Here is a 57,671-nt window from a genome sequence, read left to right as displayed (position 1 = left end):
TGGGTATTATCTAATAGTTTGAGAGAATGAAGAGCTTTTAATGCTGAAATCATGACCATGTTACCCCCCTTCATATCATTCACTCCTTGACCGGTAGCAGTTGAGTCATTTAATTTTGTATAGGGGCTAAACGCCATATCCAGCTCAAAAACAGTATCCAGATGCCCAATCAAAAAAAGGCGTTTTCCTTGTGAACCTTTTCGGGTAGCTACCAAATGCCCAGCACGGCGCAACGAATCAGGCAGATTGACCCATTCTGTAGTAAATCCTAGTTTATCGAGTTCCCTACGGTAAATAGCACCCACCTTTTTGACACCTTCTGTATTCAAAGTTCCACTGTTAATATTAACAGATTCAATGAGCAATTCTTCTGACTCTCCAAAATGAGCTTTGATATATTGGATAATCCTTTTTTCATCTTGGCTTAACTGTGCTTGAGTATTGGAATTTATAAGCAAGAGCAATAAGAAGGTGTAAATTATTTTCATGGATTTTTCGATTTTAATGTAAACTGAAATCTTTACCTATAGGTTTTAAGATTCAGGAATTACGATTTGAATATAAGAAAACATACGCTCAAAAGGATTGCATAGCGCCTAAAAAAATAAATTGCAAGCTAACTCTTATATGTCATCCCGAAACCTGCCCTTCAGCAGGTGAGGGACCTTCGTTTTCTTACCACAATTTTGCTATGGGTATAGGTAAAAAAGGCTCTCGCAAAGACGCAAAGACGCTTTGTATAAAGGATAAAGAAATTTGTTTAAGGATACAACTAAGTTTCTTCACTCTGTTCAGGATGACACGTGCACAGCGCTTTAAAAAAAAATGCAATGTTAAAGCGATGTCATCCCGAAACCTGCCCTTCAGCAGGTGAGGGACCTTCGTAAAACCAATGTAAATTGGATTATTTAATAATAGAACACGCGACACGCGTGCACTAGCGACAAGTGAGAGACCTTCGTAAAACCAACAAAAATTGAATTAATTTAATAAGAAAACACGCAGCACGCGTGCACTAGCCATTTAATACATTAAAATCAAGGCTATTATTTTTTCCATTTAAAAGTTTTGATCATCTGATCAACATCCTTTTTAATAAAATCTAGTACTGGCTGTATGGAATCTAGTCGAGGTTGTTCATTAAAATATAGAGCACCACGTAGATAGTTTTTGGTACTGTCTGTCAAAAAGAACTGCACAGACGACGCGGTATTGCCATCAATTGAATAATAAATACCATAAACCTTCTTTTCAGGGTACGATATCATGGCTTCATCAATTGCTGTTGCTTTTACCGTATGTTTAAATGCAAATGTTCGGGCATCTTCTACTAGCTGATTGAACTGTTCTTTTGTAGAAAAAGATTGATAGCTTAAATGAATTCGACCATTAAACTGAGGATAATGTACATCTATCCAACATGGTTTTGCTTCTTTATCTTTATCAGGCAGAATCTGTGCATAAACCGGAAAATCAAAACTATAGGCGCAATCACCTGAATACACCTGGTACTTCTTTTCAGGAAGATCAATTCTAAAATAGGAACGTGGTTTAGGAGAGTAATCGCCAGCACAAGAGTTAAAAAGAATACCGATACTAAAAAGGCTCAATAAAAAATTCCTGTTCATCAGCTATTCCATATTTCCCAAGATTTTTCAGCCTGCAGATGAAGCATTTCCAAACCGTTCTTTATACTGGCACCCCTAGCTTTTCCTCGTTTGAGAAACTCGGTTTCTGCCGGATTATAAACCAGGTCATATAATAAATGCTTGCCTGAAATAAATTCATATGGAATATCAGGACATTCATCAATAGTTGGTGAAGTTCCTACCGGACTCGTATTGATGATTAATAAATAATCGTGCAGAATATCTTCACTTAGTTTTTTATAGGTTAACTGCTTACCAACAGCACGCCTAGAAACCTTTTTATAGGAAATACCTAATTTTTTAAGCACATAAGCAACCGCTCTAGATGCTCCACCGGTACCAAGAATCAATGCTTTATGATGATGCTTTTTCAATAAAGGCTTTAAGGATTCTTCAAAAGCGTAGGCATCTGTATTATACCCTTCAAGCCTAACCTGCATAGACGAAAGTTCACCGTTGAAGAAAGCCTCAACCGGCTGATGGTTAACTATCTTTATACAATTTACTGCATCTATTTCTTTGGCAGCAGGGTCAACTTTATCAAGATAGAACATCACTCCAATTTTATGTGGTACAGTTACATTCAAACCACAAAGATCAGGAATACTGTTGATCAGCTCAGGCAGATCACTTAAATTAGGTAAAGGATAAAGCTCATACTGATAACTATCCAATCCTTCTCGTAAGAACTTTTCAGTAAAGTGTTTTTTGGAAAAAGAATGAGTTAGCGGATATCCGATCAGGCCATATTTCTTCATGACAATTATTAAAACTTATGGTTAAGAAATAAAGAATAAAGATGTTTATTTAACTTCCATATCTAGAAAATGATCGAAAGTATCGCTTCTTAGTCCTAAACGCAAAGTTTCAACAGGAATTACATCAGCCGGAGCTATATTCCCAAGATTAATATTGGTACCAATCAATTTAATGAACCATACCTGTTGTGCCTTTTGAGGCGCTTCCCATATAATGGTTTCAGCAGGTATCTGAGTTAATATCTCATCAACCAAACCCTGTCTAACTTCTCCTGAATCTCTGTATAAACCAACATTGCCACTTTCACGAGCTTCGGCAATAACTTTCCATGAGCCTGCTTCAATCTCAGCCTTCATTAAACTAATCCACTTATAGGGAGCAAAGATCTTGGCAGCATCTTTCGATCCTACTTCAGATATAACAGTAACCTGATCACTTAGTTTTCGGATGTACTCACATTTTTCATCATGAGGAATGGTGATAGATCCATCAGATACTTCAGCAAACTTCATATCATACTTATCTAGGATCTTTCGGTAATCATCAAACTGATTTCTAATGATAAAAGCTTCAAACAAAGTTCCTCCGAAATAGACAGGAATCTGTGCATCACGATATACTTTTAATTTATTCTCAAGATTAGGGGTAACATATGAAGTTGACCAGCCTAATTTAACTATATCAGTATGCGGACCAGCAACTTCCAAAAAATCTTCTATCTGACGAACACTAAGTCCTTTATCCATAACCATTGTAAGACCATTAACACGTGGTTTTTGTGTACGATCAGGGATATTTTTTAAAGTATAATTCATTCTATTTTATTGGTTTTGAATAATTGGTTAAGCCTTGGTATAAACGTTTCTTTTTAAAAAAAGGCCCACTAAATTTTGGGCAAATTTCCAAAAAAAAATCAATACCTGAGGCCTCAATAATTATATTAATCTTTTAACGGGTATATCGATTAATAATATCAACAATAACCTTGTTTTCGTGCAGCTGAGGCAGATATTCAAAAAGAATATGGTGCTTCTCCGGATCAGAATTCAGTGCAGTTTCCAGATAGATGAGTGCTTCGCCAAACTGATGTGCAGCAAAAAGGTAGGCAACCATCCTGTAATACAGTTCGGCTGAGTCTGGATTGTTTTTTATTCCTTCAGAAATAATTTCTATGGCAGCAGTCAATTTATCCTGCTCAAATAATATTGATGAATAGTCAAGCCATGCCTCAATATCAACCGGATTAAGCTCCAGAACTTTTTCATATGCCTTTTCTGATTCGTCGAGCTGCTTTAATTTATACTGAGCGTCGGCAATGGCAAACCAGTAATCTGCATTTTTATCATCCAGGTCAAGTGCCTTTCTATAAAAATAAAGTGATTCGAAATACCGCTCCTCAAAATCAAGAGTTACACCAATACCAAACCAAGCATCTGATTGTAAAGGGTCAAGCTTAACTGCCTTTTTATAATAAGAACGTGCTTCATCCATCCGTTCCAGCTTTTCATAACATTCCCCGATAGCTGTATAGGTATCTCCGCTTGGAGGTTCGTATTCAAAGGTATGCTTGTAAACATCGATGGCTTCAGAATAACGATCCAAATTAACCAATGCATTTCCTTTATTAAAATAAGCTGAAGCAAAATTGTCTTTGATCAGAATAGCATAATCATACGCATCAATTGACTTTTCATATAAGTCCATCTTATTGAAAGCATTCCCTAAATTATACCATGCAGCATAAGAATAAGGCTCATTATCAATGTATTGCTCATAAAATTTTATGCTTTCTTCTTGCTTATCTAGCACATCATAACAAAATGCAAGTTCATACAGTGCATCCTGATTTTCCATGTTCTGCTCTAGGCATTGCTTCAAATAGCCAACTGCATTCTCATAATCGCCCATACTTTGATATACATAGGCTATATGCAGCAATATTTCGTCGGTACTTTCTGCAAGTTCTAATGCTTTTTCATAATTATCAAGAGCGTCCTGATTGCGCTCCATCCCTTCGTAAATATTACCTCTGATGGTATAAATATCGGCATCAGAAGGCTCCAGGGTTTCGGCTTTATGTAAAGACTCGAATGCCTGATCGAATTGGCTGGTTGCTAAATATAACTGTGCCTGCTTGATAAAAAAGACGGATGCAAAGGGATGCTGATTTATTGCATATTCTACAACCTGCAAGGCCTTAATCGGATCATTCTTTTCAACGTAATATTCAATAATACTTTCAAATGCCTGAGCATCAAAAAAGTACTGATCCTGATTGCGGATCATCTCTTCATATCTTTCTACCGAAAATCTGGGATCTTCGGAAAAATCAAACTCAAAATCTTCTTCCATCCTAAAATAATGCCATTAAGAATGTTCCCCCTCTATATTGCCCAAAGAACAATAAATTCTATTGCAATCAATTTAAGGCAAATAGCTTATTATTCAGATTTTATTTTTCCACATCCTGACAATTAAGAGCTAACAGGCTGAAAATAACTATTAACTAGTGCTGTTTGAGGAAATGTTTTGTGTTTATCCTTTTGAATGCCCTTAGGGGAAATGCTTAACTTTACAAAAATACGAAATTTTATGCAAATAGATATCATTCCTACGTTACAGAATCTTGGAATACAGCATATTAATCTGTCATGCAGTACAGGCAAACAGTGGAACAGCAGCAACACCCAACAGCGTACAGTCATCGTTTCGCCTGTTGATGGAAAAGAAATTGCCAGTGTAAATTTTGCGAACGCTGAAGATTTTCAAAATACACTTGCTACAGCAGAGGCTGCCTTTAAAATATGGCGAACCTGGCCCGCTCCAAAAAGGGGCGAAATCATCCGGCAACTAGGTGATGCCCTTCGGCAAAATAAAGAAGATCTGGGTAAGCTGGTTAGTTATGAGATGGGTAAAAGCCTACAGGAAGGCTATGGCGAGGTACAAGAAATGATTGACATCTGCGATTTTGCACTTGGGTTATCGCGTCAGCTATACGGCTTGACCATGCATTCTGAGCGAGCAGCGCACCGCATGTATGAGCAATGGCATCCAATGGGCGTTGTTGGAATTATTTCAGCGTTCAACTTTCCGGTGGCAGTTTGGGCATGGAATGCAAGCCTTGCACTTGTTTGCGGAAACGTTTGTATTTGGAAACCATCTGAAAAAACTCCGCTAACTGCCATTGCCTGTCAGCATATCATCCAAAAAGTATTTGAGGCTAATGAGGTTCCTGAAGGTACGTCTTGTCTAATCCTTGGCGATCGTAACATTGGAGAGCTAATGAGCCATGATAAACGTATCGCACTAGTATCGGCAACCGGATCAACCCGCATGGGAAAAGCCGTGGGTGCAGCCGTGGGTGCCCGTTTAGGGCGCAGTTTATTGGAACTTGGAGGAAACAATGCAATCATTATATCTAAAGATGCCGACCTAGAAATGTCGCTAGTTGGGGCGGTATTCGGAGCGGTTGGAACTGCCGGACAAAGGTGTACATCAACTCGAAGGCTGATCATTCACGAAAGTGTTTATGATACCTTCAGAGATAAACTTATAAAGGCTTACAGACAATTAAAAATCGGAAATCCGCTCGATGAGAATATTCATGTTGGTCCGCTTATCGATCAAGATGCGGTTAAAAGCTACCTCAGCTCAATTGAAAAATGCAAAGAACAAGGCGGCAATTTTATTGTTGAAGGCGGAGTACTTGAAGGTGTAGGTTACGAATCAGGATGCTATGTTAAGCCATGTATCGCAGAAGCTAAAAATGATTTTCAGATTGTGCAGCATGAAACTTTTGCACCCATTCTTTACTTGATGAAATACAAAACGCTCGATGAGGCCATAGCTATGCAAAACGATGTTCCTCAAGGACTTTCATCTGCTATTATGACGCTGAACCTACGTGAAGCAGAGCAATTCTTAGCCTATGCCGGATCAGATTGTGGTATTGCAAATGTAAATATCGGAACTTCAGGAGCAGAAATTGGTGGAGCATTTGGCGGCGAGAAAGATACAGGTGGTGGACGAGAATCTGGATCGGATGCATGGAAAGCTTATATGCGTCGCCAAACAAATACAATCAATTATTCAGATAAATTACCGCTAGCACAAGGGATCAAATTTGATCTTTAAGCCAGGCAAATAGCAGAAATTTAAAACCTTACTTCATTTTAATGAGGGCATCGCCATTGGCTGAGATCAATTTCTTTTGATCATTATAGTTTAGGTTATTCCACAGAATTTCTAGCGCTATGCCCTCTAATTCAAGGTTCTGGGTGAGTAAGTTCCTTGAGACAGACACTGCTTGTCCATTTGCAAGAGGCTCCTGCTTTTTGAATTCCGCATCAAGCTTGTTGATCAGAGTATCCAAATAAAAATAGTTGACTTCTGATCCATATTCAACCTTAAATCTGTTTTGATTCTGAACCTGTGAGATCAGTAGCCTGGAATTATTGATCATGCTTTTTGCTGAGTCAGGATATTGACTTACCTGAATCATAAAATCAGCCTTGTTCAATGGTTTAAGCTCAATAGTTTCAGCTTCAAACAGATTGGTCCCTAAATTAAGTTTAGTACCTGCAAGATCATCTGAATTGAGCTTGAGTTGCTTATAAAGCCAATCCTTTTGATTACTTCTTAATTCCCAGGTATTGATCCTTATAGTTTTATTCTTTGATCTGTTCAATGCATGCAATGAATCATTTACAGCATTAAGATTCTGATCAAGCACCAAATTAAAACTCTTTAAACCATGATTATCAACCAAGTAATTCACAATATTGACCATCCTGAGCATATCCTCCTTAACAGGAACACGAGTTAATGCTTTGATCTTACCATCATCAGCAGATTCGTATTTCTCAAATAAGTGGATAAGTTCACTAAGCTGTGAACGCTTTGATGTTTGAAAAGCGCCCTGTGGTCCATAAACGGATAAAACTGTCAAGATGCAAAGACTTAAGGGAATGATGATAATATTATGGCTTTTTGAAATCAGAAAATAAGCAGTTATAAAAATTAACCACCCTGATAGAACCATTAAAAAGTATCGTTCTTCTGTAATACCATAATCAATTATTCTGGCAAGAATTGCCCAAATCAATAATGCAATTAAGGGGATAAGAACATAATAAAAGCTCTGACTGAATTTCTTCAGCCATTTATTCTCATCCAGATTCCGTACTGGATAGATCAGTAATAATGACAAAATCCCGAATACCGCATATCCTAAAATCAGATTTGCAACCAGGCCTTTTGGAAGTTCCCATTCTATGAGGATTTTAGCTTCATAGGCCAATAAAATTAAAGAATAAACTGTAGCTAACGGTATAAGTACATATTGGGTAAAAACCTTTAACCCTCTGGGATAGCTTTTATCTTCTTCAAGTATAAAAAGGTTTTCAGGTACACCTGACAGAAAAAATATCGTTTGAAACATTCCCACTGTCCAGATCCACAGAATGACGAATGTGTCCCACTCAAAATTGAAATTGAACAGAAAGTTCATCGATCCAATGGCTGCTGAAAGTCCTAGGAATAGTACGGCACTGTACAGGCCTCCGGTTAAAAACCGCAAGAAAATTGTTTTGTTAAACACCCAGAAAGCATGGATAAATCCTGAATAGGCGTAAGCAGAAAATGAAACAAGAAGATGAGATGAAAGAGCCAGCAACAAAAATTTTAGAATATCTGATTCTTGCTTTAAAGGATCAAGCAAGAAAAATAAGCTGGTACATAATGCTATAACCACTAACCTTAACACGTACTTTGAGGCGTTTTTAATTGCCCGGCTCTCTGAAAATAATGTGGCAGACAAGGATAAAGAAAGGCCAAGAACTGAAACTAGAATCAGCCTGATTAAATAGCTTTCTGTAGTAAGGTTGAGATCAACAATTTCAATAGAGATCGTGGCACACAACGTACCTATCAAGGCAAACAGTATTTCGAGCGGGAAACGGAAAAGAGCCTTTTTAAATGACTGAAAAAGAGCCTCTAAGGATGGGTATTTCATAAACAGTTTTTTACCAAATATACAGAAAACCGATTGATCTTAGCTAACCAGAAGCTTATACCCTTTACCATGTACATTGATGATTTCAACTCTTGGGTCTTCTTTTAAATACTTACGCAATTTGCTCAGAAATACGTCCATGCTTCGGCCATTGAAATAATTATCATCATGCCAAATAGATAATAAAGCCTCTTCTCTAGTTAAAACCTCATTTTTTTTCAGGCATAATAATCGAAGCAGTTCGGCCTCTTTGGTTGAAACCTTTTGCTGGGCTTCGCCATGGGTTATCAGCTGAGCAGTATAATCGAATTTATAATTTCCAATCTCAAATTTCGAAGGAATATCAGAAGCTTCGGTCTTACCCGGCTCTGCAACTCTTTTTAGGAGGGCATTGATTCGCAAAAGTAGTTCCTCGATCCGGAATGGCTTAGTGATATAATCATCGCCTCCCAAATTATACGCTTCAGCCTTATCTTCTATCATGGCCTTGGCGGTTGCAAATATGATTGGAATACCAGGGTTTATACTACGTATTTCTTTGCCTAGCGTAAATCCATCCTTTTTAGGCATCATCACATCAAAAATACAGATATCAAAATGCTCTCTAGTGAACGCACGAGAAGCCTCTTCTCCATCCTGACAAAGTACTACCTCAAATTTTCCCTTCAACTGAAGGTAATCTTGTAAAAGCATACCCAGATTCGGGTCATCTTCAGCTAATAAAATTCTTTTCATATGGAAATCCCAGAAACGGAAAAACTAATTTTATATTATTACTTAAGGGCCAACCTAGGCTCCTAATTTGAGAGGTAAACTGATCTCAAATTCAGACCCCACATCTTTCTCACTTTTTACCTTAATTGTTCCATTTAGGCCCTTAACTATATTATTCACATAGCTCAAACCCAATCCAAATCCTTTTACATCATGCAAATTACCTGTTGGGATGCGGTAAAACTGGTCAAATATTTTTGAAAGCTGATCTTTGCTCATTCCTATCCCTTGATCTGCCACCCTGATGATCAAATTCTTGCCTGAGCTAAAGGTACTGATCTTTATCTGCGGATTCGACGGACTGTATTTGTTAGCATTATCAAGTAAGTTAAAGATCACATTTGATAAATGCAGCTCATCGCCCATTACAACAGCCCGGTGTGCACTCAAATCAAGTTCAATAGTTGCATTGCGTTTTTGAAGCTGCAAAGACATGCTGTCAACTATGGCGGCCAAAAGATCATTCATCTCAACTTCTTTATGCTCCAATTTAAGATCGCCTTTTTCAATTTTAGCGATATTCAACACGCGTTCAATATGACTTCCTAGGCGAACGTTTTCATCATAAATTATATTGGCAAGCCGGTCTATGCTTCTTTTATCTGATGTAAGTTCGGGATCTTTCAATGCCTCACTTGCGATCATAATAGTTGCCACCGGAGTTTTAAACTCATGAGTCATATTATTGATAAAATCAGTTTTCATCTCAGAGATCTTTTTCTGCATCAATATAGAGTGAATAGTATACCCAAAGCTAAAGATCAGTACCAGTAATAAGCTTCCTGAAAGCCCCATCATGGCAGTCAGGTTTGACAAAATAATATTGTTCTTATCAGGGAAAGTAATGGTCAGCATCCCTGGATCACGAATCATATCTTTAGGAAAAAGAGGAGTCTCATAGCTATTGGCCGGTAAAAATGCTGCACGATTAGAAGCACGGGTAAAAATAATAGAATCGCGCTTAGCCGATGTTACCTTAAATTCAAATTCACTGAATATTGACAGGTTTCTCAATTCGGCACGAAGCATTGAATCAAGGGTTTGTGGATGTACCCGTTTGTTCAGAGGAACATTAACTTCCCGATATTCCTGATATAGATCCTTGAATACTTCTTCTTTATTAGTATTTCCTTCGGCAAAATATTGTTTCACTTTCTGCACCGTATTGTCTTTTTCAGGCCCAGTGTCATTCCTTACTAAATTTTTCATTCGTGGCCTAGGAATAGTCCGTAAAAAAGTGCCCTCAATAGGATCGAAAACGATATATTGAGTAACAGAATCTGGTAAAACAGTATTTGAGGGCGGTGGATTCCCATTAAAAGCTCTTGTAATGGTTCTTTGGGTTTGTTCATGAATCTGCCCAAAGGCATCTTCAACCTGAAATACATCAACCTGAAAATTGTACTTAAGATCTTTCAACTCAGACTGGCTAACCACATCATTAAACGAAAGCATATTAGGATAACGTGCTCGGAGTATGCTGTCTCTTAACCGAAAAACACTGTCGGCTTTTCGTTGCTCTGTTAACAAATAATTGGCATCCGAAAGCCTTGTACTTCGCTTTCGCATTTTTTGAGGCCTTTTAGGTACCGATACTAATTGGGGTATACCTTCAGAAATTGCGGGTTTGGGAAGCGCAATAAATGCAGCTTTTTTTTCCAAAAAACTGTTCGCATCTCTTTTAGCCAGGCGGTCTACTACATTGTTGAGAGCTTCATGAACCGATTGATCAAATAAACGCGATTGTAACTGATAAGATTGCCTGAAAAAGTACCATTGCATGCCCATTACTCCGAGCAAGGCAATTGCCATTAATCCGATAATCAAACTGATACTTTTTCTTTTCATGCCATCGCAAAAATACGCAACATGCTCTATGTCAATTTACTTTTAACATATTTTAACAAAGCATTAACAAAATCATAAAAATCAAGTCTATAGTTTTGTCTAAAGAAATTGTTTAATTCAAATTAATTTTCATTTAACAGCTTTAATTATATTTATACATATTAAAAACTATTCAATTATGAAAAAGTATATCCTTAATCCTCATCTGCTTTTAATGGGATTTTTTGCCCTGATCATGATCAGTTCTGGATCATCAGTTAAAGCGCAGCAAGAAAAAAGAGTAATCAGAAGTATTGTTATAAGCAATGGTGATACCATTATCAATGGCAAAAAGCTAAGTGAAGTAGATAAACAAGAACGCATCCGTCTAAGAAAAGAATTCAGTGAGATGGAGAGCAATACTAAAGGCCTTGAAGGGAATACTGAAAGTCGGGTTATTATTCGGAAAAGGACTAGTAAAGAGGCTCCTATATTAAATTGGAATAATGAAAATCCAAAAGAATTTGAACTCAGAGTAGAAAAAAATATGCCGGGCGATATCCAAATGTTTGAATTCGAAGGGGATGATCTCAATGTTGACACATTGGTCAATGGATTTATATTTAAAGGTACAGGCTTGGATAGTAATTTGAGGAAACGCATCATAACCATGAACAGAAATTTTAATGGACCTGGCATGAGTGGGCCAAATACTCCACCAACGATTTTTGAACGACGCATGATGCCAGGAGCAGCAGAAAGAAAAAATTCATCATCCTTTAATTACAATCAAGTAGATAAAGATGGCATCTCTAGCAGGATGAATCTGCGCATAATTGACGCAGAAAAAGACCCATTAAAGAAGATCACAGGCAGTGAAAGCATGACATCTGCATTGAATGTGGAAGACCTTACGCTTTTCCCTAATTTTTCTACTGGCAAACTCGGACTTTCATTCAATATGGAAAGTCGCGGTCCAGTAAAAGTAAAAGTTTTAGACAGTCAGCTGAATCAGATTTATACCGATGAAGCCGCCAATTTTTCTGGAAATTATATGAAGCAAATCAGTTTGCCTAAAAATGGCATTTACTACATCAGCATCAAACAGAATGATGGATGGTTTGTTAAAAAACTTATTAAAAATTAATTGTTTATTGAGAAATAAAAAGCCCCGTTCTTGATCAAGAACGGGGCTTTTTTAATTCAAGTAAATCTTAATTAAAATGGCAGATCATCATCATCTGGAGCAGCACTGATATCTACCGGAGTAGCGTATTCAGGAGCGGCAGAAGCGCCTTCAGCTGCGCCAAGCGGTGTTAATCTCCAAACAGAAAGGGTATTAAAATAAGAGGTCTTACCTGTTTTATCTGTCCATGGACGTCCGCGAAGATTGAAAAACAATTCAACATTGTCGCCAACTTTAATGTTGTCGAACAAATTTACCTTATCCTGCACTGCTTCAAACTTCACATATTCCGGATAGGTAGGATTCTCTGCGTATTCCAGTATAAGCTCACGTTTTTTGAACTTTTCACTCACTGTAATTACCTGTGAGATTTCATGTACTTTTCCTTTAACTTCCATTGTATTTATCTATTTATGAACAAACTCAATTTTTTAATTCCTGAAGCTGATCAGGAAAGTATGCAACACAAACCTGTTATTGAATACACTTTGTAAAAGTATAAAATTCAGGCAGTTTTTAATTGTTAACTTCGCAAATTATTATGCAAGTTTTCCACACAAAAAGCAAGATCGTCATTACCTGCAACAATCGCCTTTCAGCGTATCTGCAGCAGGAAGTTGAAGCCCTAGGTTATCAAATAATCAGGACATTCTCTACCGGCCTAGAACTGGAAGGCACTTTGAATGATTGCATCCCATTAAATCTTAATCTGCGCTGTGCCAGTCAGGTTTTATATTCAATAAAGGCCTTCACAGCCGAAAACCCTGCCCGGCTTTACAAAGAATTGCTTGAAATTGCATGGGAAGAACTCATCGATTTTACCGGATATTTCTCGGTTAGCTCTACTGTGGATAACGAAACAATCACCACTCCACTTTTTGCAAACCTAAAAGTGAAAGATGCAATTGTTGATCGCATCAAAGAAAAAAAAGAAATTAGGCCAAATACCGGACCCGAAGCAAACAAAGCAGTAATTCATCTGTACTGGAAAGAAAATGATGCAGAGGTATTTATTGATACCTCTGGCGAAACGCTTGCCAAACATGGTTACCGAAAAATTCCGGGAAAAGCGCCGATGCTTGAAGCCTTGGCAGCAGGTACGATCATGGCAACAGGTTGGGATAAAAAGAGTTCTTTTGTAGTACCCATGTGCGGATCAGGCACCCTTGCTATTGAAGCAGCACTACTTGCCTGCGATAAAACCCCTGGCTTGTTCCGTATGAATTACAGCTTTATGCATATTATTGGATATGAAGAAGAGGTGTTCTTTACTGAAAGACGCAAGTTAAAGGATCAGGCTAAACGTGAAATTGATTTTAGAATTGTAGCAACTGATATTTCTGAAGATGCGATTGATATTTCTATTAAAAATGCACGTACTGCAGGTGTTGATCACTTAATTGATTTTTCTGTTTGTGATTTCGCAGATACCGAAGTTCCTGAAGGCTCTGGTGTGGTCATGTTCAATCCGGAATATGGCGAACGACTGGGAGTTCATTCAAAATTGGAAGCAACCTATAAACGCATTGGTGATTTTATGAAGCAGAAATGCAAAGGTTACCGCGGTTATATTTTTACAGGAAACCCTGATCTGGCAAAAAAGATCGGACTTCGGGCAGATCGAAGGATCGAATTCTATAATGGTAAACTGGACTGCAGATTATTGGAATACGAGTTATATGAAGGTAGCAAAAGAGAGCCAAAGCCTGCAGAATAAAAAAATTATTAGCCAAACTGTGCAGTTTGTTCAGCAAACGCTGCAGGGTGCAGAAAGTGGACATGACTGGTGGCATATTCAGCGCGTATGGAACAATGCGATCCTGATCTCAAAGACAGAGCAGGCAGACACCTTTATTATCGAACTTGCCGCCCTGCTTCATGATATTGCAGATAGCAAGTTCCATGATGGGGATGAAGAAATTGGCCCACAGCGGGCAGGAGAATTTCTAAAATCAATAGGACTAGAAGAAACAATCATCATTCATATTCAGCAGATTATACGGAATATGTCATTCAAAGCAAGCCTAGGTCAGGTCGATTTCCATTCCAAAGAAATGGAAGTAGTTCAGGATGCAGATCGCCTAGATGCTATTGGAGCCATAGGAATTGCAAGGGCATTTACCTACGGGGGGTTCAAAAACAGAGAATTATACAATCCCGACATTCCTCCAGCACTAACTATGAGTAAAGAGGAATATAAAAAATCGGATGCCCCAACCATTAATCACTTTTACGAAAAACTGCTGCTGTTAAAAGATAAAATGAATACAGATACAGGCCTAAAAATCGCAGAAGAGCGGCATCAGTTTATGCTAACATACCTTAAACAATTTTACAATGAGTGGAATGGAGAACACGAACAGCTTTAACTATTTTGCTTATGCAAGTAACTTGAAAAAAAGTACTCTGGAGCAAAAAACAGGAAGTAAAATTCAAAATTTTGGACAAGGCAGACTGTTGGATTACGGCTTTCGCTTTAATTTTAAAAATGCAGAAGGCACAGCAAGAGCTAATATTATTGTTTCAGAATCTGAAGATGTATTTGGCACTATTTATGAAATTGAGAATAAATATAAAGACGCGCTTCTATCTACAGAGCCCGGCTATCGTATAATCAATGTTACTATTGAAACGGAAACGGGTAATGTTCCGGCTTTAACATTTATATCTGATCAGGATGATGAAAATATTTATCCAGCAAAAGACTATTTAAAAAGTATTACCGAAGGAGCTAAAGAACATAAACTACCTCAGGAGTACCTTGAGTTTGTAGTTTCGATGTCTAAATAATATTCAGTAAACCAAAATAGATGAGCATCATTATACTGCTCAAAAGTGTCATGCGCGACATATTCTTAAAGTTTGCCTTAGATGGGTCACGGTAAACAGCAAAAAACCAATTGCTAAACAGAATAAAAACAGGTGATGCCAAAGCAAGAAAAATCCAAAAATTAGTGCTCATTTCTAATCTGTCCCAATAAAAATAAAGCAGCATGGAAGAGCACAAGAACAGCAGTGCAGAGAAATAAAAAGAACCTCGAATACCTAAGACAATACTCAGGGTTTTATCGCCCCGATTTGAATCTTCTTCATGCTGATAAACCTGCGTTAGCGGATAAGTAGCCCCAATTAGACAAGAGCAAATCAATCCGGCAAGGGTAAAATTGAAATTCCATCCCTCCAAGGTATTTAATCCTGATATTGAAGCATAAGTACTCCAATACACAAAAGCTCCCTGAAAAATAAATACGATCAGAAAACTTAGTAGGGGATATTTCTTAAATCGGAAGGTGGGATGGCTATACATTTTAGAAATAACCCCATAAAATAATACTGCAAAAAATAAGATCCAACCAACATAAAGAGCAAGCAATAGGGCTAAAATATCAAGAAATAACGAAAAATTATACAGGCTTTTATCAACTGGTGGCGGGGTTTCTATAAGCGCAATACTGCCTTCATCTTTGTCAAAATAACTGTTATAGCCATTGCTGGCAGGGTAAACCAATAAATGCCAAATAATAAATGTGAAGACGGTATTCTGCACATTGATCTGCGGTACCTGAGAAAGTGCAAAGAGAAAAACGGGCATCAGAAATACTGAAAACAACAGGCGTAAATGCAAAAAAGCAGATGCAGTTGGAAAGAAATTTCTGAAAATAATCATTTACTAAAATAACATTTAATACGTTAATGGGATGATTTTGATCTATTATGAATTAATTATGGTCTATCTTTTGCTCTTTAAATCCAAAAAGATAAAAATTTAGTATTTTACTGAATGATGAGTAGTTGCATTAGCGCGATTGGTACCGCCAACCCAAAATACCGGATCTCTCAAAATGATATCTATAGGTTCATGGTCAAAGCATTTGGACTGAATGCTACAAATGCAGCTAGATTAAAGCAAATTTATGATCATTCTGGAATCGAACACCGGTATTCGGTGATTCCAGATTTTGGCGAAACGCAAAGTCATAAGAATACCTTTTTTGGCAAAACCGAAAACTTTGAACCATTCCCAGGAACACGCGACCGCTTGCAATTATATCAAGATACCGCTTCAGATTTAGCAGCTAAGGCGGTTAACGATTGTTTTTTAGATCATGGCAATGACCTGACATCAAAGATCACACACCTCATTACCGTAAGCTGTACAGGAATGCATGCTCCAGGCATAGACATTGAACTGGTCGAAAAATTAGGTTTAAATTCAACTATTGAACGAACCTGTATTAATTTCATGGGTTGTTATGGCTCATTAAATGCGCTTAAAGTAGCTGATTATATTTGTCGTGCTGATCAAGCGGCCAAAGTTCTGATTGTTTCTGTTGAACTTTGCACACTACACTTTCAAAAGGCAAACACGCTAGATAACTGGGTTGCAAATTCATTATTTTCGGATGGTGCTGCAGCGGTACTGGTAGAAAACAGCAATGAAATAACGAATAAAAAAAAATGCCTTACACTTGATACATTTTATTCTGAATTTCTGAAAGAAGCTAGAAATGAAATGGGCTGGTATGTTGGTGATGCTGGTTTCGAAATGACACTAACATCAAAAGTATCCAAGTATATTTTAAAACATATTCAATCCATTTCTAATGAATTGCTAAAAAAAGCAAAACTCGAATTCAAAGACATCGGCCAGTTTGCCGTTCATCCGGGAGGTAGAAAAATTCTGGAAGCCGCAGAAAGTGCTTTAGGATTTTCAATGATGGCTAATCGTTTTGGCTACGAAGTTTTAAGAGAATACGGCAATATGTCATCTGTAACAATACTATTTGTTTTAAAAAAATTAATGATGGACCCTGAAGGAATTGAAGGTGAAAATATAATGGGCTTTGCCTTCGGGCCGGGATTAACCGTTGAATCAATGATCTTAAAAAGAACTGGCAATGCCTGATTTCAGAAACCGAAGTTCAAAAGATGAAATGATGGACGATTTTTCTCTTGGCCATGAAATCATTGACCCAATCATGGATGAGCTTGAAGTGGTGAACAAACTACTTGGAGGCTATACTGTTTTTTTTAATGCGTTTAAAAAGATTGGATTAAAAGATGGTATGTGTATTAGCGACTGGGGTTGTGGCGGTGGAGACTCCTTAAGAGTAATTGCAAAATGGGCTCGCAAACGCAATTTGAAAATCAGTCTGGTAGGTGTTGATGCTACAGCATCAGCTATAGAATATGCACGAAAAAAATCAACAGATTTTCCGGAGATCTCTTACATTTTAGCCGATGTAATGAGTGAACAACTACTTGAAAATCAATTTGATATCGTTATTTCAAGTCTATTTACGCACCATTTTACCGATCCCAACTGGATCAGTCTAATTCAAAAAATGGCCGATTGTGCCAGCTCGTATGTAGTGATCAATGACCTCCATAGACATTGGTTTGCCTACCATTCCATAGCCCTAATTACCACTTTATTTTCTAAGTCTGAAATGGTAAAGCACGATTCAAAACTATCGGTACTTCGAAGTTTTAAACGGGCAGAAATAAATCAAATGCTCAAAAATGGCGGATTTAATAATTATTCCATCAAATGGATGTGGGCATTCAGATGGCAGGTATGCCTAGCATGTAGCAAACACATGGAGTCAGGAAATAAAAATCCTGGAATAGAAGGTGAGTGATATCCTGATTGTTGGCGGTGGTCTGGCAGGTTTGACCTCTGCTATTCTTTTACAGAAAAATGGATATCAGGTCAGATTGATAGAAAAAAAGAAGTATCCATTTCACAGGGTTTGCGGTGAGTATATATCAAATGAGGTTTTACCATTTTTAGAGTCGCTAGATATTAAGATTTCTGAACTGGGGCCTTCCCAAATAAACCGTTTAGCGGTGACATCTGTTTCAGGAAAGATTCTTCAAGCCAATCTGAACCTTGGAGGATTTGGTATCAGTCGTTTCAAACTTGATCATTTGCTTTACCAACATGCAGAAAGTCTGGGTGTAGAATTTATCTTTGAAAAGGTCATTGATCTTGTTTTTACTGAAGAGAACTTCAGAATTTCAACCTCCGGAAATAAGGTTTTTGAATCGGCCATAGCCATTGCAGCTTACGGTAAAAGATCTAATCTGGATCAAAAATTAACCCGCAACTTTTTTTACAAAAGAAGCCCATATTTGGGTGTTAAATACCATATTAAAACAGACCTTCCCGGGAATTTAATTCGACTTGATAATTTTGAGGGCGGTTATTGTGGGGTAAGTAAGATTGAAGATGATAAATACTGCCTATGTTATCTTTCTGAAACGGCCAATCTCAAAAAATATGCTAGCATTAATGAGATGGAAGAGCAGGTACTTTTTAGGAACCCAAATTTGCGCAACCTATTTAAAAATTCAGAATTTCTTTTTGAAAAGCCAGAGGTAATTAATGAAATTTCTTTTGAGCAGAAAACGCTTACAGAAAACCATTTGCTTTTTTGCGGTGACGCTGCCGGAATGATCACTCCGCTGTGCGGTAATGGTATGGCAATAGCCATTCATTCAGGCAAAATACTCGCCGAAAGTATCATGCGTTTTGCAAAAAAAGGATCTGATATTAACAGAAAAGCACTAGAACAGGATTATACGCTACGCTGGGAAAAACAATTTGCACTTAGATTGAAAAGTGGCAGACTAATACAGAAATTATTTGGCAGTTCTTTTGTTTCAGACATGGCGGTTTACACCCTAAAGCAGTTCCCGTCTTTAACAGAAAGTTTAGTAAAAAAGACTCATGGCAAAGTTTTTATGTAGATGAAACAGTATAGATTTTCTTAAAATAAATTCAGTAAATATCCAAATATTGGATGCATCAGGCATAATTCTACACTTAATATCTGAGATGCCAATCGTAAGGCATTGAATCAAACTCAAGAATTTCAGCTCCATCCTATTAAAATTATTGCCAAATAAAATCAGTGCAACTAATTGCAATAAAAATATATGTAGTAATTTGCGGAATGAAACTATGGGTACTCGTGTTCATCAATGCATTAACAGTTGCATTATCATTATCGATAATTAACTTCTATTTTCAGGGGATAATTTTAGATTCGGTGATCACATTTTTTGTTTCGCTGCTAACCAGTTACTTCATTTTTTATTATCTGATTGAGCGTTTTGTATACAGCAAGATCAAGCTGATTTATAAACTGATCCATAATCTTAAGCTAGGCAAAGACCTCAAAGATGCGTTGGGTGAATACGTAAGTGCCGATCCAATAAACGATGTGGAACAGGAAGTAAAAGAGTGGGCAAGAGATAAAAAAACTGAGATCGAGCAGTTAAAGGAACAAGAAAAATTCAGAAGAGAATTTTTGTCGAATATTTCACATGAATTAAAAACACCCCTTTTTGCTATACAGGGATATATTGAGGCCCTACAAGATGGAGATATTGAAGATTCTGAACTAGCAAAGCGTTTTCTTGAAAAGGCATCTAATAATGTAGACAGGCTTGCATCTTTCATTAAAGATCTGGATGCAATTTCGAAACTGGAAAGTGGCGAACTACCCGTTCAATTTGAAAAATTTGATCTGGTAGAACTAATCAATGAGGTTAATGATTCACTTGAGTTAAAGTCAAAAAAATATAATATAACCGTTCACTTTCAGGAAAAATATAAAACGCCTACCTGGGTTAATGCTGATCGTGAAAAAATCAGACAGGTTTTGGTCAACCTGTTGGGCAATTCATTCAAATACGGAAACAATCCGGGTAATACTCATATCAAAACATTCCAGTTACATGATCAGATACTAGTTGAAATAACTGATGACGGAATTGGAATTGAAGAGAAATATCTCCCAAGGCTATTTGAACGATTCTATCGTACCGACCAAAGTCGCTCACGAGACATTGGAGGATCAGGACTGGGCCTTGCCATTGTCAAGCATATTGTTGAAGCTCATGAACAAACTATAACTGTCAGAAGTACAGAAAATATTGGCTCAACATTTGGCTTTACGCTTGCCAGGACATAAAAAATCGCTAAAAGGTTAACATTATCTTAACATTTCTATTGTAACTTAGGAAAATATTTAAAATCATAGATATGTCATTAAACAGTATTTTCCAATATTTTATTCCTAAGGATAAAAAATTCTTTCCTCTGTTTGAACAAGATAGCGCTAACTTGATAAAGTTAGGTGAAAAGCTAGTAGAAGCAGTTAATACTGAAGACCTTACAAGGCGTAAAGAACTTTTTAAAGATATATCAGATCTAGAGCATACAGGAGATGAGATTACTCACCAAATACACCTAGAACTCAGTAAAAACTTTATCACTCCCTTTGATAGAGAGGATATACACAGATTAGCGAGTGCTATTGATGACATTGCTGACTATATTCATGGATCAGCAAGCCGTATGGACCTTTATAATGTAACAATAATTACTCCTCCAATAAAAGAACTTTCCAACCTAATCTTACAAGCTTGCCAAGACCTTCATAAAGCAATTCATGAGCTTCGTAACCTTAAAAATATACGTTTAATTGCAGATTCATGCGTACGCATCAACAGCATTGAGAATCAAGCTGATTATGTTTTTGATAAAGCAGTTGGTGATCTTTTTGATAATGAGAAAGATGCAGTTAATCTGATCAAATATAAAGAAGTACTTTCTGCATTGGAAACCGCTACTGATATGTGTGAAGATGCAGCCAATGTACTTGAATCCATTCTTGTAAAGAACGCTTAAGAACCTCAAAACGATAGTACATCTGCCTTATGGGATTTACACTTTTAATTGTAATCATTGTTTTAGCATTAGTATTTGATTACATCAATGGGTTTCATGATGCAGCCAATTCAATTGCAACGGTTGTTTCTACCAAAGTTTTAACCCCTTTCCAGGCAGTTGTTTGGGCAGCTTTTTTTAATTTTCTTGCTTACTGGATATTCAGTTTAAATGTTGCAGATACCGTAGCCAAAACTGCCGATACAATGAATATCAATCTCGTGGTAATTCTTGCGGGAGTATTAGCAGCAATTTGCTGGAACTTATTTACCTGGTGGTTTGGAATTCCATCCAGTTCATCTCATACCCTTATTGGAGGCTTTGCAGGAGCTGCAGTTGCACACGGAGGATTGGATGTCATCAATTTAGGCGTGATTGGTAAGGTTGCAGCTTTTATTGTTTTGGCACCAATAATCGGTATGATTATGGCCTACTTTATTACTGTGATCATTGTGAACATCTGTCGTTATGCAAATCCATCGCGTGCAGAATGGTGGTTTAAAAAATTACAATTAGTATCCTCGGCATTATTTAGTCTTGGACATGGTGGAAATGATGCTCAAAAAGTAATGGGAATCATTGCTGCGGCTATCATTGTATATCTTAAAGACGCCCATCTTGAGATGAGCACCTTAGATCATTGGCTTCAGGTTGGTTATACTGTAGTTGAAGGAAAAGTAAAGATCAATCACATACCCGAATGGATACCCATTGCATGTTATACATCAATTGCAGTAGGAACCATGAGCGGCGGATGGAAGATTGTTAAGACAATGGGTACCAAGATTACTAAAGTAACTCCATTAGAGGGAGTTGCTGCAGAAACCGCCGGCGCAATCACCTTGTTCATGACAGAACATTTTAAAATACCAGTTTCAACTACTCATACCATCACCGGTGCGATCATTGGAGTAGGATTAAGCAAACGTGTATCAGCGGTTAGATGGGGTATCACGATCAGCCTGATGTGGGCCTGGATTTTAACCATTCCAGTTTCTGCAGTATTGGCGGCAAGCTTATATTATATCCTAAGCCTATTTCTTTAAGCGTATCCGTTTTCTGCTAATTTCAATAAAAACGGTTCAGGCCAACTGCTTAATGCTTAGGTTCAGTTAAAACCATGTCTAATAATTCGATTCTGGATAATTCCCTCAGTTTTCCGGCGTTATACAAGCTATCGTAGTTTAATACCGAGGTGATAGAGTCATCCAAAGGCATTTGATAGTTGATATAGTCTTGAAAGATGACTCCTCCTGCACGCTGAGTTCTTAGCACTTCTCTGAACCTGTTTCCTCCAGAACTGTAAGCAAAATGATCCATACTATAATCTTCTGTATCAAACCAATAATAATATACATCCTTATGGTCAGCTCCACCCTTGCCCTGATCAAATGAAATTTTAAGTTTATGATAGGTTTTTCCTTTTATGCTAATTTCACCAACATAGTTCTTTACTACCGAAGGATCATTCAACTTAAGCGGAAGGTATAGAAAATAGATCACCGCATTCAAAGATTGTGAATACTTGGCATAATCAATACTATCCAGACTTAACTCTTTGCCATTCAATATTCTTCTAAATCCATCATTGGTCAATATATCGTGCACATTGCCTGTCGAATCAGAAAAGGTACGTTCATACTTAAATTGACCATCCTTTTGCATTGCCTTGAACTTTGCTTTTCTAAAAATAAATTCTAGACTTGAATTCTTCAATTTATCCATATGATAATAAGCTATACTTTTATCAATTATCTTATCTGGATCCTGTGCGTCTGAACAGGCAGAAAAAAGATAGAATAGAGTGATCAAGGTTAAGTAATTTTTCATTTCAATAATTCGTCTATCGTGTTATAAGCAACTGAATGATAATTTGGTCGCGCTTGCACATAGATTCTTTTTGCCCATTTTTTACCTTCAGGAGTCTTTACCAATTCTTTATACAGTGGCATTAAGAATTTACGGCGACCAACAGTAGTCAAAAAAGCTTCTATGTTTTTATTGGCAGGCTGATATCCTTTTTTAATGGAAAGAACATACCATGCTGATTGAATTTCTGCATTTCCTGAGCTTGTAAATTTAAAGACCTGATCAAGCACTTTCATTTGATCAATAGTGGTGTTCTCTGGCAAATGACTAATCAGGTAGAGCGATTCATTTGACGAGAGTTTTGCAGATTTAAAAACGTCGGCATTAGCTAAAGCTGCCCATTTTACAAGCAAGGTATCCAATGCCTTAAACTTAACAGATCCAACTGCAGGCGAATTTGAAGGGAGGCCAGGCTGATAAACCCATAGGTTGGGGTCTATTTTATCTTTCAGGACTTTATCTCCTTTTAAAAGTTTGGTTTCCAAATCATTAAGGAATACTTCACTGGTAACTGACCTAAACGCATGAGCATTAAAATATTCATTTAAAAAAATATCAAATTTTTTGCGTCCAACAGCATCTTCAATTGTTCTTAGAAATGAATATCCCTTTTCATAGGCAATATCACTCACACCTTCATCGGGGTCACGACCTTCATAATTACCTTTCAATTTTGTATCTGGGTTTGTTTTGCCCATCTCTTTTATAAGTTCTTGTAAACCATTATAACCTAGAAGTTCCTGCATTCCGGCTTCGTCTTTTCCATAAACATCTTCTACAATACGACGTTCAAAATAGGTTGTAAATCCTTCATTTAACCAGAAATCATTCCATGTAGAATTAGTAACTAGGTTACCACTCCAGCTATGTGCAAGTTCATGTGCAATAACGCTTACTAAAGAACGGTCGCCAGCAATCAAAGTCGGGGTTAAAAATGTTAGCATTGGATTTTCCATCCCTCCAAATGGAAAACTCGGAGGAAGCACAATCACATCATAGCGGCCCCATTTATAAGGGCCATAAATCTTCTCTGCCGAATTAACCATTTTTCCCATATCAGCAAATTCATAAGCTGCTTTACTTAGGGTAACAGGCTCTGCATAAACCCCTGTACGGCCATCAATTGATTTAAATTCAAGATCACCAATTGCCAGTGCCATTAAATAAGATGGGATAGGATTAGGCTGCTTAAAGTTATAGATACCTTCAGCATTTTTTGACTGCGGATTTTGGGCACTCATTACAGCCAGCAAATCTTTTGGAACGCTAATTTTTGCAGTATAAGTGAACCGAATACCTGGGCTATCCTGGCAAGGTATCCAAGTACGGGCCAGTATGGCCTGGCTTTGGGTAAACAAAAAAGGATATTTTTTACCTGCTGTTTGCTGTGGATTAAGCCATTGAATAGCTGCTGCATCTTTTGAAGCAGAATAGTAAATACTAACTCTTGTGGTAGATGGATCAATCTTGACGCGCAATGGCTGTCCAAGATATTTTACCTCATCGCCAAGGGTGAATGTTGTTTCTGTCTCATTAACACCTAATGTTACCTTTTGGATCTGCAGCTGTCGGCTATCAAATATTATTTCAGTTGCACCTGAAGTATTTTCTATGGTCCATGAGGCTTTTCCGGAAATTAATTGTGTTGAAAAATCGACATTGAGCTCCAAATCAAGATGCTTTACAATTGCTTTTTCAGGTTCTGCAAATGAATGAACATCTTTAACGATAGCCGGTGCAGCATTTTTATCTGAAGCTTTTTGTTGACACGAAAGGGCAAATAATACTGGAATTAATAGAATTAACTTCCTCATTTTTAAGATTTAAAATCAAATTTACACAATTTTTGGTGCCGATAATCTCTTGAAGGTTGAATTAAAAACTAGACAAAATTCAATATTCAGAACCAGACCAATTTAAAGATAGTATTTGAATAAGCTTATTTGGCATCAAATAGAAAAAAAGGATTTTTGCAGAAAAGGGGTGAGGAAAAACTACATGATTGGTAAGCAGAAATGAAATTAATTTTTACCAATCATTTTAAATTTGATTTAAATTAAAAAGGCCTTTCAACTCATGCTGAAAGACCTTCTAAAAGTATATAAAATTTTTAAACGAGTAGTCTTACAGGCTCCTCAAGTAACGCTTTTAAGGTTTGCAGAAATGCCGATCCAGTAGCACCATCAACAACACGATGATCACAGCTTAAAGTAACCTTCATTACATTGCCAGGTACTACAGCACCATTCTTTACAACCGGAACCTGCTGTATGCCACCTACTGCCAAAATACAAGCATCCGGCGGATTAATAATAGCAGTAAATTCATCAATGCCAAACATTCCTAAATTTGAGATAGTGAATGTAGAACCTTCCCAATCTGAAGGTTGCAGTTTTTTTGTTTTTGCACGTAGTGCAAAATCTTTTACTTCTGCAGAAATATGAGAAAGTGATTTTCCATCAGCGAAACGAACCACCGGAACTAGCAGACCATCTTCAACTGCAACTGCAACACCTATATTAACATGCTCGTTATAACGAATCTTATCTCCCAACCAGGAAGAATTAACATTTGGATGTTGTTTTAGCGCAATTGCAACTGCCTTGAGTACGATATCATTAAATGAGATCTTCGCTGAAGCAAATTCATTAATCTTTGCACGAGCCTGCATTGCACTATCCATATCAATTGACATGGTCAGATAAAAATGAGGAGCAGTAAACAAACTTTCAGAAAGACGCTTGGCAATAACCTTACGCATTTGAGAAACTGGCTTCTCGGTATATTTTTCTACACCGGTAAATTGTGGAACCGGTAATGCAGCAACTTCGACAGCTTTTGCTTCGGCAGGAGTACCTACTACAGATTTTGCAGCCAAAGGAGTAAATCCTTCAATATCTTTTTTAACGATCCTTCCACCTTCAGCACTTCCTTTTACCTGAGCCAGATCTATACCTTTATCTTTAGCAATTTTACGGGCCAGCGGAGAGGCCTTTAAACGCGAAGATGAATCAGAATCAGCATGAACTACCTGCACTGATTCAACTACTGCAGCAGCCGCAGGTTTTTCAACTGCTGCCACGGCAGCAACAGCTTTTGGCTTTGAGCTCGCCTTAAGAAAGGCAGAAACATCGGTACCTTCTTTACCTACTATGGCAATGATATCATTAACTTTTGCAGCCTGTCCTTTTTCAACACCAACATACAACAATGTACCATCGGCATAGCCAATTACTTCCATTGTAGCCTTATCTGTTTCTACGTCAGCAAGGGCATCATCACTTTTTACTTTATCGCCTACTTTTTTGTGCCATGCTGCAATAACCCCTTCAGTCATCGTATCACTTAAAAGCGGCATACGAATAATTGTAGCACCCATTGCTTCTGCATCAGCATCGCTATTGCCTGAAACTTCTTCTGTTGCTACAACAACTTCAGCAGGTTTACTTTCAGCTGATTTCGCTACTGGAGCACTTGCTACTGGAGTACTTGCTCCGCTTAATAGTGCTTGAAAATCTTCACCTGTTTGGCCCAGAATCGCAATAACAGAATCAACCGGGGCTGCTTCGCCCTCTTGAGCACCTATATATAATAACGTTCCTTCTTGGAAAGACTCAAAGTCCATTGTGGCTTTGTCTGTTTCGATTTCAGCAACCAGATCGCCTGAACTAATTTTATCACCAACTTTTTTATGCCACTTTGCGATAACACCCTCTGTCATCGTATCGCTCATCTTAGGCATTTTAACTACTTCAGCCATTATTATTTACAGATTAGTATTGTATAAAAGTTTTGATTAGTCGCGGATATATGGATAGTCAGCTTGAACATACACATCCTTATATAATTCAGATGGATCTGGCCATGGCGACTCTTCAGAGAATTTAACCGATTCATCAACAATTGCTTTAATTTTATCATTGATCTGTTCAAACCAGGCTTCATCTGCATATTTTTTATCTTCTATTGCAGCTTTAACAACCTCAATAGGATCTTTTGCCTTATAAACTTCAACTTCTTCTTTTGTACGGTATTTAGCTGGATCAGACATTGAATGCCCTTTATAACGGTAAGTTCTAGCTTCTAAAAATGTAGGGCCATCTCCTCTTCTTGCTCTTTGAACTGCTTCGTCCATTGCATTGTGAACAGCAACCGGATCCATACCATCAACCGGAGCACATGGCATATCAAAACCAAGTCCAATTTTATAGATATCCACCATATTGGTAGTACGAGCTACAGATGTTCCCATTGCATACCCATTGTTTTCGCAAACAAAAATTACAGGTAACTTCCACAGCATCGCCATATTAAAGGTTTCATTCAGTGCTCCCTGACGAACAGCGCCATCGCCCATATAACAAACACATACATTGTCGGTTCCGTTGTATTGCTCTGCAAAGGCAATACCAGCACCCAAAGGAATCTGTCCACCTACTATACCATGTCCACCAAAAAATTTCTTTTCTTTACTAAACATGTGCATCGAACCGCCTTTACCTTTTGAACATCCGGTAGCTTTTCCATACAATTCTGCCATAACTTCATTAGCACCCATACCTTTAGCCAAAGCATGCGCATGATCGCGATAAGCAGTGATCATAGAATCTTCAGGTCTTAAAACTGACATTGCGCCAGCCATCACAGCTTCTTGTCCGATATACAGGTGACAAAATCCTCTGATCTTTTGCTGACCATAAAGTTGTCCTGCTTTCTCTTCAAATTTGCGCATCAAAAGCATTGATTCGTACCACTGAAGATAGGTTTCTTTCGTAATTTCTATTGAACTCATTCGTAATCGTATGTATAAATCTCGTTTAGTCCTTTAAAGGATGACAAATCTAACCATATCTTCCCAAAAAAAGAATAGCCAAGTGTTTTGTTTGCACTTTTTATCCTTGTTTTCTAGTCATTTTACTTCTTAGTATATGTTGTTAAAATGTCAGTAAAGCAATTCAACTTGTTTAAAAAGAGAAAATGTCTTACCTTTGTACTATTCTGAAAATATAAAGAGTATGAATACGTTGATAGTTTTGACTTTAAAAACTATGAACAAAACCAATTAAAAATGGGGAAAAAAGTAATTGTAGCGTTGCTACTTATGATTTCTTTCTTGTCTGTCCAGGCACAAACCGTTACCAAAGATCCAAAATCTACGGATAAAATTGAGGATCCGGATAACCTGGCTACTGAGTATTTCTCTCAAATTATGGGTGTCGCACTTTCTGCTACATCAAACTTAAAGCTGTATCAATTCGTTTACGATTGGATAGGAACTCCTTATCGCTTAGGAGGCGGAACAAAAAAAGGAATTGATTGTTCAGGCTTTGCATTTGAATTATACAATAAAGTATTTAGCACGCTGATTGGAAATAACTCTAGAAATATATTCAGTATGGTTAATCCGATCAGTAAAAATGAGCTGAAAGAGGGCGATTTGGTTTTCTTCAAAATAGGAAGCCGTTCTATTACGCACATGGGTGTTTACATGGGCAATAACAAATTTGCACATGCTTCTAGTAGTAAAGGAGTAATGATCAGTGATCTGGATGAAGATTATTGGAGAAGATATTACTATAAAGGTGGTAGGCTTCTGGCTTCATTTAGAGACTAGTACCACAGATATCTTGTATAATTAAAGTACTGTACTCCATTTAGTATTGATTTAAAAACTATTTTCCTGATACTTTTAATAAGTGCTCGAATTACAAGCCATCAAAGTACACTACTCTTTTTTACTTCCTGTTTTCTCAATGAGCAGTATTCCTAAAAGAGAAAATTCTTTGCTATCTTCAAAAAATTTCATTCTATAAATCAAAAGCCATGTATACAACCTATATTATATTATTCATTGGAGTAGTCATCTTGTTCAGCTCCTTTGTAACTGTAAAACAAGGCACTATAGGAGTCATAACTGTTTTTGGGAAATACCGCAGACTTCTAAAACCAGGATTGAGTTTAAAAATTCCTTTGATTGAAGTTATTCACTCACGAGTGTCTATTCAGAACCGCGCAGTGGAGCTAGAATTCCAAGCAGTAACCATTGACCAAGCAAATGTTTATTTCAAAGCTATGGTGCTTTATTCAGTGAATAATCCGGATGAAGAAACTATAAAAAATGTGGCCTTTAAATTTATTAATGATCAAAACCTGATGCAGGCCCTTATTCGTACCATTGAGGGAACTATCCGTGCATTTGTGGCCAGCAAAAAACAAGCAGAAGTATTAAGTCTGAGAAAGGATATTGTTGATCACGTAAAAGATCAATTAGATACCGTACTTGAAACTTGGGGTTACCACTTACAGGATCTTCAGGTAAATGACATTACTTTTGATGAGGTAATACTTACTTCAATGAGCCGTGTTGTAGCATCCAATAACCTAAAGGCAGCAGCAGAAAACGAAGGACAGGCACTTCTAATCACTAAAACAAAGGCTGCAGAAGCTGATGGAAATGCAATAAAGATTGCTGCTAATGCAGAACGTGAGGCAGCCCAGTTACGTGGACAGGGTATTGCACTGTTCCGTGAAGAAGTAGCCAAGGGTATGACTCATGCCGCAAAAGAAATGCAGACTGCAGATCTTGACACCTCTGTCATATTATTTACGATGTGGACAGAAGCTATAAAGCATTTTGCTGAAAATGGCAAAGGTAATGTGATTTTCCTTGATGGTTCTTCAGATGGCATGAAACGTACTATGGAGCAAATGATGAGTATTAATATTATGGATACTCAGGAAAAGAAAAAGTCTTAAGACTTTTGATACTTTAGGGTCATTTTTGGAACTCGTTCTTGTAGAGTTTCAGTAATTAACTTCTGACCCAGGCTTATGTGATCAGACTATCTGTATTAAAAACAATGCTGCATAAAAAACCCCGGTTGAACCGGGGCTTTCCTTATTTTATCTGGATAAAATCTGCTATGATCTGCAGACCTTCATCACGAATAAAGTCGATATCTTCTTTTGGTTTTATTTCACCTTTTTTTAGAGGGGCCAAACCTTTAGCTATGCGTTTCTGATTTTCACGGAGCAGAGATTTTGCTTCCTGCTCATCGCGTTCCTTTTTTAGCTTGGCCTCATTAAGGGTAATAGATGTTTCAGCTTCACGCTTGGCAAACTCAGCAATATCTTCTTGAAGATCTTTAAAACCAACTGAAGTTTTCATGCGCTCCTGATGTAAAGCAATAAGTTTACGTTTAACTTCATCAAGACTGGCTAAGCGGCTGAACTGGCTTGGCGCAATGGTATCCCATGGTAATGCGCTAGGCTCAGAACTCTCGCCGTATTTATCCTTTGGAAAAACAGTTGGAAATTCTATATCAGGCACTACACCTTTATGCTGGGTACTGCTACCATTTACACGATAGAATTTTGCCATGGTGAGGTTAATTTGACCAAATTCAGGAGCATTGGTTCGGGTTACATTTGCTCCTTTACTATCAGCCTGAGAACCTTTAGTACTTACAGTTTGTGCACCTTTAAGCATTAATTTATCCGTAGTGCTGATAACCCTTGACATATCTATTCCCTGCTGAACAGTGCCTTTTCCGTACGATTGATTACCGATAATTACACCTCTGCCATAATCCTGAATAGCACCGGCAAAAATTTCGGATGCTGAAGCACTGAATCTATCAATTAATACACCCAGTGGGCCAGTCCATGCAATGGATTCATCCTCGTCTTCGCTAACCTCAATCTCGTTTCTTCTATCACGCACCTGTACAACCGAACCAGATTTAATAAACAAGCCTGTAAGGCTAATCGCTTCTGGTAAAGAACCACCACCATTACTTCTTAAATCTAGAACAACCGCATCAACCTTTTCGCGTTTTAAGGTATCGAGTAAAAGTCTGACATCACGAGTGGTACTCTTATAGTTAGGGTCACCGGCCTGCATCGCTTTAAAATCAGCATAGAATGCAGGTAACTGAATAATTCCGATTTTATATGATTTACCTCCCGATGTAATCGTTTTGATAGTTCTTTTTGCTGACTGATCTTCAAGAACAACTTTATCTCTTACCAGTTCCACAATTTTAGGAGTAGATGATAATTCCTGACCGGCTGGTATAACCTTTAAACGAACTATTGTCCCTTTTGGACCTTTAATTTTCGTAACCGTTACATCCAGTCTCCAACCAATCACATCAACAAATTCACCTGCTTTACCCTGTGCCACTGCAATGATTCGGTCGTTTGCCTGTATGGCTTTTGATTTAAACGCTGGCCCACCAGGGATGATCTCAGCAATCTTCACCACTTCATTATCTAACTGTAATCTGGCGCCAATACCTTCAAATGTACGGGCAAGATCTTCATTAAATTCCTGGGCCTTATTGGGAACAAAATAGCTGGTATGTGGATCTACGGTACCTGTAAATGAATTCATGAAGATCTGAAAAACATCCTGCTGATTAAACTTGGTAGATTGTGAGATTAGGTTTTCATAACGCTTTTTCAGTGTTTCCTTGATCTTTGCTTCTTCTGTGCCAGTAATCTTAAGATTAAGCATTTCATATTTGATACGCTTTGACCAAAGGCTATTTGACTCAGATTCTGACTTCAGCCATGGCAATTTTTCACGATCATAGGTATAAGTATCATTGCTAGTGAAACTGAATTTCTTTTCAATCTCTTTCAACGCAAAGTTTACCCGGTCATTATAACGCTTTTGATATACATTGAATATATAGAAAGGCACACTTAGGTCTCCGGTACGTACATCGTCGTCCATTGTTAGGCGGAATTTCTCAAAATCAGCAATATCACTCTGTAAAAAGTAACTTCTGCCACCATCTAGAGCTTTTAAATATTCATCGAAAACAACGGATGAAAAATCGTCATCAACGGCAACTTTCTGATAGTGAAAATTCTCTATCAGCTCAACTAGCGATTTAGCAACTACTGATTGCTGCAAATCAGGCTTCAGGTCATTTACTGATACCACAATATTTACCCGTGGATCGGCCTGGCAGGATAAAGCTGCAACAATAAAAATGGCCAGACATATTCTCTTTAACATTTCTTTAACTGATTTTAACTTCATTTTAGATTAAATAGTAGCCAATTTGTTACCAAATTTAAAACATAAGGATGGCAAATATCAAATTGACATTCAAACCATTTAACATGTTTGTGAAAATTTAAGATAACGAGTTCAATATATCGAAAAAACAAAATACAAGCATAAATTTATGTAGGATATTTTAATTCGCTTTTCTTAACAAAGCGTCTTTCAATAAAGAAAATTTAGAAGAAGCAGAATGTACAGCAACAGGTTCACCCATTTTAATAGGTAAACTACTAAATCGTTCTTTAATTCAATAAAATTTATACTTGTATTTATTAAAGGTAATTGTTCTACTTCCTTGATATCACTTAATGCCAAAAGATGATCTCTAATTGACATTTTTATAAGAGCAAGAATGAGTAGAGAATTAACAATCCTTTATGGGTCGTTTATTTTTCTGGCACCTGTATTGAATCAAATATAAAACCATGTTATCCCTGAAAAACGTCTTTGCTGCTGATGTACCACGGCCAACTGATCTTACTATTTAAAAGTCCAGGATTTATCGTTTAGTTCATAAAAAACCAAAGTGGTAATTCAAAATTTTAATACTTTTAACTATGAATTTAGATCTGACAGGAAAAAGAGCTCTGGTATGCGGAAGTACCCAGGGTATAGGAAAGGCCACAGCAATTGAACTCGCACTCTTAGGGGCCAGTGTTACTCTGCTTGCACGAAACGAAGAAAAACTTCGGATGGTTTTAAAAGAACTTCCTTTACAGAATAGTCAGTTGCATGATTTTCTAATCGCCGATTTCACAGATCCACTACTTCTTACAAATATAATCGGTAATTATACTGCTAAAAACAAGGTAGATATACTGATTAATAACACTGGCGGGCCAACAGGCGGGCAAGCTATAGATGCTAGTACAGATGAATTTATCAATGCATTTAACATGCATCTGATTTGCAATCAGATCCTTGTTCAGGCAGTCGTTCCCGGAATGAAGAAAAATCATTTTGGAAGGATCATTAACATCATATCTACCTCGGTAAAAACCCCATTAAAAGGTTTGGGAGTATCCAATACCATTCGGGGTGCAGTTGCAAGCTGGGCAAAGACCCTTGCATTGGAACTAGGACCTTTTGGAATTACTGTTAACAATGTCTTACCCGGATTTACCATGACCGGCAGACTGGAATTCCTGATCAATTCAATCGCACAAAAAGAGGGTAAAAGTACGGATGCGGTAAAAGATGAAATGATCAGCACAATTCCAGCAGGAAGAATTGCCGATGCCGCTGAAGTAGCGGCAGCCGTCGTTTTTCTTGCAAGCCCTGCTGCATCTTATATAAATGGCATCAATATACCTGTAGATGGCGGAAAAACGCCTTCATTATAGACCCTTAATTCATTAGCCAATGAACCTGCTCAACACCATTCAGCATAACATTTTAATAGCGATTACAGTCTGTTTTTGGTTAGCAGGAATATCCTCATTAGAATTAAGCAGCAGGTCAAAATATCAGAATAAAGAAGCTGAAATTATTGCTGCAAATGCCAAACCAAAATTAGTTTCAAACCAGTTCAAATTTACCGAAGGCCCAGCAGTTGATAAAAAGGGGAATGTATTTTTTACCGATCAGCCAAACGATAAAATATGGAAATACAGTACCGATGCACAATTAACTGTTTTCCTAGATAAAACTGGTCGATCAAACGGAATGTATTTCGACAAAAAGGGCAATCTGCTAACCGCGGCCGATGAAAAAAATGAGCTCTGGTCAATAAGCCCTGATAAAAAAATAACAGTTCTTTTAGATAATTATCAAGGAAAGCTTTTTAATGGTCCAAATGACCTATGGATCGACCCAAAAGGAGGTATCTATTTTACAGATCCTTATTATCAGCGCCCCTACTGGGAAAGAAAGAAATCTGAGTTAAACGGACAGTATGTTTATTATTTAGCGAAAGGAACAACAGTGCCAGTTATTGTTGACAATGATTTGGTACAACCAAACGGAATTGTAGGTTCGGCTGATGGTAAAAATCTTTTTGTTGCAGATATAGGCGATAAAAAAACCTATAAATACGAAATCTCCAAAAATGGAACGTTAATAAACAGAACATTATTTGCAGAAATAGGCTCTGATGGAATGACGCTTGATAATAAAGGTAACTTATATCTTACAGGCCGTGGTGTGACTGTTTTTAATTCGTCAGGTAAACAGATAGAACATATCGAAATTCCTGGTTGGACTGCCAATGTTTGTTTTAGCGGGAAAAAGAGAGATGTACTGTTTATAACAGCAAACACAGCAGTGTACACCTTACAAATGATTGTAAAGGGTATTTGATAAAGTTCATCCATAAAAAAGCCCTTTAAGAAAAACTTAAAGGGCTTTTTTATGTTTTTAAACCTTTTATCCGGCAGGTGATGCAACTACTTCACCTTTGATATAAATTACTTTAATCGGAGTTTTTGCATTTGACCTAATGGTTAAGCCCTTACTAAATGGTGCAAGAGCAGCTGCATTATAGGTAACAGTAATTGTTCCTGATTGACCTTTTAAGATTGGCGTATTGGTGTATTTAGGAACGGTACATCCACAAACACTTTCTATATTGGTTATGATTAATGGTTCATTACCAGTGTTTGTAAACTTAAACTCAACACTAACAGGTTTACCCTGTGGGATCTTTCCAAAATCATGAGTTTCCTTTTCAAACTTAAATTCAGCCTTTTCTTCAACTTTAAATGCGGTTACAGATGCGAATAAAAATACTACGCTACAAAGAATGATTAACTTTTTCATAATTATTTAATTGTTTTTTAATGTCAATAAAGCATGCATGAACTTAAAATATTTCGTTTTGCGAGCATTATGCTCATGCAGGATTTGTAAAAATTTAACAGCTTTTGGTTTACAATTTCAAATATCCGACAACTATTGGAATCGGTATAAATGAAATTGGAATTTTCTAAAAGTAACAAAATTAATAATTTAAGTGCTGAGAATTGAGATTTTCAACAATTGTTATTCAAATGTTACCTGCGAAATTGCTAAACCATACAGAATTTATCAAGCGCTGATGATAAGATATCATTAAAATAACAAGAAAAATCTTCGAAAATTTCTAAATGGCAAGCCAATCCTTTACCCCCATTGAGCGGTAAAGGATATTGATCATGCAGCTATTAAAATCTTCTTTCTGGTTTTTTATCTTCAGAAATCCGAACACCTATTTTTCGGCCATACAATTCTGTTCCGTCAAGCGCTTCAATAGCTTGTTGTCCGGCAGCCTCATCATCCATTTCAACAAAACCAAAGCCCTTACTGCGGCCACTTTGTTTATCGATAATCAACTTCACAGAAGTAAGTTCACCGTATTTTTCAAAAATTTCTCTTAATTCACCTTCATCTACTTTAAATGGAAGGCCTCCAACGAAAATATTCATATGTTTATTAATTGTTTAGTTTCATATTATTGATTTACCAAACCCTGGTAATAGGGGTGTTTATCAATCCTCGTAATTTCAGGATCACCTATGGCTGTTAATACACGTCGGGCACCTACCAGTGTCCTGGATTGAAAATCATCATAATTCTTTGAGCTGCTGATCATACTATTGATCCTGACCAGCCCGGCAGCCTGAATAAAATCACCATTGCCAATATATATCGCTGTATGGGTAACTCTCCTGTTCCGTTTATCACCTGCAAAAAACAAATGGTCGCCAGGTATCAAGTTCTTCAATGCCTTTGAAATGCTTAAGGTATCATTCTCAAGTATATCTACTTTATCGCCAACCAGAGCCTGCTGCGATGCATCTCTTGGCAGTACAATTCCATTGAGCAGATAGCTAGTTTTGGTGAAACCACTGCAATCCATCCCCTTGATAGAAGTTCCTCCCCATAAATAAGGAATACCCAGAAAATTACGAGCAGTTTTTAATAGCTGCTCGGCAGTAGGATCAGGACGATTTTTCCAAAGATCAAAAGATTGAGCTCTTTTTATAGAAATGTAGGCAATACGTTTATCAGGAAATTGAATTTTATAGAATCCATTTGATTCCGATAAAACTTGTAAAATATTGCCTGCAACAAGATCAGAAATGGTTAAGGATGATTCAGATGGTTCAGAATATGCAAATCCAAACAGGTCTGTATAAACTACCTTTTCTGCTGCCTGCCAGTTTTCGAAATCTGTCTTATTCATTGGAGTAACTCCGCCGATTTCAGTCCAGCTTAAATAATTATCGGGAGTGCGAACAAAAAAATGACCTTTTTCCCTCTTTAAAATTTTTACCGGAGTTCCTAAAGTAGCCTGAGTAGCCATCTCTGCTGCATGATTTGGAGCGTATCGGGTATTGATCACAGAAAGGTTGGCAATACCATAGATCTTTCCTTCCAAATTTTTAGCGGGCAATAACTCATCGTTAATGATTGCTAATATATTTTCTGATTTCAATAGAGCTCTTAATTCCTGAATTGCTTCAGCCTTAGTTGCCTGTAAATTGAATGTTAAAGGTTCAGTTGTTTCAAGTTTGAGCTGAAAAAATTCTGTTCTTTTATCAGGCGCATATTTTTTTTGAATCTGGGCCGATAGCTCATTCACACGTTTGATCAGTATAGAATCAGGCAGGGCAGCTTCTAAAGACAAACTGAAAAATAGTGTCAGCGCAATTAAAAAAAGTTTTTTCATACAAAAATAAGTCGAAAATAGTTGTAGTCATGTTAAGACTACAACTATTTCAATTATCATTTAATTCATAAATTTAAACAAAGAATATTAAAAAATAATTAAAAAAGCATGGTTATTACCTTTTTGTATGCCTGCATTTAAGCCTTCAATTTTGAACCGAGCAATTCTTAGAAAAATTTACTTTAAGTATGAATTTGCTTTAGCCAATCTATCAGAGATGGATATTTATATGTAAATTTTAACTCTTTTCCAGTTCTTTCACTAGAAATGAGTTTCCACCTAAGCTTTTCGGAGATGAAAGTTGGTGGTTCAAGTTGTTCAGCTCTTGCAGCTAAGTCGTAAAACTCTTCTTTGCTAGGATGAGATGGAGAACAACCAACGTATACTCCTTCTGCAGTTTCAGAATCTATCAAACAATTGATCAGACCGATTACATCATCCTGATGGATCATGTTTACTGGTGCAAGTCCGTTTGGAACTTGTGTTTTACCTGCAAAAAATCTTCCTGGCATTCTTTTTGGCCCAATCAGGCCAGATAGCCTTAATAAAATCACCTTCATATCCAGGCTTGATAATATGTCTTCGGTTTCTTTAATAACCATCCCTGATTCTGTTTCAGGATTTACCGTTGAGAATTCAGTCAGGGTAGAATTAGAATCAGGATAAACAGACGTAGAACTTATAAAAATGAGTTTTGAAACCTTACTTATTCTGAGTTGATCTGCAATGGTTATAGCCATTTTGCGGTAATTGCCAATACCATCAATGCTTCTTCGTCCTGGTGGTATAGAAATGATAAGAATATCTGCGTTAAGAAAGTCATGCAGATCCGGGTCAATGCCAGATGTACTAAATTGAATTAGAAATGGGTCAATGCCTACTTCTCTAAAAATGGCTAATTTATCTTGGCTTGTTGTACTTCCTTTTACCTGAAAACCTCTTGAAATAAGGTTGATAGCAAGCGGAAAACCTAGCCATCCGCATCCTAATAAACTTATTTTTACTTTATTTTCCATTTTGTGATAGTTCAAAGGTACATTGATTAATCCTTAATTCTATTTTGCATTAGGTTTGAAACAAGCTAATCTGAAAAAACAGATCGACATCAAAAGAACAAAATTAAGAATAGCACTACTAGGATTAATTATAACTGTAGCCACCTTACAGTTGCAAGATTCTTGAATGTAAGTTGTTATATATTGGATAGTTTAATTTTTCAAGAACTGCATTCATGCTCATTTAAACGATAAATGACCGCATCTTTAATACATGGGAACCCAGTTCTTGATCGCCAATTACTTGCCAGTATTGACTAGACTCTTGAATAGCAATGCCGTTTGAGAATAGCATCCAGGCAATATTCTGATCAATGTAAACATGTGCATCAGCCTTGCTTTCTGTAAAGGTAAATTCCCATTGATCTAGCCTTCTAATTATTGACCATAGCGAACCAGAATCTCCTACAATCTCAACAGAAATTAGGGTATCAAGTGCAGGGTTGAGGTCTCTAAAATGATCGGGTAATGCCTTCATGCATATCTGCAAAAATGGGCTATAAAACTGTTTTTCAAGCAATGAATGAGCTCCCACAGCCTGTCTGATCTGCTGTTGGTGCAACCATCTTTCAGTATATTCTCTGGCAATGTCAAAACGATTGTCTGAAACAAATTCACCAGCCCAGGAAACTGGAAATAGTGCATTGCCTGCAGGATCCAAATCCTTCAAATAAAGGTACAATTCGTCTTGAACTATTTTTAGTTGTGAAATTAAAATCTCAGGGCTTAGCTTTTCGTAAGCGCTAAGCCATTCAGTATTAAAATAATTAAGATATTCTAAAATTGGACCCTTCTTATTTATATCTGCCCTCGGCATTTGATAGGCATCACGGCCAATCGACAATCTTCTTATCGTAGCTTCTAGTATATGTGCTGCAATATCTTTTACCCTCCATTTCTTACAAATTGTATCCTTTTGCCATTGCTGCGGGCTCAAACCCGATAGCACTTGGAGCAGTAAGGAATCAAGTTTAGGGAAAAGTGGCAATACATCAATCATGTAATCAAAGGATCTTTTTGAACCATTTTAACAATCCACCCTTATTGCCATATGGAGGATAAGCCAATTTACTGAAATCGGTACCGGACTGAAACATCACCCCACGCTCATGAGAAAAAGCCTTAAATCCATAGAAACCATGACAGCTGCCATGGCCACTATTGCCAATGCCACCAAATGGAAGATTAGGATTAGAAATATGCAAGACCACATCATTTACACAAGTACCTCCTGAAGAGGTTTGTCTGATCGTATCCTGAACTATTGAATCTGATCCAGAAAAAATATATAAAGCCAATGGTTTTGCCCTTTGATTAACCAAATCAATCGCTTCTTGAATAGAAGAATAGGTAATTACAGGCAAAAGGGGTCCAAAAATCTCTTCCTGCATGATTGCAGATGAAAGTGATACCTTAGTTAAGATAGTGGGTTCAAGCGTATGATCTTGATCGCTGTCTGCGCCACCTTTCACGATGCAAGCCCCATCTTCAACGGCCTTATTCCTCAAATCTTTTAAGCGATTATAATGCCCTGAGCTAATAATCTTTCCATAACTTGTTCGATCAAGAATATCGTTTTTACGATATAGTTGATCAATTTTTTGTGAGGCGAGCCTAATAAAATCCTGCTCTTGTTCAGCTTTAACTAAAACATAATCAGGAGCAATACACGTTTGACCGGAATTCATAAACTTTCCCCAAACTATCTTTTCTGCTGCTTTCTCCAGATTAGCATCTTGGGCAATAATTACCGGCGATTTACCACCCAATTCAAGTGTTACCGAGCTTAGGTGCTTGGCTGCAGCTTCCATGATCACCTTCCCAATTTTCGGGCTTCCCGTAAAAAAGATATGGTCGAATGGTAATTTTAGTAAAGATTCAGATAAATTGGCATCACCTTCAAAACAAGCAACTTCCTTGCTTTCAAAATGACCATTGATCAATTTTGTGACCAAAGCAGCGGTTGCACTACTTAATTCTGAGGGTTTGAGCATGGCTGTGTTCCCTGCAGCAATGGCTGAGACCAGCGGAGCCATGAGCAACTGAAATGGATAATTCCATGGTGAAATGATCAGAGAAACACCTTTAGGCTCGTAATATATTCGGTTTTTCGTGAATAAGCTGCTCATACTTGCTGAAACCCTTTTGGGCTTCATCCAACAGGAAAGGTTCTTTATGGCAAAATCTATTTCAGCATAAACAAAATAAACCTCTGTTAAAGCGGCTTCAAATTCACACTTACGCAAGTCTTTTTCAAGTGCATCAAAAATCAGCCTTTCATTATCCTGAATCAGAATTTTTAGCTTTTTGAGCTTTTCCTTTCGCTCATCTGATTTGGTATTTCTTAATATTAAGCTATGAGCCTTTTGCTGATCAAATAAATGGTTTAGGTTTTCCTGCATAGGGGATAATTAAGGATTAAAAGCAAACGAATTTGATATTTAAAAATTCAAGACAGGATGTTTCTGATCAAAGTCTGTTGCTTTTTGATAGGCCTGGGCAATTTTCAATAGTTTTCCTTCGCCAAATAACTGTCCGGTAAAGGTAATGCTTGCCGGCAAACCATTTCTGAAACCATTAGGTAAAACTACGCAGGGATGCCCACTTAAATTTGTGGCCAGTAAATTTTGTCCAAATGCTGGTGCTATAAAAACATCAATACCCTTCATTGTTTTATTGAGCTGCTCAATAAGTATAGTTCTTGCTCTGTTAGCCTGAATATAAGTTATAGCTGGGATAAAATGAGCTGACCTGAAACCACTTGGCCAGGCATTTTTATCCTGCTTGACCATCAGATCGTCACGATTCGACAAGGTTAGCTCCTCAAAAGCAGCGCCCGATTCAGCAGCAAGAACAATGATCAAATCTCTGTAAGGCAATACCGGGAGTTCAATTGGAACCATCTCAGCTCCCATTTCCTTTAATTTTTTAAAACTCAAACTGTCATTTGCTGAATTAGCATATTTTCTATTGAATTCTGATGGGATATAGCCGATTCGAAATCCCTTCAAGCTAGATCCAATGGGCGAGCTGTAGTTGAACGGTGCTGAAATCAAGCTCAGGTCTTTATCATCTGTGCCCTGAATAGCGTTGAATACGATGGCACAATCTTCTACACTCCTGGTTATTGGACCAAGCTTATCCATACTCCAGCTTAAAGCCATTGCACCATATTTACTTATTCTTCCAAAACTTGGACGCAATCCGGTTGTACCACATTCTGAAGAAGGAGATACAATAGACCCAAGAGTTTCAGAACCAATCGCAAAGGGCATACATCCTGCCGCTACTGCTGAAGCAGATCCGGCTGAAGAACCGCTAGACCCTCGTTTCAGATCCCAAGGATTTTTAGTTTTTCCACCAAACCAAACATCACCCATTGCTAACTCGCCCAAGGTCATTTTTGCGATTAGTATTGCGCCAGCATTCTCCAATTTAGTAATAACGGTTGCATCCACATCAATTATCTGATCTTTATAAGGAACTGAACCCCAGGTTGTTTTGTATTCCTTTACTGCCAGCAGATCTTTTGCTCCAAAAGGAATTCCATGTAATAATCCCTTGTACTTACCGGCGGCGATCTCGGCATCCGCTTTTTTAGCATTCCTCAAAGCGCGCTCCTCTGTGATTGTGATTGCAAATTGTAATCTTGAATCAAATTTTTTGATCCTCTCAATAAAAAAGCGGGTCAATTCAACAGAAGAAATTTGTTTGGTACGTATCAGTTCAGCTAATTGACTGACTGTAAAAAAAGCCAGTTCATCTTTCAATGCAGGCAGTTTCAAATTCGCTTGAGTAGATGCCTTAAAATAGTTTGTTTGGTCTGGAAATTGATACGCTACCGGAAGAGGATTAAAATTTAAAGCCGGTGAAACCGAATTAGGAATATTTAATTTGCGTATGGCTACCATACTCTTTCGCTGCCCATCTAGGTCAGTGAGCATTGAATCGGCTTCTATATCGGTAAAATCTAGCCCCATAATTTTTTGGGCTTGTTTAACCAATAGAATAGTGATTTTTTCTTCTTCTGCCTTTTGGGTGATAAAACCACCAAGAGTAAAACTAATTAAACATAACAAGGCGATGATACTATTTCGGCGCGTAATGAGTTTCATATAAGGTTATTTATGGTTGAGCATAAAATTAATGAAAGAAACAGTAAATTAAGCCCTTAGATAATATTTAATATGATAGGTCGAATTTCCAGCATTTTTATGCTGCTGATTACATGTATTACTTTACAAGCACAAACCACAAAAACCGGTGTTTTGGTGATTGGAAATACTCCCGAAGCTGTTGCAGCATCTATACAATCTGCACGCTCAGGTGCAAAGACTATTTACCTAACACAATCCTCATCAGTTAGTGCACTATTTTCTACAGAAGATCTACCTTTTATAAAAAATATAAAAAACCATTATTCTCTGAAAGAAAGAAGGAGATCAAAGACCAAAGACTCTCTCATTGCTATTCCTGTAATGCTTAACCAAGCTTCAAGTCTAATTAAGGGAATAAGTGATACCGTTAATAATTTGACCATTAATAATAACACTATGGTTGATGAGATTAAAAAAGATGGCAAAAGCTGGGAAATCAGATTAAAAGGTGGACAAAAGATAAAAGCAGATGTTGTAGTAGATGCAACCGAAAATCTTTCCATTGCGACTATGCTAGGAATAGATTCAAAAAAAACTATGGTAATTACTGGTAATACTATTAATCCCTTTGAAAATAAGCTATACAGAAGTTCAGTTGCACTTGGCTATCAAGAAACTGGTTCTTTTTTTACTATCCCGCTGGGAGCATTGATTCCTCAGGCTGTAGAAAATTTAATTATTATTCCTAAACAAAGCGGTAAAATAAGAGTGTCAAGAATGCCGGCCGGACAAGCAGGAGGTACTATAGCAGCCTATTGTGCCTTCTTTAAAACAAGTACCAAGACCATTAATGTGCGTGTTGTTCAGGGCGAGTTACTTGCATTTGATGCATTGCTGATACCATATGCAGATATTGAACTGAAAGATCCTAATTTTCTTGCTTTTCAACGATTAGGCCTTAGCGGACTTGTAAAATCTAGTTTTTTAAACGGAAAGATACAATTCGACACAGCCGGCCTTGTAAGAGCAGAAGATCTAAGAGGCTCAATGAGAGAATTTTACACAAGAAGTCAACTTTGGTTTGCCGACAATAAAAAAGATACCTTAACTATTAATGATGCCATCAGCCTGTTTAAATTTATTGCTAACAGAGGAAATGAGCTAGATAAAGAAATTGAAGATGGATGGAAAGTAAGCTTTAAACTAAACAGCATATTTGATCCAAAAAGAGCTATAAACAGAAAAGAGTTTGGTATTCTGGCTGATAAATATCTTCAACCCTATAATATTCGAGTAGACCTATCCGGTAATTTAATGAAATAACCTAATAAAATTCAATGTAAAATTTAAAGCAGTTAGGATGAAAAGCTTAAAAACACTTTTATTTTTCTTTGGGATATTGTTAATCAGCAAATCCTCTCTTTCACAGTGCCTTAATAATGAGGTTGTTAAAGCAAATATGGTTGTTAATTGGGAAAGAGCTAAAGCCTATACCAAAGAGTATATTGATGCTATGCCAGATGAAGGTATAAATTTTAAACCTATGCCGGATATTCGAAGTTTTTCCGAGCAAATGTTGCACATGTCGCAGGGAACAATTGGCATGATTACGAGTGGTACCGGGGCCGAACCCATATTTCCAGAAAAAGTTCTTGAAAAAATGGATACCTATAAAAATAAAATAACATTGACCAAGATTGTTATGGCATGTTATGATTATGCGATAGAATCCATAAAAACTATGGATGCTTCAAAAATGGATAACCTGGTAAAACGGGGAAATTATGAAACAGACCAATTTGGGTGGTTAAATAAGGCCTTTGAACATCAAACCCATCACCGTGCTCAAACAACAATCTATCTTAGGTTGAAAGGTATTAAACCACCCAATGAAAAGTTATTTTGATGAATAGCATACGATTATCTATTCTATACTACCAGAAATCAACTACCCAGTTTTATTAAGATTTCTTGGTTCTGCTATTCAAATTTTAAAAGAGATAATTTTTATCAGCCTGTAAGTATGTATTGCGTTTTATCCGAGCTTGTTAATCAGTTTATAATTGGAATGGCGCCCAAATTGCTCCAATAAAAGGGGGGCATGAAGACAAGCATACCTGAGAGATGGAATAATTGCGTTTGAGGCTAAAGTTGGTCAAGGAAAATTGTATGCCTTCGAACCAGAAATTACCTTCAGGGCACAAATGCATGGCACATTTATTTACTATTTAATCAATTGTATGCTGTTGCTGAAAAATAAAATTCAAAATTTGAACAGGATTTCCAAATAAATCAATGTAGTTAAATTATTTCAGTAATTTAATCGACTGAAACCAACCAATTAATTTCATGAATAATATTTCCAAGACCATTGTTTTGATACTGGGTATTTTTCTCTTTTACGGAGAAACATATGCGCAAGATTACAGCAATTATGCACAGGTATCCCAACGGATAAATGCACTATCTAAATCTTACCCAGCACTGCTTAAAGTAAAATCCCTGGTCAAAACATTTGGTGGTAAAGACGTCTGGATGCTTACTATTGGCAATGGCCAGACTGAACAAAAGCCCGCCATTGCCATTTTTGGGGGTGTTGAAGGCGCTCACCTTCTGGGCACAGAACTTGCCCTTGGGTTTGCCGAAAAACTCTTAAATGCTTCATCTCAAGATAGTATCAAGAACTTATTGGTAAAAAATACTTTTTATGTTTTCCCCAACATGAGTCCGGATGCTACTGAACAGTATTTTTCACAGGCTCGTTATGCTCGTAGTGCTAACGCTCGTCCAACAGATGATGACCGGGATGGAAAAATAAACGAAGACCCATTTGAAGACCTCAATAAAGATGGAAAAATAAGCTGGATCAGAGTGGAAGATGCAACCGGGAAATACAGATCAAATCCTGAAGATCCACGTTCTATGATATTGGCTGATCCAGGAAAAGGAGAAACCGGTAAATATCTTCTCTTTTCAGAAGGGCTTGATAACGATAAAGACGGAAGTTTTAACGAAGATGGTGAAGGTGGCGTTCATTTTAACAAGAATATGAGTTATGCTTATCCCAATTTTATTCCGGGATCAGGAGAACATATGGTATCAGAAAATGAAAACCGGGCCTTATTGGATAATTTGTTTGAACTATTCAATATTCATTCATTAATTACTTTCGGACCTTACAATAATTTATCCGTACCCATAAGCTTTAACGCGCCAGCTGTTGCAAAAAGAGTGATTAGTGGTTATTATGAAGCAGATGCAAAAACAAATGCACAGGTTTCTGAACTATATAATAAGATAACAGGTTTAAAAGATGCACCAAAAAGCAGTTCTGCTGGTGGCGATTTCGCTCAATGGGCCTATTACCACTATGGCAGAAATAGTTTCAGTACGCCGGGCTGGTGGGTTCCAAAAGCAAAGGCAGATACCGCAAAAAAGGAAAAAGACTTAAAGATTGAAGACCCAGTTTCTAATTATTTAAGATGGTCACAAAACGAAAAAATTGAAGGCAACTTTACAGCCTGGCAAAAGATTGATCACCCCGATTTTCCTGGAAAAAATGTTGAATTAGGAGGTATTGATCCTTTTGCATTACTAAATCCTCCATTTAACCTAGTTGAAGGTCTGGTAAAAAAGCATTACGCTTTTATTCTGGAATTAAGTAAAAAAATGCCCGCAATCGACTTGATTAATGTTAAAAAAGAAAAATTGAGCGATGGGCTTACAAGGGTAACCGCCACGATCATAAATAACGGAGCCATGGCCACGCAAACAAAGGTTGGGGAACGTAGTTATTGGGTAAAAAAGATCAGCGTTAAATTAATTCCATCAGCAAATCAAAGCATTATTAGCGGGCGAAAGAACCAGGTGTTAAATGCAATTGAAGGAAAGGGAAATACAACACTGACCTGGCTGATTAAGGGATCAGGAAAACTTAGCATTGATGCTGGCAGCCCTACAAGTGGCTCAAAAAGCATTGAATTAGCCTTGTAATATTCCGCGATTGATCTTCTACAATTAATAAAGAGAAAACATGAAAAAATTCATAAAAAATATACTTTTTACCTTTCCAATTCTTGTATTAGGCTCTGTATTATTTGCACAACAGCCTGAACAAATTATGAAGGCGTCTGGAAGTCCGGCAAATCCAAAAGTGCCAATGAGCTGGAACCGCTATAATGATTATGCAGCAATCACTGAAGTTTGCAAAAAATTAGCGAAAGCCTACCCTAACCTTGTCAAAGTGGAATCGATGGGTAAATCCTTTATGGGGAAAGAGATGTGGGTAATGACTATTTCAGACTTTAATACGGGTGATCCTTCAAAAAAGCCCGCCATGTACATTGACGGAAATATTCACTCGAATGAAATTCAGGGCAGTGAATTTGCCTTGTATACTGCTTGGTACCTTGCAGAATCATTTGCAGACACCAAGTATATCCAAGAACTTCTGGCAGATAAGACCTTTTACATTGCTCCTACTATTAATCCGGATGCCCGAGATAACTTTATTCATGCTGCCAACAATGCAAACTCACCGCGCTCAGGCATGATACCTGTTGATAATGACCGAGATGGTGCAATAAATGAAGATGGTTTTGATGACCTTGATGGTGATGGACATATCGTTTTCATGCGTCGAAAAAATCCAAATGGCCGTTTAAAAGCTGATCAGGATGATCCAAGAAGAATGATCAGTGTAGGGGTTGATCAGCAGGGAGAATATGAATTACTAGGATATGAAGGTATTGATAATGATGGGGATGGAGATGTGAATGAAGATGGCGAAGGATTCTATGACCCTAACCGTGACTGGGCATGGAACTGGCAACCAAACTATATACAGAGCGGTGCATATAAATATCCATTTTCATTACCTGAAAACCGGTCAATAGCTGATTTTGTAATGAAACATCCTAATATTGCCGGAGGCCAATCCTATCATAATAATGGAGGAATGATCTTGCGCGGCCCCGGAGCTTTAGAAGATCTAGACACCTATAATTCTCAGGATATTCAGGTGTATGATGCATTGGGAAAGAAAGGTGAAGAGCTGATTCCTGGATACAAATATTTAGTAGTATATAAGGATCTGTATTCAGTATTTGGCGGTGAGCTTGACTGGTTTTATGGAGGGCGGGGTATTTATACATTTTCCAATGAACTTTGGACAAACTTTTTAATGTATAATAAGGCTGGAGATAGTAACTCGCAAACCACGCAATATTCATTTGACCGCAACCTGCTTTTTAATGATGCCTTTGTGAATTGGAAAGCATTCAAGCATCCTCAGTATGGAGATATAGAAATTGGCGGATTTAAAAAATCTTTTGGTCGTTTACATCCGGGATTTCTTTTAGAGAGCGATGCACACCGTAATATGTCATTCACTTTGTATCATGCCTACCATACTCCAAAGCTTTCTGTAGAAGAGGTCTCTGAAAAAGATCTTGGCGGAGGTTTAAAGGAGGTAACTGCAGTAATTGCCAATAAGCGTTTGATGCCAACACATTCCAGTCAAGATCTGAAATATAAGATTGAAGTGCCTGATATGATCAGCCTGACCGGCTCGAAAGTAATCGCAGGCATGATTGTTAATAATCGAGACCTCAATATTACTACCGAACAAAAGCATGATGCACAAAATATCAGGGTTCCAAATATTCCCGGAAACAGCACGGTTACAGTGCGCTGGATTGTTCAGAATACCGGAAAATATACTGTAAATGTAGCTAGTAAAAAGGGCGGAATTGCAAGTAGATCTAATCCCTAAACTGAATGAAAGCGATTAACATTATTACGGTTTTACTAGTAATCAGCACCTCAATCTATGCACAAAATGATAAAACCTTTTTAAAAGATTTAAAAACACTAGAAGGCAAAACCTTTTTCGGAAAAGCCATTTACATGCCTGATACCATAAGTAAAAATGATTTTTGGGGTAAAAAACTAAGTTTTACTATAGTAAAGGGTAAAAAATCTGAATTGCGGATGCCTTTTCAGGTTGGTGAAAACAAATCGCGGACCTGGGTTCTCAGCAAAACCAAAAATGGATTACAGTTAAAGCATGACCATCGCCATGATGATGGGAGTATGGATAGTATTACAAATTATGGAGGTGATTCAGATATAAAAATAAGTACTTCGCTGACTCAATATTTTCCGGCAGATGAATTTACTTCAAAACTAATTCCCGCAGCAGCAACAAACCGCTGGATCATGGAATTTAGTCAAGATAAAAAGAAGTTTTACTATATACTTGAACGCAATAATATACTTCGGTTCAAAGCCGAATTTTATTTAGAAAACTAATACAAAATATTATGAAAAAACTATTATTCATCTTTTTGATTACTGGATATGTGTCTGCAAATGCACAAGATCTGGGTACCCTAAGTGTAGAAAAGATTATGCGCGATCCTAAATGGATGGGTGTATCACCAACAAATATTCAATGGGATAACAATAGTCGTACAGTTTACTTTAACTGGAATCCCGAAAGAGTAAAAGAAGAACCTCTTTACCAGATCGCTATAGATAACCGGAAACCACAACAAACATCGGATGACTTAAAAAAATCATTAAACAAAGGATCTTTAAGCTATTCGAAAGACAGATCAAAAATTCTTTTTGAACGCAACGGAGATATTTTTATCCGTAATGTAAGTACTGGACAAGAAAGCACACTGACAAGCACATTAGACCGGGAAAATAATCCTGTTTTTAATTCGGATGAAAGTAAAGTAGTATTTCAACGTGGCGACAACCTATTCAGTATGGCATTAAATGGCGGAACACTTGTTCAGCTAAGCAACTTTACCCGTACAAGGAAACGTCCAGAAGCTCCATTGAACAAACAGGATCAATGGCTGAGACAAGACCAAGTCAATGAATTTGAGATCATAAAAAAGAGAGAAGAAGACCGTAAAAACAGGGAAGAAAAAAACAAGGCCGATGCAATAAAGGGGCCAAAAGAATTCTATTTGGATGAGCGTAGTTTTCTAATGAGTGTTCGTCTGAGCCCTGATGAAAAATACATTGCCTTTCGTTTAATGAAACGCCCTGAAGGAAACAAAAATACTATTGTTCCAAATTATGTCACTGAAAGTGGTTATACCGAAGATATCAATGGGCGCACCAAGGTTGGCAATTCATTGGCTGCTAATGAAAGTTATGTTTACGACATAAAAAGAGATACCATCTATCCAATCATTACCACTAATATTCCGGGAATTAAAGACCTTCCTGACTATGTAAAAGACTATCCCAAACAACTCGCAGAGCGCACAAAAAAGAATGAAGACCGTAAGGTTTCGATCAATGGTCCATTTTGGAACGCAGAAGGATCGCAAGCAGTGGTTGTAGTTTCTTCTTTAGACAATAAGGATCGATGGATCATGAAACTGGATCAGGCCAGCGGAATGCTCTCTCTGTTAGACCGTCAGCGTGATGAAGCATGGATTGGCGGGCCAGGCATTGGAGGATTTTTTGGCGGTGCCAATATTGGATGGCTAGATAGTAATACTATATACTTTCAAAGTGAGGCCACTGGATATTCACATGTTTATACATTAAATGTGAGTTCGGGCGTTAAAAAACAGATCACATCTGGAAATTATGAAGTGCAGAGTCTGCAACTATCGATTGATAAGAAGAGCTTTTACTTAAGTGCAAACATGGAGCACCCAGGTATCACCCACTTTTACAGAATCCCGGTACAAGGCGGAGCATCTGTAAAACTAACTTCAATGAAGGGTGGAAATGAGGTTAGTCTTTCGCCCGATGAAAAATGGCTGGCCATCAGGTATTCTTCTTCCAATAAGCCATGGGAGTTATTTATCCAGGAAAACAAAGCTGGAGCAAAAGTTGAGCAGATCACTAATTCTTCAACTCAAGAGTTTAAATCTTATGCATGGAGAGAGCCTGAAATGGTAAAATTTACCAACCGTTATGGATCAGATGTGTATGCACGTGTTTACAAACCTGAAAAACCAGCTCCATCTAAACCAGCAGTGGTATTTGTTCATGGTGCCGGATACCTTCAAAATGTTCATTATTGGTGGAGTCAGTATTTTAGAGAGTATATGTTCAATAATTTATTAGCTGATAACGGTTATACCGTGATTGATATTGACTACACAGCCAGTTCAGGCTATGGTCGTGATCATCGTACCGGCATCTATCGTCATATGGGTGGAAAAGACCTGACAGATCATGTTGACGGAGTAAAAATGTTAGTTGAGAAATATGGAGTTAATCCGGAGAATGTTGGAATTTATGGTGGATCATACGGTGGTTTTATGACCCTGATGGGATTGTTTACTACGCCCGAAGTGTTTAAATCTGGTGGTGCTTTGCGTTCTGTTACTGACTGGGCTCATTACAACCACGGTTATACCGCCAATATTCTTAATGAACCGGCAAACGATGAAATAGCATACAAAAAAAGCTCACCAATCTATTTCGCCGAAGGATTAAAAGGAAACCTGCTGATGGCCCATGGAATGGTTGATGTAAATGTTCACTTTCAGGATATTGTCAGATTATCTCAGCGTTTGATTGAGCTAAAAAAGGATAACTGGGAACTTGCGGTTTATCCGGTTGAAGATCACGGCTTTATTGAGCCTTCGAGCTGGACAGATGAGTATAAACGTATTTTTAAGCTGTTTGAGAGTACCTTGAAAAATAAGTGAAATTATTAAAAAAGCAGGTTTAAAATCTGTATAATTTCTAAAAATAGAACTCAAATTGTTGAAAACTTATTTGAGAAGAATAATGAAAATTTGTAATTTTATAAAATAAAGGTTAATCAAACTTAAGGCATTTGTTCAACGAATAGTGAAACGCCTCTCATTCATGCAGAGATTGCACGATGAGAGACGGATAAAAGCTTTAAGCTCTACAAGTTTTTAATTGTAATTTTGGGGAAGCGGTCAGATAGTCAATATCTGATCGCTTTTTTCATTAAAATCTCTCGGCCAATCATGGTCTGCAAAACCCGGCAAGTAAATTTTTTGTGTTATCCTAATTAAACATTCTTTTTTGGTTATTTTCGAAATTCATACCTCATAAATTATGAATTCACGCAAATTAGGATTTAGTATTCTACTGTTTATACCCTTATTTGTTACCGGGCAAACATCAGTGCAGTATAACTCTGCAGAGATCAAACTTGGACTCAAAAAATTGAATGTACTGGGTTCTGCATTATATATTGCAGCACATCCGGATGATGAAAACACCAGACTCCTGGCATTTCTGGCCAAAGAAAAAAAATATAGAACCGGATATCTATCCCTGACCAGAGGTGATGGCGGCCAAAACCTCATTGGAAATGAACAGTCAGAATTACTGGGGCTAATACGTACCCAGGAATTACTTGCTGCAAGAAGAACAGATGGTGCTGAACAGTTTTTTTCTAGGGCTATTGATTTTGGATTCTCCAAACATGCCGAAGAAACCTTTCGTATTTGGAATAAGGAACAAATTCTGGCTGATGCTGTTTGGGTAATTCGCAAGTTCAAACCTGATGTGATTATCACACGCTTCCCAGAAGACACACGTGCCGGTCATGGTCAGCATGCTGCATCGGCTATCATCGCCCGCGAGGCATTTATTGCGGCAGCAGATCCAAAACGTTTCCCTGAACAACTAAAATTTGTGGAGGTTTGGTCGGCGCAACGTATTGTTTGGAACACCTTTAATTTTGGCGGATTAAACACCACTTCGGATGATCAACTTAAACTGAATGTTGGTGCATTTAACCCCCTAATTGGTAAAGGATATGGAGAAATTGCGGCCGAAAGCCGGACTCATCATAAAAGCCAGGGTTTTGGAAGTGCCCGGCAGCGCGGACAAGCTGTAGAATATTTTATTCATACAGCAGGCATTTTATCAAAAAACGACCTATTTGAAGGGATAAATTCTCAATGGAGCCGTATCCAAGGAGGTGAAGAAATCGGGAAAATGATTCATGCCGCAGATCAGAATTTTAACTCTGATGAACCGTCGGCTTCCGTGCCTGCCTTGGTCAGGATCCTAAAGGCTATTGAAGGTTTACCCGAAGGTTATTGGAAAGAACAAAAATCCAAAGAATTAAAAGATCTGATTGCAGGAGCCGCCGAACTATGGTTTGAGTCGTATACTTTACAGGCCATACAAGCATTGGGAGATAGTATCAGACTGCGTTCTGATATAGTTCTTCAATCCAAATTGCGCGTTAAATTGCTAAGTGTAAACACACAAAAACAGGATTTTGATTTGAAGGAAGGAGTATCAAAAAGTGTTCAAAGCAGTGTAATTGCAAAAGAGATCACAGAACCTTACTGGCTGTTCGAAGATCATCCCATGGGCATGTACAAAATCGATGATCAGCTGTTAATTGGCCATCCTGAGAAGCCCAGTTCTGCAATAATTAGCTTCAGTTTCAGAATTGAAGATCATGAAATTTCATATCAGCTCCCCGCAGTTTATAAATATACTGATCAGGTTCGGGGTGAAGTTTATCAGCCTTTGATCATTGCTCCGGCTGTTACAGCCAGTATCACAGATAAAGCCTATGTATTTGTGGGAAACACCAGCAAAAGCATCACGGTTGTTCTTAAAAGCTTTCGGAATAATTCTCAAGGAAGTATAAGCCCGCGGGTACCACCGGGATGGAAAATTGAACCGCAACAAATAGTGTTTAATCTTCCAAAAAAAGGAGACGAAAAAACAGTTCAGTTTACAATCAGCCCTAGCGATCAAGCTGAATCCGGAAAATTTTCATTACACGTTCAGTTGGCAGGACAGACATTTAATCGGGCTCACCGGATTATTAATTATGATCATATTCCAATTCAAAATCTTTTTCCGCTCGCTGAGGCAAAAATAGAACGGATAGAACTTAAAACCGGGGGTAAAAAGATTGGATATATTGCAGGAGCAGGCGATTTAATCCCTGAGTCACTACAACAAATTGGTTACCAGGTTAATACGCTGTCCGAAACCGAAATAATGACTACCGATCTCTCAAATTACGATGCAATCATCACTGGGGTGAGGGCTTATAATGTTAATGAAAGATTAACCCTCATGCAGCCAAAACTGATGGACTATGTGAACAGGGGTGGCACGTTCCTAGTACAGTATAATGTAAATAATCCTGTTCTGGTACAAAATATAGGACCCTATCCGTTCAAAATATCACGCGACCGAGTAACAGAAGAAAATGCAGTGGTCACATTCCTTGACAAAGACCATCCAATATTGAACTACCCCAATAAGATCACTCCAAAAGATTTTAATGGCTGGATTCAGGAAAGAGGTTTATATTTCACAGCTGATGCTGATCCAAAATATAGTCGTATTTTAAGTATGAATGACTCTGGAGAGCCTGCAAAAGATGGATCATTACTGGTTGCAGAATATGGTAAGGGAAGATTTGTATATACTTCACTCGTATTTTTCAGAGAATTACCTGCAGGAATACCCGGTGCATATAGATTATTTGTAAATTTGATCACTAATAAAAAATAAATGAAAACCGAAAAAAGTAAAACAAGCAATAGTATTTATTATATTATTCCAGCTGTATTATGTGGCGTATTTACAGCATGCGTAGTTTCTGGAACCGTATTCCATATGGTATTGGGTGCAGTATTTGGACTTCTTTCAGCAGGATTCTGGAGCAATGTTGTTCAAAAAAATGAAGAAGCCTAATCAGGAACATATTCCTTTCTTTAAAACCTGGAATCAGTTTTATTATCTTCTGATCATATGGCTGTCTGTTCTGATTGTATCCTGCTATCTGTTCACTAAAACTTTTGAATGAGCGGGATAGATTGGATAGTACTAGTTGCAACCCTATTTATAATTGTAGCTTATGGCATTTATAAAAGCCGGGGTACAAAGAACATCGATGGTTATCTGCTTGGGAATAAATCATTTCCCTGGTATAGTGTAACGCTTTCGGTGATGGCCACTCAGGCCAGTGCCATTACTTTTCTTTCTGCTCCAGGACTGGCATTTTCATCTGGAATGTCATTTGTACAATTCTATTTTGGACTGCCTTTGGCAATGATTGTACTTTGTATTACGTTCGTGCCCATTTTCCACAAACTAAAAGTTTATACCGCTTACGAATTTCTGGAGAAACGCTTTGATCTAAAAACAAGAGCGCTAACGGCTTTTCTATTTCTTGTACAGCGCGGACTTTCAACCGGAATTACCATTTATGCTCCATCAATTATTCTGTCAACAATCCTAGATATTGACACTACCTATACTACGCTGTTCATTGGCGGGCTTGTGGTTACTTATACCGTTTATGGTGGTACAAAAGCAGTATCTTATACTCAAATGCTCCAAATGACGGTCATATTCTCAGGCTTGCTGGTTGCTGGAATATTAGTTGTTCAACTGCTTCCTGAAAGTGTCGGATTTGGAAAAGCCCTTCAAATAGCTGGTAAAATGGGGCGTACCAATGCCATTGATTTTTCTTTTGACTGGAACAATCAATACACAGTTTGGAGTGGTTTAATTGGTGGCTTCTTCCTGCAATTATCTTATTTCGGAACCGACCAAAGCCAGGTAGGACGGTATCTTACAGGCTCATCGGTAGCACAGAGTCGTTTGGGCTTATTGATGAATGGCCTGGTAAAGATCCCAATGCAGTTTCTGATCCTGCTTATTGGTGTACTAGTTTTTACATTTTATCAATACACTCAACCGCCGGTCTTCTTCAACAGTTATGAATTAGGAAAATTAGAAAAAAGTGCATACGGGAAAGATCTTGAAAAAATCAAAGCAGACTATTCGGATGCATTTATTAAGAAACAGGCCGAGATACGCCAGCTAGAACTGGCACTTGATGCTGAAGACGAGCAGGCCATAAATGCCCACAGGATAATTCTCGAAGCGGCCGACAAAAAAACAAAAGCGATCAGGCAGCAAGCGGTTGACCTGATGAAAAAGAACGATCCTGAAGCAGAAACAAATGATAATAATTACGTGTTTCTAAGCTTTGTAACACGCTATCTGCCACAGGGCCTTATTGGATTACTAATCGCAATCATCTTTTTGGCATCTATGGGTTCAACAGCCAGTGCTTTAAATTCGCTGGCTTCAACCACCGTAGTGGATATCTACAAACGCCTGATCAATCAAAATGCTTCAGATGAAAAATACCTTTCTGTATCCCGATGGATTACCATCATGTGGGGGCTATTAAGCCTCCTTATGGCACTTTTTGCAAGTAAGATGGGTAATCTGCTCGAAGCAGTTAATATTTTAGGGTCGCTGTTCTATGGCACGATACTCGGGATTTTTGTTGTTGGCTTCTACCTGAAAAAGATTGGAGGCTCTGCAACATTTATTGCAGCCTTAATCACTGAAGTAATCGTATTCAGTTGCTGGATGATGGATGTCATGGCTTTTCTATGGCTCAATGTGGTAGGGTGTGTACTCGTTGTTCTGATTGCAAGTATTCTGCAGCGATTCAAAAAAAATGCTTTGGAAAAACCTACGATCTAAGGATTCACCCTAGGACTCTTACGCTTACTTAAAAACCCATCAAAAAGATATAAGGCCACAATAAGATCTGCGAAAAAGAAGATGTTTATCAGCGTGCTGTTTAGATAGTTAGATGTATCAATTTCAGGCATTTTATACTCAGGCATATCAAAACTAGTTTGCCGGGTCCAGTCGATCTGATAAAATAAAACACCAAGCAGAGCAGTGATCGTGATCAGAAAAAATGCGGTAATTCCATAAATGACCCTCTTATCGATCAATGATTTAACTGAACCAGGAACAGCCTCCAGCTGGATCTTTTCCATTACATTTCTATTGAAACTCATGGAAGGTTCATCCAGGTCCAATGACGAAACAGTCAGATGTATAGATCTCAATTCTTCGTACAAGGCACGAAATTCAGAATCAGATCCGATCAATAGTTTGGTGAATTCTCTTTCCTCCTCTGTTCCTGTTCCATCCAGATAGTCCCATATTCTCTCTTCAAGATTGTTCATATTAATTCCCTCACTTCCTGATGTAATATATTTTCAATTTTTTCTTTCAAACGATGTCTTGCTCTATGTAATTTCACTTTTACCGTATTGGCTTCCATTCCCAGGGTCTGTCCTATTTCTTCCAGTGATTGTTCGCCCTGGTAGAAAAGGGTAATGATTGCCGCATCATCAGGCAAAAGCCGGGAGATTGCCAAATTCACAAACACCATTTTGGATTTATGTTCCACCTCATTTGATGACAGATCTGAAATCCGGCCTTCCAGTTGAATAATGCTTGATTCATCATCAATAGATTGAGTATCAAGCCTCTTTTTCCTGAGGAATGTCATGGATGTAGTATAAACAATCCTATAAAGCCAGGTACTGAATTTGGAGGTCTGTTTAAAGGTATGTAAAGCACGGTAGGCCTTAATAAAGCAATCCTGTGCAATTTCCTCAGCATCTTCACGGCTTTTTGTAAACCTAAGGGCAAGCGTGAACACAAACCGCTGATGACGCTTGATAAGTTGGGCATAAGCCTGCTTATCGCCTTCAAGCACCTGGCTAATTAACTCTATATCTGATTTATTCTCTTGCATCGATCATCCTCTCTGACGCCAGTTTATTGATAGAGGTTACATCATCCTACATGAATATAAATTAAATTTTTCAGGCAGGAGTGTAACCTGATGCGAAAGCTTGTTGTCATAGTTTTCAGATTCGACGATCTGCAAAGAAATTTTTTAATTATTAACCCTATTAAACTTGATAGCATGGAATTTTTAATACCAATTTTACTGGGCCTTGGCCTTTTCGCTGCCATATTCGGAATCCGTTATCTGCAGAACAAAGAAAACATGCTGATGATTCAGAATGGAATGGATCCGGGAGTACGCAGGCCGGTTGGTCCGTCATTTACTGCACTCAAAGTAGGCCTCTTAATGATAGGTTCGGGACTAGGACTGTTTCTGGCATTTGTGTTAGACAACACAATTTTAAATTTCAGGCAGGGAATTGATGAAGATAACCCTGCCATATATTTTTCTCTGATCGCGATATTCGGTGGATTGGGTCTGTTTATCTCGCATTTGATTGAGAAAAAATCAAACCAGGAAAAATAAAATTTTTGATGTAAGTGACAAGCCATTCAATTGGGATTCGATCCTGCTTGAGTGGCTTTTTTATGTTTTGGGTATTATCGCCACTGTCAGCCTACTGATGCAATTCATTTTTCCTCTATCGTCATAGAGCTTAATATCCCAGACATGGGTTTTACCACCGATATGGATGGGTGTACAAATACCCGTTACAAATCCTGATTTTACAGGTCTGAGATGATTTGCATTGACCTCAAGTCCTACACCTATATATTTATCAGAGTTGATGACCATATTTGAAGCCACACTACCCAGAGATTCAGCCAGAACTACCGAAGCGCCGCCGTGCAGAATACCATAAGGCTGATGGGTCTTTTCGTTGACAGGCATGCTCGCTGAAATAGAATCATGACCAATCTCTGTGAATTCAATTCCTAAAAGATCGCCAATATGGCCTTTGGGACGCTCATTAATTTCCTCAACCGTATACTCTCTTGACCAGATCATAAATACCGTTGCTTCAAAATAGCAACATGATGGTTTACATGCCCGGCCATAATAAAAATCAAAGCTCGCACACTGATTGGTTTATCATTTGAAATTCCAGATCGATCAATCTCAATTGCATTCAGCGATCTGATCAGATACATATTAGCCTTTCGCAAAGCGGCAAACTCATCTGCCAGGTTTTCTAAACTCCTGTCTGCAAAATGAGCATTGGCTACATAGTCATTTTCTTCAAAACCCGGAAGCGGGGTAGCATCATTTCGGGCAATGCGCAAGGCACGATAAGCCATTATCCGTTCAGTATCAATCACATGACCGGCTAGTTCTTTTATTGTCCATTTTCCTTCGGCATAGGCAAAAGAAGCCTTTTCTGCGGGGATGCT

The 57,671-nt window shown here is 37.7% G+C and carries 51 protein-coding genes (1 of these 51 running past the window's edge); 25 read left to right on the top strand and 26 right to left on the bottom strand.

Features of this window, described 5'->3' with window-relative positions:
* The 5 genes from ACIQZ6_RS05035 to ACIQZ6_RS05015 all read right to left on the bottom strand — a co-directional run.
* Positions 1-488: the 5' portion of a M20/M25/M40 family metallo-hydrolase gene (locus ACIQZ6_RS05035; protein ID WP_395808826.1), read on the bottom strand. The gene continues 817 nt to the left of window position 1, outside the view; 488 of the gene's 1,305 nt are visible here — the first part of the coding sequence; it begins with the start codon at positions 486-488; the stop codon falls past the left edge of the window.
* Positions 489-1,046: 558 nt separating this feature from the next.
* Entirely contained in the window at positions 1,047-1,628 is a 582-nt protein-coding gene (gene gldD / locus ACIQZ6_RS05030) for a gliding motility lipoprotein GldD (RefSeq protein WP_395808824.1), read from the bottom strand.
* A complete protein-coding gene (locus ACIQZ6_RS05025; protein ID WP_395808822.1) occupies positions 1,628-2,407 on the bottom strand; it encodes a shikimate dehydrogenase family protein in 780 nt (259 codons plus the stop codon). The genes gldD and ACIQZ6_RS05025 overlap by 1 nt, the downstream gene beginning before the upstream one ends.
* A 45-nt stretch (positions 2,408-2,452) precedes the next feature.
* Positions 2,453-3,223: a phosphosulfolactate synthase gene (locus ACIQZ6_RS05020; RefSeq protein WP_395808820.1), complete on the bottom strand. Its 771-nt coding sequence runs from the start codon at positions 3,221-3,223 to the stop codon at positions 2,453-2,455.
* A gap of 133 nt (positions 3,224-3,356) precedes the next feature.
* Complete coding sequence (locus ACIQZ6_RS05015; protein ID WP_395808818.1) at positions 3,357-4,760, bottom strand: tetratricopeptide repeat protein; 1,404 nt, start codon at positions 4,758-4,760, stop codon at positions 3,357-3,359.
* Between the two features lie 240 nt (positions 4,761-5,000).
* Between ACIQZ6_RS05015 and ACIQZ6_RS05010 the strand changes: the two genes are divergently transcribed.
* On the top strand, positions 5,001-6,542 hold the full coding sequence (locus ACIQZ6_RS05010) for an aldehyde dehydrogenase family protein (RefSeq protein WP_395808816.1): 1,542 nt from the start codon (positions 5,001-5,003) through the stop codon (positions 6,540-6,542).
* Positions 6,543-6,570: 28 nt separating this feature from the next.
* On the opposite strand, the gene ACIQZ6_RS05005 is transcribed toward ACIQZ6_RS05010, so the two are convergent.
* The 3 genes from ACIQZ6_RS05005 to ACIQZ6_RS04995 are packed head-to-tail and all read right to left on the bottom strand — an operon-like array spanning position 6,571 to position 11,043.
* Entirely contained in the window at positions 6,571-8,421 is a 1,851-nt protein-coding gene (locus tag ACIQZ6_RS05005; protein WP_395808814.1) for a DUF4153 domain-containing protein, read from the bottom strand.
* Between the two features lie 39 nt (positions 8,422-8,460).
* Positions 8,461-9,156 carry a response regulator transcription factor gene (locus ACIQZ6_RS05000; protein WP_395808812.1) on the bottom strand — a complete coding sequence of 232 codons (696 nt, stop codon included), beginning with the start codon at positions 9,154-9,156 and terminating at the stop codon, positions 8,461-8,463.
* A 54-nt stretch (positions 9,157-9,210) separates the two neighbouring features.
* Complete coding sequence (locus ACIQZ6_RS04995; protein WP_395808810.1) at positions 9,211-11,043, bottom strand: sensor histidine kinase; 1,833 nt, start codon at positions 11,041-11,043, stop codon at positions 9,211-9,213.
* A gap of 178 nt (positions 11,044-11,221) precedes the next feature.
* Between ACIQZ6_RS04995 and ACIQZ6_RS04990 the strand changes: the two genes are divergently transcribed.
* Positions 11,222-12,169, top strand: a complete 948-nt coding sequence (locus tag ACIQZ6_RS04990; RefSeq protein WP_395808808.1) for a T9SS type A sorting domain-containing protein — start codon at positions 11,222-11,224, stop codon at positions 12,167-12,169.
* A 71-nt stretch (positions 12,170-12,240) separates the two neighbouring features.
* On the opposite strand, the gene ACIQZ6_RS04985 is transcribed toward ACIQZ6_RS04990, so the two are convergent.
* Positions 12,241-12,606: a DUF3127 domain-containing protein gene (locus ACIQZ6_RS04985; RefSeq protein WP_395808806.1), complete on the bottom strand. Its 366-nt coding sequence runs from the start codon at positions 12,604-12,606 to the stop codon at positions 12,241-12,243.
* A gap of 143 nt (positions 12,607-12,749) precedes the next feature.
* Between ACIQZ6_RS04985 and ACIQZ6_RS04980 the strand changes: the two genes are divergently transcribed.
* The 3 genes from ACIQZ6_RS04980 to ACIQZ6_RS04970 are packed head-to-tail and all read left to right on the top strand — an operon-like array spanning position 12,750 to position 14,998.
* Complete coding sequence (locus ACIQZ6_RS04980; protein ID WP_395808804.1) at positions 12,750-13,925, top strand: class I SAM-dependent RNA methyltransferase; 1,176 nt, start codon at positions 12,750-12,752, stop codon at positions 13,923-13,925.
* Entirely contained in the window at positions 13,888-14,577 is a 690-nt protein-coding gene (locus ACIQZ6_RS04975; protein ID WP_395808802.1) for an HD domain-containing protein, read from the top strand. Before ACIQZ6_RS04980 ends, ACIQZ6_RS04975 begins: the two co-directional genes overlap by 38 nt.
* Entirely contained in the window at positions 14,546-14,998 is a 453-nt protein-coding gene (locus ACIQZ6_RS04970; RefSeq protein WP_395808800.1) for a gamma-glutamylcyclotransferase, read from the top strand. Before ACIQZ6_RS04975 ends, ACIQZ6_RS04970 begins: the two co-directional genes overlap by 32 nt.
* Here the strand turns inward: ACIQZ6_RS04970 and ACIQZ6_RS04965 are convergent.
* Entirely contained in the window at positions 14,991-15,875 is an 885-nt protein-coding gene (locus ACIQZ6_RS04965; RefSeq protein ID WP_395808798.1) for a UbiA family prenyltransferase, read from the bottom strand. The genes ACIQZ6_RS04970 and ACIQZ6_RS04965 overlap by 8 nt on opposite strands.
* A 114-nt stretch (positions 15,876-15,989) precedes the next feature.
* On the opposite strand from ACIQZ6_RS04965, the gene ACIQZ6_RS04960 reads away from it, so the two are divergent.
* The 6 genes from ACIQZ6_RS04960 to ACIQZ6_RS04935 all read left to right on the top strand — a co-directional run bounded on the left by ACIQZ6_RS04960 (position 15,990) and on the right by ACIQZ6_RS04935 (position 21,994).
* The gene (locus ACIQZ6_RS04960; RefSeq protein WP_395808796.1) at positions 15,990-17,114 is read left to right on the top strand and encodes a type III polyketide synthase; all 1,125 of its coding nucleotides are present in this window, start codon (positions 15,990-15,992) and stop codon (positions 17,112-17,114) included.
* Complete coding sequence (locus ACIQZ6_RS04955; RefSeq protein WP_395808794.1) at positions 17,107-17,850, top strand: methyltransferase domain-containing protein; 744 nt, start codon at positions 17,107-17,109, stop codon at positions 17,848-17,850. Before ACIQZ6_RS04960 ends, ACIQZ6_RS04955 begins: the two co-directional genes overlap by 8 nt.
* Entirely contained in the window at positions 17,843-18,961 is a 1,119-nt protein-coding gene (locus ACIQZ6_RS04950) for an NAD(P)/FAD-dependent oxidoreductase (RefSeq protein WP_395808792.1), read from the top strand. The genes ACIQZ6_RS04955 and ACIQZ6_RS04950 overlap by 8 nt, the downstream gene beginning before the upstream one ends.
* A 206-nt stretch (positions 18,962-19,167) precedes the next feature.
* Positions 19,168-20,190: a sensor histidine kinase gene (locus ACIQZ6_RS04945; RefSeq protein WP_395808832.1), complete on the top strand. Its 1,023-nt coding sequence runs from the start codon at positions 19,168-19,170 to the stop codon at positions 20,188-20,190.
* A gap of 71 nt (positions 20,191-20,261) precedes the next feature.
* Positions 20,262-20,909: a DUF47 domain-containing protein gene (locus tag ACIQZ6_RS04940; protein ID WP_395808790.1), complete on the top strand. Its 648-nt coding sequence runs from the start codon at positions 20,262-20,264 to the stop codon at positions 20,907-20,909.
* A gap of 29 nt (positions 20,910-20,938) precedes the next feature.
* A complete protein-coding gene (locus tag ACIQZ6_RS04935; RefSeq protein WP_395808788.1) occupies positions 20,939-21,994 on the top strand; it encodes an anion permease in 1,056 nt (351 codons plus the stop codon).
* Between the two features lie 49 nt (positions 21,995-22,043).
* Here the strand turns inward: ACIQZ6_RS04935 and ACIQZ6_RS04930 are convergent, their stop codons facing one another.
* The 4 genes from ACIQZ6_RS04930 to pdhA form a co-directional block, all read right to left on the bottom strand.
* Complete coding sequence (locus tag ACIQZ6_RS04930) at positions 22,044-22,778, bottom strand: DUF6503 family protein (RefSeq protein ID WP_395808786.1); 735 nt, start codon at positions 22,776-22,778, stop codon at positions 22,044-22,046.
* On the bottom strand, positions 22,775-24,631 hold the full coding sequence (locus tag ACIQZ6_RS04925) for a M1 family metallopeptidase (protein ID WP_395808784.1): 1,857 nt from the start codon (positions 24,629-24,631) through the stop codon (positions 22,775-22,777). The genes ACIQZ6_RS04930 and ACIQZ6_RS04925 overlap by 4 nt, the downstream gene beginning before the upstream one ends.
* A gap of 296 nt (positions 24,632-24,927) precedes the next feature.
* Positions 24,928-26,577, bottom strand: coding sequence for a 2-oxo acid dehydrogenase subunit E2 (locus ACIQZ6_RS04920; RefSeq protein WP_395808783.1), 1,650 nt, complete (start codon positions 26,575-26,577; stop codon positions 24,928-24,930).
* A 36-nt stretch (positions 26,578-26,613) separates the two neighbouring features.
* Positions 26,614-27,609 (bottom strand): pyruvate dehydrogenase (acetyl-transferring) E1 component subunit alpha, encoded by a 996-nt coding sequence (gene pdhA / locus ACIQZ6_RS04915; protein ID WP_395808781.1) that lies wholly within the window; start codon positions 27,607-27,609, stop codon positions 26,614-26,616.
* A gap of 276 nt (positions 27,610-27,885) precedes the next feature.
* On the opposite strand from pdhA, the gene ACIQZ6_RS04910 reads away from it, so the two are divergent.
* Positions 27,886-28,431 carry a C40 family peptidase gene (locus ACIQZ6_RS04910; protein WP_395808779.1) on the top strand — a complete coding sequence of 182 codons (546 nt, stop codon included), beginning with the start codon at positions 27,886-27,888 and terminating at the stop codon, positions 28,429-28,431.
* A gap of 209 nt (positions 28,432-28,640) precedes the next feature.
* Positions 28,641-29,573 (top strand): SPFH domain-containing protein, encoded by a 933-nt coding sequence (locus tag ACIQZ6_RS04905; RefSeq protein WP_395808777.1) that lies wholly within the window; start codon positions 28,641-28,643, stop codon positions 29,571-29,573.
* A 142-nt stretch (positions 29,574-29,715) separates the two neighbouring features.
* Here the strand turns inward: ACIQZ6_RS04905 and ACIQZ6_RS04900 are convergent, their stop codons facing one another.
* Entirely contained in the window at positions 29,716-31,869 is a 2,154-nt protein-coding gene (locus tag ACIQZ6_RS04900; RefSeq protein ID WP_395808775.1) for a carboxy terminal-processing peptidase, read from the bottom strand.
* A 584-nt stretch (positions 31,870-32,453) separates the two neighbouring features.
* Here ACIQZ6_RS04900 and ACIQZ6_RS04895 point away from each other — a divergent pair.
* Together ACIQZ6_RS04895 and ACIQZ6_RS04890 are read left to right on the top strand one after the other, a co-directional pair.
* The gene (locus tag ACIQZ6_RS04895) at positions 32,454-33,239 is read left to right on the top strand and encodes an SDR family oxidoreductase (RefSeq protein ID WP_395808773.1); all 786 of its coding nucleotides are present in this window, start codon (positions 32,454-32,456) and stop codon (positions 33,237-33,239) included.
* 19 nt (positions 33,240-33,258) lie between these two features.
* On the top strand, positions 33,259-34,194 hold the full coding sequence (locus ACIQZ6_RS04890) for an SMP-30/gluconolactonase/LRE family protein (protein WP_395808771.1): 936 nt from the start codon (positions 33,259-33,261) through the stop codon (positions 34,192-34,194).
* 66 nt (positions 34,195-34,260) lie between these two features.
* On the opposite strand, the gene ACIQZ6_RS04885 is transcribed toward ACIQZ6_RS04890, so the two are convergent.
* From ACIQZ6_RS04885 to ACIQZ6_RS04855, 7 genes are all read right to left on the bottom strand, one after another.
* Positions 34,261-34,653 carry a DUF1573 domain-containing protein gene (locus ACIQZ6_RS04885; protein ID WP_395808769.1) on the bottom strand — a complete coding sequence of 131 codons (393 nt, stop codon included), beginning with the start codon at positions 34,651-34,653 and terminating at the stop codon, positions 34,261-34,263.
* A 383-nt stretch (positions 34,654-35,036) separates the two neighbouring features.
* On the bottom strand, positions 35,037-35,297 hold the full coding sequence (locus ACIQZ6_RS04880; RefSeq protein ID WP_395808767.1) for an RNA recognition motif domain-containing protein: 261 nt from the start codon (positions 35,295-35,297) through the stop codon (positions 35,037-35,039).
* A 26-nt stretch (positions 35,298-35,323) separates the two neighbouring features.
* Complete coding sequence (locus ACIQZ6_RS04875) at positions 35,324-36,544, bottom strand: C40 family peptidase (protein WP_395808765.1); 1,221 nt, start codon at positions 36,542-36,544, stop codon at positions 35,324-35,326.
* Positions 36,545-36,726: 182 nt separating this feature from the next.
* A complete protein-coding gene (locus tag ACIQZ6_RS04870; RefSeq protein ID WP_395808763.1) occupies positions 36,727-37,560 on the bottom strand; it encodes an SDR family NAD(P)-dependent oxidoreductase in 834 nt (277 codons plus the stop codon).
* Positions 37,561-37,783: 223 nt separating this feature from the next.
* On the bottom strand, positions 37,784-38,599 hold the full coding sequence (locus ACIQZ6_RS04865) for a maleylpyruvate isomerase N-terminal domain-containing protein (protein ID WP_395808761.1): 816 nt from the start codon (positions 38,597-38,599) through the stop codon (positions 37,784-37,786).
* 4 nt (positions 38,600-38,603) lie between these two features.
* A complete protein-coding gene (locus tag ACIQZ6_RS04860) occupies positions 38,604-40,001 on the bottom strand; it encodes an aldehyde dehydrogenase family protein (protein WP_395808759.1) in 1,398 nt (465 codons plus the stop codon).
* Positions 40,002-40,040: 39 nt separating this feature from the next.
* A complete protein-coding gene (locus ACIQZ6_RS04855; RefSeq protein ID WP_395808757.1) occupies positions 40,041-41,714 on the bottom strand; it encodes an amidase in 1,674 nt (557 codons plus the stop codon).
* Positions 41,715-41,813: 99 nt separating this feature from the next.
* On the opposite strand from ACIQZ6_RS04855, the gene ACIQZ6_RS04850 reads away from it, so the two are divergent.
* From ACIQZ6_RS04850 to ACIQZ6_RS04810, 9 genes are all read left to right on the top strand, one after another.
* Positions 41,814-43,019 (top strand): FAD-dependent oxidoreductase, encoded by a 1,206-nt coding sequence (locus tag ACIQZ6_RS04850; protein WP_395808756.1) that lies wholly within the window; start codon positions 41,814-41,816, stop codon positions 43,017-43,019.
* Between the two features lie 37 nt (positions 43,020-43,056).
* Positions 43,057-43,602, top strand: coding sequence for a DinB family protein (locus tag ACIQZ6_RS04845; protein ID WP_395808754.1), 546 nt, complete (start codon positions 43,057-43,059; stop codon positions 43,600-43,602).
* Positions 43,603-44,045: 443 nt separating this feature from the next.
* Positions 44,046-45,689, top strand: a complete 1,644-nt coding sequence (locus ACIQZ6_RS04840; RefSeq protein WP_395808752.1) for a M14 family metallopeptidase — start codon at positions 44,046-44,048, stop codon at positions 45,687-45,689.
* A gap of 40 nt (positions 45,690-45,729) precedes the next feature.
* On the top strand, positions 45,730-47,469 hold the full coding sequence (locus ACIQZ6_RS04835; protein ID WP_395808750.1) for a M14 family metallopeptidase: 1,740 nt from the start codon (positions 45,730-45,732) through the stop codon (positions 47,467-47,469).
* A gap of 5 nt (positions 47,470-47,474) precedes the next feature.
* On the top strand, positions 47,475-48,008 hold the full coding sequence (locus ACIQZ6_RS04830) for a hypothetical protein (protein WP_395808748.1): 534 nt from the start codon (positions 47,475-47,477) through the stop codon (positions 48,006-48,008).
* 11 nt (positions 48,009-48,019) lie between these two features.
* A complete protein-coding gene (locus ACIQZ6_RS04825) occupies positions 48,020-50,389 on the top strand; it encodes a prolyl oligopeptidase family serine peptidase (RefSeq protein ID WP_395808746.1) in 2,370 nt (789 codons plus the stop codon).
* A gap of 382 nt (positions 50,390-50,771) precedes the next feature.
* Positions 50,772-53,213, top strand: coding sequence for a PIG-L family deacetylase (locus ACIQZ6_RS04820; protein ID WP_395808744.1), 2,442 nt, complete (start codon positions 50,772-50,774; stop codon positions 53,211-53,213).
* Positions 53,214-53,396: a hypothetical protein gene (locus ACIQZ6_RS04815; protein WP_306550879.1), complete on the top strand. Its 183-nt coding sequence runs from the start codon at positions 53,214-53,216 to the stop codon at positions 53,394-53,396. It abuts the gene before it with no gap.
* Positions 53,397-53,504: 108 nt separating this feature from the next.
* The gene (locus ACIQZ6_RS04810) at positions 53,505-55,208 is read left to right on the top strand and encodes a sodium:solute symporter (RefSeq protein WP_395808742.1); all 1,704 of its coding nucleotides are present in this window, start codon (positions 53,505-53,507) and stop codon (positions 55,206-55,208) included.
* Here the strand turns inward: ACIQZ6_RS04810 and ACIQZ6_RS04805 are convergent.
* Both ACIQZ6_RS04805 and ACIQZ6_RS04800 read right to left on the bottom strand, forming a co-directional pair.
* Positions 55,205-55,705, bottom strand: coding sequence for a hypothetical protein (locus ACIQZ6_RS04805; RefSeq protein ID WP_395808740.1), 501 nt, complete (start codon positions 55,703-55,705; stop codon positions 55,205-55,207). The genes ACIQZ6_RS04810 and ACIQZ6_RS04805 overlap by 4 nt on opposite strands.
* Positions 55,702-56,283, bottom strand: coding sequence for an RNA polymerase sigma factor (locus ACIQZ6_RS04800; RefSeq protein ID WP_395808738.1), 582 nt, complete (start codon positions 56,281-56,283; stop codon positions 55,702-55,704). The genes ACIQZ6_RS04805 and ACIQZ6_RS04800 overlap by 4 nt, the downstream gene beginning before the upstream one ends.
* A gap of 174 nt (positions 56,284-56,457) precedes the next feature.
* Here ACIQZ6_RS04800 and ACIQZ6_RS04795 point away from each other — a divergent pair, with 174 nt between their 5' ends.
* Entirely contained in the window at positions 56,458-56,805 is a 348-nt protein-coding gene (locus tag ACIQZ6_RS04795; RefSeq protein ID WP_395808736.1) for a DUF6249 domain-containing protein, read from the top strand.
* Between the two features lie 60 nt (positions 56,806-56,865).
* Here ACIQZ6_RS04795 and ACIQZ6_RS04790 read toward each other — a convergent pair whose 3' ends face one another.
* Both ACIQZ6_RS04790 and ACIQZ6_RS04785 read right to left on the bottom strand, forming a co-directional pair.
* Positions 56,866-57,288 (bottom strand): hotdog fold thioesterase, encoded by a 423-nt coding sequence (locus ACIQZ6_RS04790; protein WP_395808734.1) that lies wholly within the window; start codon positions 57,286-57,288, stop codon positions 56,866-56,868.
* A partial coding sequence (locus tag ACIQZ6_RS04785) for a DinB family protein (protein WP_395808732.1) occupies positions 57,285-57,671 on the bottom strand: 387 nt, incomplete at its 5' end. The genes ACIQZ6_RS04790 and ACIQZ6_RS04785, both read right to left, overlap by 4 nt.

Origin of the sequence: Daejeonella sp. (assembly GCF_044348475.1) — a bacterium.
Classification (GTDB): Bacteria; Bacteroidota; Bacteroidia; order Sphingobacteriales; family Sphingobacteriaceae; genus Daejeonella.
This window is presented reverse-complemented; position numbering and strand designations above follow the sequence as displayed.

Coding starts and splice junctions, on each gene's coding strand:
- ACIQZ6_RS04815 (WP_306550879.1), top strand. CDS start 53,214: ATGAAAACCGAAAAAAGTAAAACAAGCAATAGTATTTATTATATTATT.
- ACIQZ6_RS04790 (WP_395808734.1), bottom strand. CDS start 57,288: ATGATCTGGTCAAGAGAGTATACGGTTGAGGAAATTAATGAGCGTCCC.
- ACIQZ6_RS04895 (WP_395808773.1), top strand. CDS start 32,454: ATGAATTTAGATCTGACAGGAAAAAGAGCTCTGGTATGCGGAAGTACC.
- ACIQZ6_RS04925 (WP_395808784.1), bottom strand. CDS start 24,631: ATGAGGAAGTTAATTCTATTAATTCCAGTATTATTTGCCCTTTCGTGT.
- pdhA (WP_395808781.1), bottom strand. CDS start 27,609: ATGAGTTCAATAGAAATTACGAAAGAAACCTATCTTCAGTGGTACGAA.
- ACIQZ6_RS04875 (WP_395808765.1), bottom strand. CDS start 36,544: ATGAAAAAACTTTTTTTAATTGCGCTGACACTATTTTTCAGTTTGTCT.
- ACIQZ6_RS05015 (WP_395808818.1), bottom strand. CDS start 4,760: ATGGAAGAAGATTTTGAGTTTGATTTTTCCGAAGATCCCAGATTTTCG.
- ACIQZ6_RS04870 (WP_395808763.1), bottom strand. CDS start 37,560: ATGGAAAATAAAGTAAAAATAAGTTTATTAGGATGCGGATGGCTAGGT.
- ACIQZ6_RS04905 (WP_395808777.1), top strand. CDS start 28,641: ATGTATACAACCTATATTATATTATTCATTGGAGTAGTCATCTTGTTC.
- ACIQZ6_RS04835 (WP_395808750.1), top strand. CDS start 45,730: ATGAAAAAATTCATAAAAAATATACTTTTTACCTTTCCAATTCTTGTA.
- ACIQZ6_RS04885 (WP_395808769.1), bottom strand. CDS start 34,653: ATGAAAAAGTTAATCATTCTTTGTAGCGTAGTATTTTTATTCGCATCT.
- ACIQZ6_RS04965 (WP_395808798.1), bottom strand. CDS start 15,875: ATGATTATTTTCAGAAATTTCTTTCCAACTGCATCTGCTTTTTTGCAT.
- ACIQZ6_RS05005 (WP_395808814.1), bottom strand. CDS start 8,421: ATGAAATACCCATCCTTAGAGGCTCTTTTTCAGTCATTTAAAAAGGCT.
- ACIQZ6_RS04840 (WP_395808752.1), top strand. CDS start 44,046: ATGAATAATATTTCCAAGACCATTGTTTTGATACTGGGTATTTTTCTC.
- ACIQZ6_RS04970 (WP_395808800.1), top strand. CDS start 14,546: ATGAGTGGAATGGAGAACACGAACAGCTTTAACTATTTTGCTTATGCA.
- ACIQZ6_RS04935 (WP_395808788.1), top strand. CDS start 20,939: ATGGGATTTACACTTTTAATTGTAATCATTGTTTTAGCATTAGTATTT.
- ACIQZ6_RS05000 (WP_395808812.1), bottom strand. CDS start 9,156: ATGAAAAGAATTTTATTAGCTGAAGATGACCCGAATCTGGGTATGCTT.
- ACIQZ6_RS04845 (WP_395808754.1), top strand. CDS start 43,057: ATGAAAAGCTTAAAAACACTTTTATTTTTCTTTGGGATATTGTTAATC.
- ACIQZ6_RS04855 (WP_395808757.1), bottom strand. CDS start 41,714: ATGAAACTCATTACGCGCCGAAATAGTATCATCGCCTTGTTATGTTTA.
- ACIQZ6_RS04945 (WP_395808832.1), top strand. CDS start 19,168: ATGAAACTATGGGTACTCGTGTTCATCAATGCATTAACAGTTGCATTA.
- ACIQZ6_RS04990 (WP_395808808.1), top strand. CDS start 11,222: ATGAAAAAGTATATCCTTAATCCTCATCTGCTTTTAATGGGATTTTTT.
- gldD (WP_395808824.1), bottom strand. CDS start 1,628: ATGAACAGGAATTTTTTATTGAGCCTTTTTAGTATCGGTATTCTTTTT.
- ACIQZ6_RS04850 (WP_395808756.1), top strand. CDS start 41,814: ATGCTGCTGATTACATGTATTACTTTACAAGCACAAACCACAAAAACC.
- ACIQZ6_RS05020 (WP_395808820.1), bottom strand. CDS start 3,223: ATGAATTATACTTTAAAAAATATCCCTGATCGTACACAAAAACCACGT.
- ACIQZ6_RS04880 (WP_395808767.1), bottom strand. CDS start 35,297: ATGAATATTTTCGTTGGAGGCCTTCCATTTAAAGTAGATGAAGGTGAA.
- ACIQZ6_RS04920 (WP_395808783.1), bottom strand. CDS start 26,577: ATGGCTGAAGTAGTTAAAATGCCTAAGATGAGCGATACGATGACAGAG.
- ACIQZ6_RS04960 (WP_395808796.1), top strand. CDS start 15,990: ATGATGAGTAGTTGCATTAGCGCGATTGGTACCGCCAACCCAAAATAC.
- ACIQZ6_RS04825 (WP_395808746.1), top strand. CDS start 48,020: ATGAAAAAACTATTATTCATCTTTTTGATTACTGGATATGTGTCTGCA.
- ACIQZ6_RS04980 (WP_395808804.1), top strand. CDS start 12,750: ATGCAAGTTTTCCACACAAAAAGCAAGATCGTCATTACCTGCAACAAT.
- ACIQZ6_RS04805 (WP_395808740.1), bottom strand. CDS start 55,705: ATGAACAATCTTGAAGAGAGAATATGGGACTATCTGGATGGAACAGGA.
- ACIQZ6_RS04830 (WP_395808748.1), top strand. CDS start 47,475: ATGAAAGCGATTAACATTATTACGGTTTTACTAGTAATCAGCACCTCA.
- ACIQZ6_RS04940 (WP_395808790.1), top strand. CDS start 20,262: ATGTCATTAAACAGTATTTTCCAATATTTTATTCCTAAGGATAAAAAA.
- ACIQZ6_RS04800 (WP_395808738.1), bottom strand. CDS start 56,283: ATGCAAGAGAATAAATCAGATATAGAGTTAATTAGCCAGGTGCTTGAA.
- ACIQZ6_RS04795 (WP_395808736.1), top strand. CDS start 56,458: ATGGAATTTTTAATACCAATTTTACTGGGCCTTGGCCTTTTCGCTGCC.
- ACIQZ6_RS04865 (WP_395808761.1), bottom strand. CDS start 38,599: ATGATTGATGTATTGCCACTTTTCCCTAAACTTGATTCCTTACTGCTC.
- ACIQZ6_RS04820 (WP_395808744.1), top strand. CDS start 50,772: ATGAATTCACGCAAATTAGGATTTAGTATTCTACTGTTTATACCCTTA.
- ACIQZ6_RS04995 (WP_395808810.1), bottom strand. CDS start 11,043: ATGAAAAGAAAAAGTATCAGTTTGATTATCGGATTAATGGCAATTGCC.
- ACIQZ6_RS05025 (WP_395808822.1), bottom strand. CDS start 2,407: ATGAAGAAATATGGCCTGATCGGATATCCGCTAACTCATTCTTTTTCC.
- ACIQZ6_RS04810 (WP_395808742.1), top strand. CDS start 53,505: ATGAGCGGGATAGATTGGATAGTACTAGTTGCAACCCTATTTATAATT.
- ACIQZ6_RS04900 (WP_395808775.1), bottom strand. CDS start 31,869: ATGAAGTTAAAATCAGTTAAAGAAATGTTAAAGAGAATATGTCTGGCC.
- ACIQZ6_RS04985 (WP_395808806.1), bottom strand. CDS start 12,606: ATGGAAGTTAAAGGAAAAGTACATGAAATCTCACAGGTAATTACAGTG.
- ACIQZ6_RS04955 (WP_395808794.1), top strand. CDS start 17,107: ATGCCTGATTTCAGAAACCGAAGTTCAAAAGATGAAATGATGGACGAT.
- ACIQZ6_RS04890 (WP_395808771.1), top strand. CDS start 33,259: ATGAACCTGCTCAACACCATTCAGCATAACATTTTAATAGCGATTACA.
- ACIQZ6_RS04910 (WP_395808779.1), top strand. CDS start 27,886: ATGGGGAAAAAAGTAATTGTAGCGTTGCTACTTATGATTTCTTTCTTG.
- ACIQZ6_RS04860 (WP_395808759.1), bottom strand. CDS start 40,001: ATGCAGGAAAACCTAAACCATTTATTTGATCAGCAAAAGGCTCATAGC.
- ACIQZ6_RS04930 (WP_395808786.1), bottom strand. CDS start 22,778: ATGAAAAATTACTTAACCTTGATCACTCTATTCTATCTTTTTTCTGCC.
- ACIQZ6_RS04975 (WP_395808802.1), top strand. CDS start 13,888: ATGAAGGTAGCAAAAGAGAGCCAAAGCCTGCAGAATAAAAAAATTATT.
- ACIQZ6_RS05010 (WP_395808816.1), top strand. CDS start 5,001: ATGCAAATAGATATCATTCCTACGTTACAGAATCTTGGAATACAGCAT.